At 58.4% G+C, this 56043-nt stretch carries 54 protein-coding genes (2 of these 54 only partly in view); 24 read left to right on the top strand and 30 right to left on the bottom strand.

The window, feature by feature from the left end; all coding sequences use genetic code 11:
* The 3 genes in view from BP38_RS0107410 to BP38_RS0107400 are tightly spaced (at most 4 nt apart) and all read left to right on the top strand, a layout consistent with a single transcriptional unit that may run on beyond the window.
* Positions 1-811, top strand: the 3' portion of a protein-coding gene (locus BP38_RS0107410) for a flagellar biosynthesis protein FlhF (protein ID WP_026987213.1). Its footprint begins 167 nt before the window's first position; the window shows 811 of its 978 coding nt (coding positions 168-978); its start codon lies off the left edge, out of view; the stop codon is at positions 809-811.
* Positions 808-1590, top strand: coding sequence for a MinD/ParA family protein (locus tag BP38_RS0107405; protein ID WP_035724080.1), 783 nt, complete (start codon positions 808-810; stop codon positions 1588-1590). Before BP38_RS0107410 ends, BP38_RS0107405 begins: the two co-directional genes overlap by 4 nt.
* Before the next feature lie 4 nt (positions 1591-1594).
* A complete protein-coding gene (locus tag BP38_RS0107400; RefSeq protein ID WP_026987211.1) occupies positions 1595-3019 on the top strand; it encodes a hypothetical protein in 1425 nt (474 codons plus the stop codon).
* 26 nt (positions 3020-3045) lie between these two features.
* On the opposite strand, the gene BP38_RS0107395 is transcribed toward BP38_RS0107400, so the two are convergent.
* Both BP38_RS0107395 and fliI read right to left on the bottom strand, forming a co-directional pair.
* The gene (locus BP38_RS0107395) at positions 3046-3462 is read right to left on the bottom strand and encodes a flagellar FliJ family protein (protein WP_026987210.1); all 417 of its coding nucleotides are present in this window, start codon (positions 3460-3462) and stop codon (positions 3046-3048) included.
* Positions 3459-4826, bottom strand: a complete 1368-nt coding sequence (gene fliI, locus BP38_RS19540; RefSeq protein ID WP_035724078.1) for a flagellar protein export ATPase FliI — start codon at positions 4824-4826, stop codon at positions 3459-3461. The genes BP38_RS0107395 and fliI overlap by 4 nt, the downstream gene beginning before the upstream one ends.
* A 238-nt stretch (positions 4827-5064) precedes the next feature.
* On the opposite strand from fliI, the gene ctrA reads away from it, so the two are divergent.
* Complete coding sequence (ctrA, locus tag BP38_RS0107385; protein ID WP_026987209.1) at positions 5065-5778, top strand: response regulator transcription factor CtrA; 714 nt, start codon at positions 5065-5067, stop codon at positions 5776-5778.
* A gap of 66 nt (positions 5779-5844) precedes the next feature.
* On the opposite strand, the gene BP38_RS0107380 is transcribed toward ctrA, so the two are convergent.
* The 5 genes from BP38_RS0107380 to BP38_RS0107360 are packed head-to-tail and all read right to left on the bottom strand — an operon-like array spanning position 5845 to position 11483.
* Entirely contained in the window at positions 5845-6678 is an 834-nt protein-coding gene (locus BP38_RS0107380) for a CheR family methyltransferase (RefSeq protein ID WP_026987208.1), read from the bottom strand.
* Complete coding sequence (locus BP38_RS0107375; protein ID WP_026987207.1) at positions 6675-7811, bottom strand: protein-glutamate methylesterase/protein-glutamine glutaminase; 1137 nt, start codon at positions 7809-7811, stop codon at positions 6675-6677. Before BP38_RS0107375 ends, BP38_RS0107380 begins: the two co-directional genes overlap by 4 nt.
* Positions 7812-7861: 50 nt before the next feature.
* Positions 7862-8227 (bottom strand): response regulator, encoded by a 366-nt coding sequence (locus tag BP38_RS0107370; RefSeq protein ID WP_026987206.1) that lies wholly within the window; start codon positions 8225-8227, stop codon positions 7862-7864.
* 38 nt (positions 8228-8265) lie between these two features.
* Positions 8266-8748: a chemotaxis protein CheW gene (locus BP38_RS0107365; protein ID WP_026987205.1), complete on the bottom strand. Its 483-nt coding sequence runs from the start codon at positions 8746-8748 to the stop codon at positions 8266-8268.
* A complete protein-coding gene (locus tag BP38_RS0107360) occupies positions 8745-11483 on the bottom strand; it encodes a hybrid sensor histidine kinase/response regulator (RefSeq protein ID WP_026987204.1) in 2739 nt (912 codons plus the stop codon). The genes BP38_RS0107365 and BP38_RS0107360 overlap by 4 nt, the downstream gene beginning before the upstream one ends.
* Positions 11484-11741: 258 nt before the next feature.
* Between BP38_RS0107360 and BP38_RS0107355 the strand changes: the two genes are divergently transcribed.
* Positions 11742-13439, top strand: coding sequence for an ABC transporter permease (locus tag BP38_RS0107355; RefSeq protein WP_026987203.1), 1698 nt, complete (start codon positions 11742-11744; stop codon positions 13437-13439).
* Positions 13440-13532: 93 nt separating this feature from the next.
* Here BP38_RS0107355 and BP38_RS0107350 read toward each other — a convergent pair whose 3' ends face one another.
* Both BP38_RS0107350 and BP38_RS21680 read right to left on the bottom strand, forming a co-directional pair.
* Positions 13533-14597, bottom strand: coding sequence for a Fe(3+) ABC transporter substrate-binding protein (locus BP38_RS0107350; protein WP_211250252.1), 1065 nt, complete (start codon positions 14595-14597; stop codon positions 13533-13535).
* 165 nt (positions 14598-14762) lie between these two features.
* On the bottom strand, positions 14763-15398 hold the full coding sequence (locus tag BP38_RS21680; RefSeq protein WP_051609087.1) for a histidine phosphotransferase family protein: 636 nt from the start codon (positions 15396-15398) through the stop codon (positions 14763-14765).
* Positions 15399-15553: 155 nt separating this feature from the next.
* Here BP38_RS21680 and BP38_RS0107340 point away from each other — a divergent pair, with 155 nt between their 5' ends.
* From BP38_RS0107340 to fdhF, 3 genes are read left to right on the top strand one after another with little or no spacing between them, the layout of a single operon-like run.
* Positions 15554-15769, top strand: a complete 216-nt coding sequence (locus BP38_RS0107340) for a DUF3553 domain-containing protein (RefSeq protein ID WP_035724076.1) — start codon at positions 15554-15556, stop codon at positions 15767-15769.
* A 3-nt stretch (positions 15770-15772) separates the two neighbouring features.
* Complete coding sequence (locus BP38_RS0107335) at positions 15773-17491, top strand: NADH-ubiquinone oxidoreductase-F iron-sulfur binding region domain-containing protein (protein ID WP_051609086.1); 1719 nt, start codon at positions 15773-15775, stop codon at positions 17489-17491.
* Positions 17488-20253 carry a formate dehydrogenase subunit alpha gene (gene fdhF, locus BP38_RS0107330; protein ID WP_026987199.1) on the top strand — a complete coding sequence of 922 codons (2766 nt, stop codon included), beginning with the start codon at positions 17488-17490 and terminating at the stop codon, positions 20251-20253. The genes BP38_RS0107335 and fdhF overlap by 4 nt, the downstream gene beginning before the upstream one ends.
* Positions 20254-20333: 80 nt before the next feature.
* On the opposite strand, the gene BP38_RS0107325 is transcribed toward fdhF, so the two are convergent.
* From BP38_RS0107325 to BP38_RS0107305, 5 genes are all read right to left on the bottom strand, one after another.
* Positions 20334-21311 carry a dipeptidase gene (locus BP38_RS0107325; RefSeq protein ID WP_035724073.1) on the bottom strand — a complete coding sequence of 326 codons (978 nt, stop codon included), beginning with the start codon at positions 21309-21311 and terminating at the stop codon, positions 20334-20336.
* 28 nt (positions 21312-21339) lie between these two features.
* Positions 21340-22626 (bottom strand): TRAP transporter large permease, encoded by a 1287-nt coding sequence (locus tag BP38_RS0107320; protein ID WP_026987197.1) that lies wholly within the window; start codon positions 22624-22626, stop codon positions 21340-21342.
* Entirely contained in the window at positions 22623-23171 is a 549-nt protein-coding gene (locus BP38_RS19530) for a TRAP transporter small permease (RefSeq protein WP_051609085.1), read from the bottom strand. Before BP38_RS19530 ends, BP38_RS0107320 begins: the two co-directional genes overlap by 4 nt.
* Before the next feature lie 102 nt (positions 23172-23273).
* Complete coding sequence (locus BP38_RS0107310) at positions 23274-24320, bottom strand: TRAP transporter substrate-binding protein (protein ID WP_026987196.1); 1047 nt, start codon at positions 24318-24320, stop codon at positions 23274-23276.
* Between the two features lie 116 nt (positions 24321-24436).
* Entirely contained in the window at positions 24437-25138 is a 702-nt protein-coding gene (locus tag BP38_RS0107305) for an isochorismatase family protein (protein WP_026987195.1), read from the bottom strand.
* Positions 25139-25260: 122 nt separating this feature from the next.
* Here BP38_RS0107305 and BP38_RS0107300 point away from each other — a divergent pair, with 122 nt between their 5' ends.
* On the top strand, positions 25261-26172 hold the full coding sequence (locus BP38_RS0107300) for a LysR family transcriptional regulator (protein WP_026987194.1): 912 nt from the start codon (positions 25261-25263) through the stop codon (positions 26170-26172).
* Here BP38_RS0107300 and BP38_RS22895 read toward each other — a convergent pair.
* From BP38_RS22895 to fdhD, 11 genes are all read right to left on the bottom strand, one after another.
* The gene (locus tag BP38_RS22895; protein ID WP_169737831.1) at positions 26169-26306 is read right to left on the bottom strand and encodes a hypothetical protein; all 138 of its coding nucleotides are present in this window, start codon (positions 26304-26306) and stop codon (positions 26169-26171) included. The genes BP38_RS0107300 and BP38_RS22895 overlap by 4 nt on opposite strands.
* Positions 26307-26348: 42 nt before the next feature.
* Positions 26349-27479, bottom strand: a complete 1131-nt coding sequence (locus BP38_RS0107290; RefSeq protein WP_026987193.1) for a formate dehydrogenase subunit gamma — start codon at positions 27477-27479, stop codon at positions 26349-26351.
* A gap of 51 nt (positions 27480-27530) precedes the next feature.
* Positions 27531-27716: a hypothetical protein gene (locus tag BP38_RS19525; RefSeq protein WP_155992269.1), complete on the bottom strand. Its 186-nt coding sequence runs from the start codon at positions 27714-27716 to the stop codon at positions 27531-27533.
* A 22-nt stretch (positions 27717-27738) separates the two neighbouring features.
* Positions 27739-28335 carry a formate dehydrogenase FDH3 subunit beta gene (gene fdh3B / locus BP38_RS0107285; RefSeq protein ID WP_026987192.1) on the bottom strand — a complete coding sequence of 199 codons (597 nt, stop codon included), beginning with the start codon at positions 28333-28335 and terminating at the stop codon, positions 27739-27741.
* Positions 28336-28361: 26 nt separating this feature from the next.
* Positions 28362-31250 (bottom strand): formate dehydrogenase subunit alpha, encoded by a 2889-nt coding sequence (locus BP38_RS0107280; RefSeq protein ID WP_026987191.1) that lies wholly within the window; start codon positions 31248-31250, stop codon positions 28362-28364.
* A 46-nt stretch (positions 31251-31296) separates the two neighbouring features.
* Positions 31297-31497, bottom strand: a complete 201-nt coding sequence (locus BP38_RS0107275) for a hypothetical protein (protein WP_026987190.1) — start codon at positions 31495-31497, stop codon at positions 31297-31299.
* Positions 31498-31535: 38 nt separating this feature from the next.
* The gene (locus BP38_RS0107270) at positions 31536-32132 is read right to left on the bottom strand and encodes a TorD/DmsD family molecular chaperone (RefSeq protein WP_026987189.1); all 597 of its coding nucleotides are present in this window, start codon (positions 32130-32132) and stop codon (positions 31536-31538) included.
* A gap of 181 nt (positions 32133-32313) precedes the next feature.
* A complete protein-coding gene (locus tag BP38_RS21675; protein WP_051609084.1) occupies positions 32314-32997 on the bottom strand; it encodes a DUF3306 domain-containing protein in 684 nt (227 codons plus the stop codon).
* Positions 32994-33530 carry a DUF3305 domain-containing protein gene (locus BP38_RS19515; RefSeq protein ID WP_162175132.1) on the bottom strand — a complete coding sequence of 179 codons (537 nt, stop codon included), beginning with the start codon at positions 33528-33530 and terminating at the stop codon, positions 32994-32996. Before BP38_RS19515 ends, BP38_RS21675 begins: the two co-directional genes overlap by 4 nt.
* Before the next feature lie 74 nt (positions 33531-33604).
* On the bottom strand, positions 33605-34216 hold the full coding sequence (gene mobA / locus BP38_RS0107255) for a molybdenum cofactor guanylyltransferase MobA (RefSeq protein WP_026987188.1): 612 nt from the start codon (positions 34214-34216) through the stop codon (positions 33605-33607).
* The gene (gene fdhD, locus BP38_RS0107250) at positions 34213-35121 is read right to left on the bottom strand and encodes a formate dehydrogenase accessory sulfurtransferase FdhD (protein WP_211250260.1); all 909 of its coding nucleotides are present in this window, start codon (positions 35119-35121) and stop codon (positions 34213-34215) included. Before fdhD ends, mobA begins: the two co-directional genes overlap by 4 nt.
* Before the next feature lie 238 nt (positions 35122-35359).
* Here fdhD and BP38_RS0107245 point away from each other — a divergent pair, with 238 nt between their 5' ends.
* Together BP38_RS0107245 and BP38_RS0107240 are read left to right on the top strand one after the other, a co-directional pair.
* Entirely contained in the window at positions 35360-37435 is a 2076-nt protein-coding gene (locus BP38_RS0107245) for a 4Fe-4S binding protein (RefSeq protein ID WP_026987186.1), read from the top strand.
* Positions 37432-38295: a C40 family peptidase gene (locus BP38_RS0107240; RefSeq protein WP_026987185.1), complete on the top strand. Its 864-nt coding sequence runs from the start codon at positions 37432-37434 to the stop codon at positions 38293-38295. Before BP38_RS0107245 ends, BP38_RS0107240 begins: the two co-directional genes overlap by 4 nt.
* 16 nt (positions 38296-38311) lie before the next feature.
* Here BP38_RS0107240 and BP38_RS0107235 read toward each other — a convergent pair whose 3' ends face one another.
* Positions 38312-38629 (bottom strand): hypothetical protein, encoded by a 318-nt coding sequence (locus BP38_RS0107235; RefSeq protein ID WP_155992267.1) that lies wholly within the window; start codon positions 38627-38629, stop codon positions 38312-38314.
* A 175-nt stretch (positions 38630-38804) separates the two neighbouring features.
* Here BP38_RS0107235 and moaA point away from each other — a divergent pair, with 175 nt between their 5' ends.
* Together moaA and BP38_RS0107225 are read left to right on the top strand one after the other, a co-directional pair.
* Entirely contained in the window at positions 38805-39851 is a 1047-nt protein-coding gene (moaA, locus tag BP38_RS0107230; RefSeq protein ID WP_026987183.1) for a GTP 3',8-cyclase MoaA, read from the top strand.
* Positions 39852-39976: 125 nt separating this feature from the next.
* Positions 39977-40753, top strand: a complete 777-nt coding sequence (locus tag BP38_RS0107225; protein WP_035724064.1) for an NAD kinase — start codon at positions 39977-39979, stop codon at positions 40751-40753.
* A gap of 91 nt (positions 40754-40844) precedes the next feature.
* On the opposite strand, the gene BP38_RS19510 is transcribed toward BP38_RS0107225, so the two are convergent.
* Positions 40845-41084 (bottom strand): DUF1127 domain-containing protein, encoded by a 240-nt coding sequence (locus tag BP38_RS19510; protein ID WP_035724061.1) that lies wholly within the window; start codon positions 41082-41084, stop codon positions 40845-40847.
* A gap of 147 nt (positions 41085-41231) precedes the next feature.
* On the opposite strand from BP38_RS19510, the gene BP38_RS0107215 reads away from it, so the two are divergent.
* From BP38_RS0107215 to BP38_RS0107185, 7 genes are all read left to right on the top strand, one after another.
* Entirely contained in the window at positions 41232-42155 is a 924-nt protein-coding gene (locus tag BP38_RS0107215) for a transcriptional regulator GcvA (protein WP_026987181.1), read from the top strand.
* Positions 42156-42277: 122 nt separating this feature from the next.
* Complete coding sequence (gene argE / locus BP38_RS0107210) at positions 42278-43456, top strand: acetylornithine deacetylase (protein WP_026987180.1); 1179 nt, start codon at positions 42278-42280, stop codon at positions 43454-43456.
* A 76-nt stretch (positions 43457-43532) separates the two neighbouring features.
* Positions 43533-44594, top strand: a complete 1062-nt coding sequence (locus tag BP38_RS19505; protein ID WP_162175131.1) for an AbrB family transcriptional regulator — start codon at positions 43533-43535, stop codon at positions 44592-44594.
* Positions 44591-44782, top strand: a complete 192-nt coding sequence (locus tag BP38_RS0107200) for a hypothetical protein (RefSeq protein ID WP_026987179.1) — start codon at positions 44591-44593, stop codon at positions 44780-44782. Before BP38_RS19505 ends, BP38_RS0107200 begins: the two co-directional genes overlap by 4 nt.
* Positions 44783-45265: 483 nt before the next feature.
* Entirely contained in the window at positions 45266-45919 is a 654-nt protein-coding gene (locus BP38_RS0107195; RefSeq protein ID WP_026987178.1) for a hypothetical protein, read from the top strand.
* Positions 45920-46206: 287 nt separating this feature from the next.
* Positions 46207-47472 (top strand): Y-family DNA polymerase, encoded by a 1266-nt coding sequence (locus BP38_RS0107190; RefSeq protein ID WP_026987177.1) that lies wholly within the window; start codon positions 46207-46209, stop codon positions 47470-47472.
* Entirely contained in the window at positions 47469-47723 is a 255-nt protein-coding gene (locus tag BP38_RS0107185) for a hypothetical protein (protein ID WP_035724060.1), read from the top strand. The genes BP38_RS0107190 and BP38_RS0107185 overlap by 4 nt, the downstream gene beginning before the upstream one ends.
* 1 nt (position 47724) lies before the next feature.
* On the opposite strand, the gene BP38_RS0107180 is transcribed toward BP38_RS0107185, so the two are convergent.
* Positions 47725-48378 (bottom strand): SOS response-associated peptidase, encoded by a 654-nt coding sequence (locus BP38_RS0107180; protein ID WP_026987175.1) that lies wholly within the window; start codon positions 48376-48378, stop codon positions 47725-47727.
* Positions 48379-48649: 271 nt separating this feature from the next.
* On the opposite strand from BP38_RS0107180, the gene BP38_RS0107175 reads away from it, so the two are divergent.
* Complete coding sequence (locus tag BP38_RS0107175; RefSeq protein ID WP_026987174.1) at positions 48650-49483, top strand: hypothetical protein; 834 nt, start codon at positions 48650-48652, stop codon at positions 49481-49483.
* A gap of 726 nt (positions 49484-50209) precedes the next feature.
* Here BP38_RS0107175 and BP38_RS0107165 read toward each other — a convergent pair.
* Positions 50210-50770, bottom strand: a complete 561-nt coding sequence (locus tag BP38_RS0107165; RefSeq protein WP_035724055.1) for a recombinase family protein — start codon at positions 50768-50770, stop codon at positions 50210-50212.
* 297 nt (positions 50771-51067) lie between these two features.
* Here BP38_RS0107165 and BP38_RS22540 point away from each other — a divergent pair, with 297 nt between their 5' ends.
* Positions 51068-51835 carry a hypothetical protein gene (locus tag BP38_RS22540; protein ID WP_155992265.1) on the top strand — a complete coding sequence of 256 codons (768 nt, stop codon included), beginning with the start codon at positions 51068-51070 and terminating at the stop codon, positions 51833-51835.
* Between the two features lie 364 nt (positions 51836-52199).
* Here BP38_RS22540 and BP38_RS0107155 read toward each other — a convergent pair whose 3' ends face one another.
* On the bottom strand, positions 52200-54254 hold the full coding sequence (locus BP38_RS0107155; RefSeq protein WP_026987170.1) for a hypothetical protein: 2055 nt from the start codon (positions 54252-54254) through the stop codon (positions 52200-52202).
* A 712-nt stretch (positions 54255-54966) separates the two neighbouring features.
* Between BP38_RS0107155 and BP38_RS0107145 the strand changes: the two genes are divergently transcribed.
* Together BP38_RS0107145 and BP38_RS0107140 are read left to right on the top strand one after the other, a co-directional pair.
* Entirely contained in the window at positions 54967-55668 is a 702-nt protein-coding gene (locus BP38_RS0107145) for a thermonuclease family protein (protein WP_026987168.1), read from the top strand.
* Between the two features lie 137 nt (positions 55669-55805).
* Positions 55806-56043, top strand: the start of a protein-coding gene (locus tag BP38_RS0107140; protein WP_081816516.1) for a class I SAM-dependent DNA methyltransferase. Its footprint extends 1319 nt past the window's final position; the window shows 238 of its 1557 coding nt (coding positions 1-238); it begins with the start codon at positions 55806-55808; its stop codon lies off the right edge, out of view.

Raw genomic sequence — 56043 nt, 5'->3', positions numbered from 1 at the left:
CCTGGGCGCTGCGGCGCGCACGGCCCAAAACTTCCAGGAAGCCTTTGCCTACCACCGCCTGCCAGACGACCTGCAGGAGCATTTCCTGGCCGCTGCTGGCGACGTGGCCGGCCTGTCTCCGGACCTGGCACTGGCGGGCGCCTTCGAGGAGACACTGCGCTTTGCCACGCTCCCGGGCGAGTCCGGCAACCGCGGGCGCACCTACATGCTGGTGGGACCGCCGGGCGCGGGCAAGACCTCGACCACAGCCAAGCTCTGTGCGCGGCGCCTGCTGAACGGCCGCAAGAGCACGATCATCACCCTGGACCACGAAAGCGCCGGCGCACGCGAACAGGTGGAAACCTATGCCAAGGCGCTGAAGACACCGCTGCGCCAGGCCAGCGATCCCGACAGCCTTTTGCAGGCCGTGACCGACTGCCCGGCCGAGCACGGCATCCTGATCGACAGTATCGGGGTCAATCCCTTCGACGACATGGAATGCAATGAACTGATGGAACTGCGCGAGGCAGCCGGTGCCGAGGTGGTCCTGGTGCTGCCGGCCGGAGGCGACGCGCTCGAGAATGCCGAGGTCGCCCAGGCTTTCGCCGCCATCGGCGCGCGCTACCTGATCGCCTCGCGCCTGGATACGGCCCGCCGCTACGGTGGGCTTCTGGCCGCCTGTGCCGCGGCACAACTCTCGCTGATGGGCGCCGGGATCAGCCCCTCCATCGGCACCGGCCTGAGTGCACTTACACCCCTTTCCCTGGCTCGGCTCCTGCTGCCCGAAATGGACGCCGATCTGCAAGATCTTTCGACAGGAACAGCACCATGATGCAGGTTGTTACCGATCCCGCGACCGCACCCCGGCAGAGCGGAAAGAACATGATCGCCATTGCGTCCGGCAAGGGCGGTGTGGGCAAGACCTGGTTTGCCTCGACCCTGTCGCATGCCTTCGCGCGCCAACAGCAGAAGACCCTGCTGTTCGACGGCGACCTTGGCCTGGCCAACGTGGACGTTCAGCTCGGCCTGTCACCCGAAAAGGATCTGGGCGGCTTCCTGGCCGGGCGCTATGCCATGGATGTGGCCGTCAGCCATTACGAGGCCGGTGGTTTCGACGTCATCGCCGGGCGGTCCGGTTCGGGCAACCTGGCTACGCTGAGCACCGACAAGCTGATGTTGCTCTGTTCCCGGCTGGGTGAGCATGCAGCACAGTATGACCGCGTCATCCTGGACCTGGGGGCCGGTGTGGAGCGGACCGTGCGTTACCTGGCAAGCCGGGCCGCGCGCTGCCTGGTGGTCACCACCGACGAACCCACATCGCTGACCGACGCCTATGCCTTCATCAAGCTCAGCAAGCTGCAGAATGCAGCCACCGAGATCTCGGTTATGGTCAACATGGCCGATTCCACCAGCGACGGAGAACGGACCTACAACACCCTGCGCAAGGCCTGCGAGAACTTCCTGAAGATCACGCCGCCGCTGGCCGGGATCATCCGCCGGGACCCCAAGGTCCGGGAGTCCATCCGCGCCCAGATGCCCCTGCTGCAGCGCCACCCCGACAGCCCTGCCGCCCAGGACGTCATGGACCTGGCGCGGAAACTGAGCAACTAGCACCATGAGCGACCTGGGCGGCACCGGGCGCATAACGGGGGGCCCCGCGGCCATCCTTGGCGCCGGTGGCGCACCGGCCCAGGTCACCAATCCACCGCCGCGCATGCTGCAGCTTGCCGTCGGGCACAGCCTAAAAGGCGTGGTGCTGCCCTCTGACAATCCCGGCGAAGTGAAGGTGCGCACGGAACAGGGTACACTCAGCCTGCGTGCCGCTCATGTACCGCCGCCCGGAAGCCGCGTGACCCTGCAGATCCGGCACATCGGCACGGAATTGTCCGTCCTGGTCTTTGCCGACCGGCAGGCCGGTACGGGAGCCAGTCAGGCGGGAACCAGCCAGGCAGCACAAACAGCGGGCTCGCCCACGGGACAATCCGCCGGACAATCGCCCCCCTCCCCCAGCCTGCCAAATTCAGCCTCCAATCAGCCTGACAGCCTGAACATTGGTCATCTTGTTGCGGGCCAGGTGGTTGCCCTGAACCAGGACACAGCAGCAGCGCGCAGTTTGCCGCCTGCCGGCACGGCGCTTCTGGTCCGTGTCCTGCGCCTGCAGCCCGACCAGGGCGCCGAGGAGATGGCGCGCAACCTGCCCCGGGAGTTTACTTCCGCCGCGCGCCTTCTGACCGGGCAGGTGACCGAACAACTGCCGAACGGACAGACGCTGGTGCGCAGCGAGGCCGGCCTGTTGCGCCTGGACGATCTGCCCCGCCTACCGGCAGGGACCCAGCTTCTCTTGGCCCTGACAGGTCAGGGCAACCCTGCCGTGGCCAGCGGCCTGCCCTCGATCACCTTCGGCAACTGGCCGGGCCTGGCACAACTGCTTCCCGGCCTGGGGTCACACCCACGCAACGATGTAGCCTTGCCGACACCCGGGCCCAGCCTGGCCGGCGGTCTGGCCGGTTTCCTGGCCGCACTTTCCAACCCGCAACGGACAAGCGCATGGCTGTCCACCCTGTTGCGCCAACTGCCGGATGCGCAGCAGGCAACTCCTGACCAGCGCGAACGACTGGGCCAGGACCTGGAATGGCTGCGCCAGCTATCGGGCCGGACGGACAGCGAAGGCTGGCGCTTCTACATGATACCGCTACAGCACGAGCAGCGACTGGATTTCCTGCGCCTGCATCTGCGTCAGGATCAGGGCCGGCAAGCCGATGACGAAGCGGAGGATGCCCCCACCCGCTTCGTCGTGGATCTGGATTTCACGAAATTGGGTCCATTGCAACTCGATGGCCTGCTGGCGCACGGAAATTTCGAGTTGGTACTGCGCAGTCGGCAGCCGCTGCCCCAGAGCCTGCAGGACAGCCTGGCAGAAGTTCTTTGGGCCGCCGGTGCGTCCAGTGGTTTGGAAAGTCGCCTCAGCTTCCAGTCCGACGGGGACTGGGCCCCGCTGCCGCCTCCTGCCGACGGGCCCGGCGAAGGCCTGTCCGCCTGAATTACCTGCTCATGGGCGGCAGGATCCTACTTGCCCCGCTGGCGATGCAGTCTCAGGCCGATTTCATCCATTTCCTTCTGCTCACGCTTGCGGCGTGATTCCTGGCGCCGCTGCGCCACGTTTTCCAGGGTCTGCTCGTAACGTTTGACCTCCTCGAAGGCCTCGGCCACGGCATCGCGCGCCTGCAGCGTTTCGCCGCTGACCTTGTTCAGGGAATCCCACAGGCGCTCGCGCCGCTTCAGGGCATTGGCCGCATAGAAGGGGAAGACGCGATTGCCTTCCTCGTCGCCATTGGCGGCGGCCTTTTCCTGAGCGATCTCCTCCTCCAGGCGCTCCAGATCGGCCCGCAGGCGTTCCTCCAGAGCTTCCAGATCGGCCAGGGCGCGACGCTGCTCGTCCAGTTTCCAGCGCTTCAGCCGCACCAGGTTCTCAAGACCGTTCACACCCGCTCCTCCTGATCCGTGGCCGCAGACAGCGGCCAGGTTTCATCCAGCCGCTGGGCAAGATCTGCATAGCCGGCTTCAAGATCAGCCCGTTCGTTCTTGTTTTGCTTCAGGAATTCCTCGATCCGGTCATAGTAATAGATGGCCTCGTCAATGCCGGGGTCACTGCCCCGGCGATAGGCCCCCAGCCGTATCAGTTCGGCCATGTCCTCGTAGGTCGCCATAAGGCGGCGCGCCCGATTGATCAATGTTTCCTCGTCCGCTGTGTTGCAGGCCGGCATGGTCCGCGAAATGCTGCGCAGGATATTGATGGCCGGATAGCGCCCGCGCTCCGCAATGGCCCGCTCAAGGACGATATGCCCATCCAGGATGCCGCGCACAGCATCGGCCACCGGCTCGTTGTGATCATCGCCCTCGACCAGAACGGTAAAGAGGCCCGTGATGGATCCCTGGCTTCCGCCACCGGGCCCGGCCCGTTCCAGCAGGCGCGGCAGTTCGGCAAAGACGCTGGGCGTATAGCCCTTGCTGGCCGGCGGTTCACCGGCGGACAAGCCAATCTCGCGCATGGCCATGGCGAAGCGCGTCACGGAATCCATCAGGCAGAGAACCTCCTGGCCCTGATCGCGGTAGAATTCGGACAGCGCCAGGGTCAGATAGGCCGCCTGGCGGCGCATCAGTGGCGCCTCGTCCGAGGTGGCAACCACCACCACCGAACGCGCCAGGCCTTCGGGCCCCAGGTCGTCTTCAAGCCATTCCTGAACTTCGCGGCCACGCTCGCCGATCAGGCCGATCACGTTCACATCGGAGGCCGTATAGCGTGCCAGCATGGACAGCAGGACCGACTTGCCCACACCGGAGCCGGCAAAGATGCCCATGCGCTGTCCCTGGCAACAGGTCAGGAAGGTGTTGAGTGCGCGCACCCCGAGATCCAGCTTGTGGCCCACACGCCGGCGGGCATGCGCCGGAGGCGGTGCGCTGCGCAGGCTATAGGGCGCCTGCCCCGAGGCAATCGGTCCCTTGCCGTCGATCGGTTCACCCAATGCATTAACCACGCGGCCAAGCCAGGCCGAACTGGGCCAGACCATGGGTTCGGCAGCTGCCAGCTCTGCCTTGCAGCCCATGCCGATCCCCTCCAGCGACCCGAAGGGCAGCAGCAGGGCGCGCGATTCGCGGAAACCCACAACCTCGCAGGTCACCCGGCTGTTGCCGCGTCCGATCACGTCGCAGCGCGAACCGATGGACAGCTCGCGTTCAAGGCCCGAGACCTCCAGCGTCATGCCCTGGACACCCGAGACCCGACCGTAAGAACGGCGCTCAGGTATCTGGTTCAATTCGGAAAGGAAAGACTCAACGGAATCATGCATCGAAAGAACTTTGCAGTGGGTCATGGAATTGGGAACGCAACTGCGCCTGACATCCATACTGCAGGGGGAAGCTTAAGTTTCGGTAAAGCATGTCGCGATTGCGTGGCTGCCATACCCCGGAAGAGACGCCGATAAGTCTCTAATGATCAAAAGATACAATTTCAGGTAAGAAAGTGTTAACCCAATTTAGTCACAATGGTTAAGATACCGACGCAAAAGCGATATGGGGGAGCCAGAAATGCGGGTTCTTTTGGTAGAGGACGACAACAACCTTTCACGCAGCATCGAGATGATGTTGCGCTCTGATGGGTATGTCTGCGATGCGACAGAGCTTGGAGAAGACGGTCTCGAGATCGGCAAGCTCTACGACTACGATATCATTATTCTGGATCTCATGCTGCCTGACATGGATGGCTACGAGGTGCTGAGGCGCTTGCGCTCCTCGAAGGTAAACACACCCATCCTCATCCTGTCCGGCCTCGACAGCCTGGACGACAAGATCAAGGGCCTCGGCTTCGGTGCCGACGACTACATCACCAAGCCCTTCCACAAGACCGAACTGATCGCCCGGATCCAGGCCATCGTCCGGCGCTCCAAGGGGCATTCCGATTCCGTCATAAGCACGGGACGCCTCAGTGTGAACCTGGACAGCCGCACCGTCGAGGTGGACGGCCAGCCCCTTCACCTGACTGGCAAGGAATATGGCATCCTGGAGCTGCTCTCGCTGCGCAAGGGCACGACGCTGACCAAGGAGATGTTCCTGAACCATCTCTACGGCGGCATCGACGAGCCTGAGTTGAAGATCATTGACGTCTTCGTTTGCAAGCTTCGCAAAAAGCTGACCAATGCCACCAACGGCGAAAACTACATTGAAACGGTCTGGGGCCGTGGGTACGTGCTACGCGACCCTGCAGAGGCAACGGCGGACACGCGCCAGCTGGCCAGCGCCTGAACGGGCTGGCCAGGCGATCCTGGCAAAAGACTGTCAGCCCGTCGCTGCTTTCGCCGTGTCCTTCAGTCAGCCCGTCGCTGCTTTCGCCGTGTCCTTCAGACAGTAGATCCCGCGTTGCCCGGGCATCAGCTGCAGGCGATCCGAGACACCCAGCACCGTTTCGGCGCCGCCCAGATAGAGGAAACCGTCCGGGGCCAACTGCTTCGACATGCGCGTGAGCACTTGGCTCTTGGTCGGCTGGTCGAAATAGATCAGGACATTGCGCAGGAAGATCACATCGAACTGTCCCAGTTCAGACGTGCTTTCCAGCAGGTTCGAATAGCGGAACTGCACACGATCGCGCAGGACCTTTGCAATCTGCCAGCGATCCCCAACCTGCTCGAAATACTTCACCAGCATCTTCACGGGCAGGCCGCGCTGGACTTCAAACTGGCTGTAGAGTCCCTTTTTGGCTTTCTCCAGCATTTCGGTCGAAATGTCGGTTCCGATGATCTCGATCTTCCAGTCCTTCAGGTCCAGATTGCTTTCCTCGAGCAGCATGGCCAACGAATAGGGCTCCTGCCCAGAGGAACAGGCGGCGCAGAGAATCCGGATGCGGCGTGAGGAGGCGCGCGCCTTCATCAAGTGCGGCAGCACCAGATCGCGAAACTGGTCGAAGGGACGGTTGTCCCGGAAGAAAAAGGATTCGTTGGTGGTCATTGCCTCGACCACCTCTCGACGCAACTCCTTGTTGCCACTCTTGCGCACCTCGGCAATCAGGCCATCCAGACCCGAAAGTCCCCATTTGCGCACCAAAGGAGTCAAACGGCTCTCAAGCAGGTAGCTCTTCTCCTTGCCCAGGATCAGACCGGAGGACTCCTTCAGGAACCGGGCGAGGTATTCGAAATCTTCGGGCTTCATGCCGCTGTCCTCAGGATATTGTCGCGCAGGTAGGGCGCGATCTGCATAAGCGGAAGAACGGCGGAACAGAAACCCTTGCCGGTCACGGCTCCGGGCATTCCCCAGACCACCGAACTCTCTTCGTCCTGGGCGATCACCGTACCACCGGCGGCCACCACCTTCTCCGCACCTGCCAAGCCGTCCGACCCCATACCGGTCAGGATCAGGGCAAGGGTGCGTGCACCGTAGACCTCACTGGCACTGCGCAGCATGGGATTGACGGACGGCCGGCAGAAATTCTCCGGCGGTTCCTGCGTCAAGCGAATGACGGGAGTCTCGGCACCGTTGCGCACGACCTCCATGTGATACCCACCGGGCGCGACATAGACATGTCCGGGCTGGACCGGTGCCTTGTTAACACCCTCCTGGCAGGGCATCCCGGATACACGGGCCAGATGTTCGGCAAGCAGCGTGGTGAAGGTCGCCGGCATATGTTGCGTGATCAGGACTGGCAGGCTCTTCAGCATGCCCCGCATATCTCCCAGCACCTTGAACAGGGCCTGCGGGCCGCCTGTGGAACTGCCGATCGCCAGAACCCTTGGCGGCATGCCGCCAAGCGGACGCAGTGTACCTACAGGCCTGCGCGCTGCTGGTGCTGCCTTGGGCTGTACCGTTTTGCTTCGGGCTTCTGTCTCTGTCCGCGCCGCACGGGGTGCTTCCTGTCGCCCTGCTTCGGCCAATGCCTTGACCTTGTTGCGCAGCTCCCGACGGAAGTCGTTGGCTGACTGATGCCCCAGACTCGTGGTTGGCTTGGCGATGTAATCCGCTGCACCGGCACGCATGGCCTTCAGGCTGACATCCGCGTTCTTGCGGGTCAGGGTCGAGGCCATGATGACCTTTGTCCTCGGCGAAGCCTCCAGGATCTTGGGCAATGCGGTCAGGCCATCCATAACCGGCATCTCGATGTCCAGGACGACCACGTCCGCGCTCTCCCGCGCCAGCGAGTTCAGCGCCATCTGGCCGTTCGAGACAGAGGCCGAGACCTTTATGTCCGGATCTTCCTCGAGCGTGCGCGTGAGCAAGCCCCGAATCACGGCCGAATCATCGACCACCATGACGCGGTAGCGGGAGGCGCGGCTGTCTGGGTTGCTCATCTGTCACTCCCAGGCGACAGGCAGGTTACGGAGAAGGACCGGCCATCCATTCAGATAAGCCCGACCTGGGAAAACTTGGACTCCACGATGCCGCTGTCGAAGGGCTTCATGATGTACTCATCGGCACCGGCCGCGATGGCCTCGTGAATATGTGAAAGGCCGTTCTCGGTGGTGCAGAAAATGACGACTGGCTGGTTCACTCCCACCTTGCCGCGCAGTTCGCGTAGGAAGTCGATACCGTTCTTAACCGGCATGTTCCAATCCAGCAGTATGGCATCCGGCATCTCGCTTTCACAGAGTTGCAGAGCCTCCTGGCCATCACAGGCTTCGCGTGTGGAAAAACTCAACTCCTCCAGGATGCGCTTGGCGACCATGCGCACCGTCTTGGAGTCGTCCACGATAAGACAGCTTTTCATCCCTATCCCCGTAACTGAAGACCTGTTTCGCTTGAGAGCTAGGCGGCGGAGGCGCGGCCGAAGTCCAGCAGGCGCTCGATGTTGAGCACCACCAGCAGTCTGTCCTTCAAGCGATAGATGCCTTCGGAATACTCCTTGAGGCGCGGAGAGATCGTGGGCGGGCTGCGCTCGAAATCCTCTGACTGCAGTGGCATGACCTCACCCACTGAATCCACCATCAGGCTGTAGAGTTCACCGTGGTGGTCGACCACGATGGACATGCCGGATTGCGCGCCTTCAAGCGGGGGCAGGCCTATGCGCAGGCGGACATTGATGGCTGTGACAATGCGACCGCGCAGGTTAAGGGATCCCGTGATTTCGGGCGGGGCCAAGGGGATGCGCGTGGTCCGGACATTGCTCAGGATGTCCTGGACCTGCAGGACATGGATCCCGAACAGCTGGTCCCCGATGTAGAAGGTCACGAATTCCTTCGCACCCTCGGCCTCCATCAGGCCAGACTTCATGCGCTCCAGATCATTCATGCCGCACCTCGCATATTCGACAGGGTTTCGTTCAGGGATGCCAGCAGGCCGGCCCGATCGAACTTCGTCACATAGTCACTGAAGCCCGCCGCGCGCCCGCGCGCAAAGTCATTGGGACTGGCATGGCCGGAAAGCGCCACCAGCGGCGTTTCCGACCAGCGGTTGGCACGCACGGCCGCGGCAAACTCGAAACCGCTCATGCCCGGCATCTCGATGTCCGAGAGGATCACGTCGAAGTCCTCCCCTGCTTCACACAGCTCAAGCGCGGCATCGGCGCCTTCGACCGAAGTCACGTTATAGCCGGCTGAGGAAAGCAGTGGCGCCAGCAGGTTTCGGAAGAAGGGACTGTCGTCTACCAGCAGAATGCGGTTCGAAGCCGAATCCCCCTCCAGCTTCCCATCCGCCTGGAACCAATCGGAATAGGCCTGGGTCAGGAAGTAGCCGGTGTCGATGATGTCCGTGGCCTTCCCGGCGATCGTGGCAGATCCGATGTAACCCTGATGCTCGCCGCCAAGCTCGATATTCAACGGCTCTTCGACGATATCCAGGATACTGTCGACCACCAAGCCCATGCTGCGATTGCGGTCGGTGAAGACCAGCACCTGCTGACGGCCGGTTCCCTCGAGAGCCTGATGGGAATCCATGGTGATCAAAGGCATCAACTGGCCGCGATACTGAACAACCGGCTGCCCGCCAGAAGTCTCGATGGTCTCGCGATCGATCTCTTCCAGGCGTGCCACCAAGCCAAGCGGCACGGCTTTCGGGGCTTCGCTTCCCGCCTTGAAAAGCAGCATAGCCACGGTATCGTCCGACTTGGCGGCCTTCTGCTCTGCCATGCCTTCCATACCTTCCGTGACCGTCAACTCCCCTGTCTCCCCGGCAATGCCATTGGGATCCAGGATCATGACGACCGATCCATCCCCCAGGATGGTGTTGCCCGAGAACAGGGTGATATCCCGCAGGATGGGCGCCACCGGCTTCACCACAATTTCTTCGGTGTCGAACACCCGGTCGACAATGATGCCGAAACTGTATGTGCCGACCTTGGCAACAACGATGAACTGATCCTTCTCGCTCTCGTCGTCTTCACGCTCCAGCTTCAGCAATTCGCTGAGATTGACCAGTGGGAGCAGGCGATTGCGCAGGCGCAGGACCGGCGTATCGTTGATCCGCTCGATGCTGTGGTCGGAATTGGCCGAGGCGCGCACCAGCTCGATCACGGCAAGCTGCGGGATCGCAAAGCGCTCGGAGGCACTCTCCACGATCAACGCCGAGACGATCGCCAGCGTCAGCGGGATCTTGATGGTAAAGCTTGTGCCCTTGCCGTACTTCGAGGTCAGTTCGACGTTGCCGCCGATCTTCTCGATGTTGGAGCGCACGACATCCATACCGACACCACGGCCCGAGACGGAGGTGACCTCCTGTGCCGTGGAGAAGCCGGGCTTGAAGATGAACTGCATGATCTGCTGTTCATTCATGTTCGCCAACTCGGCCTCGGTGGTCAGGCCGTTGGCCAGCGCCTTCTCCTTGATCTTGTCAGTATTCAGCCCGCGCCCATCGTCGGTGATCTGGATGATGATGTGGCCGCCTTCGTGATAGGCGTTCAGGACGATTGTGCCGGTCTCGGGCTTGCCGGCGGCACGCCGTCCTTCGGTGGTCTCCAGCCCGTGGTCGGCGGAGTTGCGCACCATGTGGGTCAGCGGATCCTTGATCAGTTCCAGGACCTGCCGATCCAATTCCGTGTCCGCGCCCTTCATCTGAAGGTCGATCTTCTTGTGCATGTCCTGCGACAGGTCGCGCACGATGCGTGGAAGCTTGGCCCAGGCATTGCCGATTGGCTGCATACGGGTCTTCATGACCCCTTCCTGCAGCTCGGAGACCACATGGTTGAGCCGCTGCAAAGGAGCGGCAAAGTCGCTGTCCTTGTGCGTACGCAGAATCTGAAGAAGCTGGTTCCGGTTCAGGACCAGCTCGGAGACCATCGTCATCAGGTTCTCCAACAGCTCCACGTTCACGCGGATCGACTGATTGGCAACGGACGATTCCCGAGGTTGCCCCTGGTCTCCGGCCTCCATTTCAGGCGCGGGCGGCTGACCACCGCCGGCACCATCGTTCGATACAACCGCCACAACCTCTTCGCCAGGCTGCACCATTTCGACAATGTTTTCCTCGGTTGCCTCGATTTCCGCCAGCTCGACCGGAACATCTTCATCGGCCTGTTCGGGATCAACCTCCGACACCGTTTCGTCTGCTGCCGAATCCTCCGCCGTCGGCACCGATGCCGCCTCTTCGCTCGGGGCATCACTGCCTGTTTCCAGCGCATCCGAAGCAACCGGCTGGGTCAGCTGTTCGGCATCCCAACCTTCGGCGACGGTTTCCAGACGTGCAATCAGTTCACTGTCGTCACCGACAGGCTCCGCCTCGGTTTCCTCCAGGGCCCCAAGGATCAGGCGAATGCGGTCAAGACATTCCAGAACGATCGAAACCAGGCCAGGCGTAACCTCGACATCCCCGTCGCGCACCTTGCCAAGCACATTCTCGCCCGCATGGGCCACCGCCTCCAAGCGCGGCAATCCCAGGAAACCACAGGTTCCCTTGATCGTGTGCATCAGCCGGAAAATGTTCGAGAGAATATCCGGGTCGTTGGGGTTCTGCTCAAGCTTTACTAGCTCGACATCCAGATATCCCAATCCCTCATTCGTTTCCGTCAGGAATTCTTGGAGAAGTTCATCCATATTCTTACCTGCATTGTCTGTCGAACGCCTGCTCACCGAGCGGCGTTCATCCGTAACGACCGTGATACTCGCAGGAAAAGGGTTAAAAGGCTGTTAGCAGCCAACCAGGAATTTCGCTTTTTTAAGCAAAAGGCAGGCTCGCGACAGATCGTCACCGGGCGCTGGAATCCTATGCCGTGATAACGCATCGCACTTTCACAAGCAGCGCAAGCCTGCTAAGCCTGCAAGAGTAATGCGTTTTCCCATATTGCCCCTGAGATGACCCAGAGCAGCGACCTGATCGAAATTTCCGGCCCGTTGCGTGACGCGCCGCCTCGCGCCCGGCGGCGCGGAAGAATACGACTGCTCAGCGTGATTTCGGCCATTATCGCGCTCCTGTTCTGCATTCCCGCAGCCACCGTCGTCTACAACCTCCTGCTTCCGCAGTCTGAAATCTGGTCCCACCTGGTGGAAACGGTCCTGCCGGACTATATCGCCAACACCATCTGGCTGGCGGTCATTGTCGGCGCCGGGGTCATCTCCATTGGCGTCTCCACGGCCTGGCTGGTTACCATGTGCCGCTTTCCCGGCCGCAACCTCCTTGAATGGGCGCTTATCCTGCCCTTGGCCGTGCCAGCCTATGTCATGGCCTATGCCTATACGGATTTCCTGCAGTACAGCGGACCCCTGCAGACAGCGCTTCGGGACTTCTTCGGCTGGCAGACACCCAGGGACTACTGGTTTCCGGACATCCACTCGGTCGGCGGCGCTGCGACCATGCTGTTTCTGGTGCTCTACCCTTATGTCTACCTCCTGACCCGAGCGGCTTTCCTGCAGCAATCCGCTTGCGCGCTCGAAGTAAGCCGAACCCTGGGGTGCGGCCCCTGGAACGCCTTCCTGCGTGTTGCTGTCCCCCTGGCCCGCCCGTCCATCGTGGCCGGTACGACCCTGGCGCTCATGGAAACCCTGGCTGATTTTGGCACGGTCCAGTACTTCGGAGTCCCGACCTTCACCACAGGAATCTACCGGGCCTGGTTCTCCATGTATGACCAGGTGGCCGCCGCACAGCTGGCAGCCATACTGCTGGGCTTCGTCTTTGCCTGCCTGCTGCTCGAACGCCTCAGCCGTGGCCAGAGGCGCTTCCATCACACGACCAATCGTTACCAGCACCTGCCGGAATACGAATTGAGGGGCGGGAAAGCCTGGCTGTCCACATTCGCCTGCGCACTGCCTGTCGTCTTCGGCTTCCTGCTACCTGCCGGCCTGCTGCTCAACATGGCTCTGGACAACGGACTCGAAATCTCGAAGTACCTTCCTCAGGCCTATAACACCTTCGTTCTCGGGGCCATCACGGCGGTGCTTGCGGTGATCCTGGCCCTGATCATGGCCTATAGCCTGCGAATACGCCCCACGGTCGTCAGCATTACAGCCAACCGCGTAGCTGGACTCGGCTATGCCATACCTGGCTCGGTCATAGGGGTGGGAATCCTGCTGCCCTTCACCTGGCTGGACAACACGATCTCCGGCCTGTTCGAAAACCTGTTCGGACTATCGACCGGCCTGCTCTTGACCGGTGGGATTGCCGCGATTGTCTTTGCTTATCTGGTGCGATTCCTCGCCGTTTCGCTACAGGCCGTTGAAGCCGGCTTCACCAAGGTCCGCCCCAGCATGGAGGATGCCGCGCGCAGTCTTGGCCACGGCCCCTTCGAAACCCTTGCCAAGGTCCATGCCCCGCTGATGTGGGGCAGCTTGCTGACTGCCGGATTGCTGGTTTTCGTCGATGTCATGAAGGAACTGCCCGCCACGCTGATCATGCGCCCCTTCAACTTCGACACTCTGGCGATCACGGCGCACAACTTCGCCTCGGACGAGCGCCTGGATCATGCGGCTACGCCTGCCCTGATGATCGTTTCGGTCGGCCTGCTGCCGGTCATCATTCTCTCCCGCGCCATTGCCCGCTCCCGCCCCGGCCGGTAAAGAGCCTTTCAGTAGACTCCGCAGACAAGCGAGGGCCCTGCCCGCAAAGGCGGACAGGGCCCTGAAACGCGATTTCGTTTTCGCTATTTCAGCTTACTTCCAGCCAGCCCGATCGAAGATCATCTGTGCTTCCGGCTGGTTCTCGCCGTAGACGGAAACATTCACATCATCCAGTTTCGGACGTCCAAACTCCTCCAGCACCGGATTGTCCAGCGCAGACTCCACGGCCGGATACTCATTGTTGCCATTCGCGAAATAGGCCTGAGCCTCATCCGTTGCCAGGTATTCCAGGAACTTCACGGCCGCATCCTTGTGCGGCGCGTTCTGCAGGACACCGGCCCCGGAAACGTTCTGATGGGCCCCGCGACCTTCCTGGTTGGCCCAAACCAGCTCGGTGTTCTCGACCACCTCCTGGTCCGCATCGTCATCGGAGCGAACCAGTCGCATGTAGTAGTAGTGATTGGCCAGGGCGACACCACATTCTCCGGAGGCCACACCGCGAATCTGGTCGGTATCGCCGCCTTGCGGATCCCGCGCGAAGTTGCTGACGACCCCATTTGCCCATTCCTCCGCTTTCTCGGCGCCGTGATGCTCGATCAGGGAGGCCATCAGCGAGAGGTTGTAGATATTGGAGCTGGAACGGATGCAGACCAGTCCTTCGAAGCGCGGGGCCGCCAGGTCCTCATAGGTCTGTGGTGGCTCGTCCACGATCTCCGGATTGTAGTAGAGAGTGCGAATGCGCGTGGAGAAGCCGAACCAGTGCCCGTCCGGATGCCGCAAGTTGGCGGGAATACGCTCTTCCAGGACCTCGGATTCGACAGGCTGAAACACACCTTCCTGGTCGGCACGCCAAAGGCGACCAGCGTCCACCGTGATCAGGACGTCTGCCGGACTGTTGGCTCCCTCGTTCACGATGCGCGTGACCAGTTCCTCGTCACTGCCCTCGATGATGTTCACCTCGATCCCGGTCTCTTTGGTAAAGCCGGAGAAAAGGGCATCGTCGGCTTCATAGTGGCGCGCCGAATAGACGTTCAGTTCATCCTGCGCTTCGGCCGATGCAATGCCGAGCGGCAAGCCCATTCCGCCGGCAATCCCGAGTCCAGCCAAGAGGCCCAGGGCTGTCGAAGTGGACATCACACGGTGAAATATTGGCTGCATACTGGAAAACTCCCTTGCTTACTGATTTGCAGACTCAAATGAGTAGCAGTCTCAAGTGCATTCGTAAATGCAAATCACTCCTATACGCAGCTAGAAAGGCACGGATGGACTGTGAATGTGCGAGGCGCAACTGAGGCCCCAATGCCTCAGTGGTTGCTCTGGCTTTCAGCCAGGCAGGGTGACACGGATTTCAAGCGCACTCTGTTTGGCATTTGCATCCAGTCCCAGGCTGCCATCCTGGAGCTCCACCAATTGACGGGTGAAATAGGCATGAACATTCCGAGGCGTCAGGCCATCAGGCGAGATGGATTTGTCCAGGCCCTGAGCGGTGTCGTCTCTTAACTCCACGCTCGCACCATGGCCCTGCAAGTCCAGAACCAGACTGGCCTCCTCAGGAAGGACCGACAACTGCAACTCCCCGCCCCGCGGCAGGCATTCGCGCGCCAGACCCAGGACATTCATGAGGATCTTACCTTTATGACCAGCCAGGTGATCACCCCCGGTTTCCGGCCATTGCAAAGCCAGCCTCTCTTCCTTCAACCAGTTGTCAATCACAGGCCGGATATCCTCCAGTGTGCTGATGCGCTCGCCTGCGGCACCATAGGCAAGACGGAAAAAGGCGAGCTTGCTAGAAGCCTGCCCAGCGCTGGATGCGATCAGGTCCACGGCCTCAGCATCCATCGGACTCATTTCCTGAAGCAGTTCCGTGCCGTTGCCGATGGCACTGATTGGTCCCACCAGATCATGGCAAAGCCGCGAGGATAGCAGTTCCGCAAGACGGAAATCGGCAGATGACATCATGTATTGCCCTTCTCTTTCATGGGGATGGAAGTGTGCTGCGCCCTTCCGTCCTGTTCAAGTGTCGCTTCGTTCGCCTTCGGTGTCGTTCCTGGCCTTGGGCCCGCCATGGCCACTTTGTAGAGTTGTCTCAATGTTTTCGGAGGTACAGCGGCAGGATGTCCGCCTTTCTGGGTGATATTGTTCCGGGGACCTACGTCTACCATCCAACGCGCAAGGATTGGGGACTTGGGCAGGTGCAGTCCGTCATCGGAGATCGAATCACCGTCAACTTCGAAAACGCCGGAAAGGTCCTCATCAACTCGGCAATCATAGAGTTGCAGCTGGCACAGGATGAGGACTCCCCCAATCACAGCAAGAACAGTACGGATTGATTGATGTCCCAAGGGCAAACAGCACCCACCTCGCAGGCTGAGAGGCAGATCCATCCTGGCTCAGGACGCCGCAAGGCTCCCCTGACCCCAAAGGGGCGCCAGGCCGAATCCGAGGCACTCGACCAAGTCCGCGCACTGCTTGGAGAGCGCTCGCGGCAGCCTGACCTGCTGATCGAGCATCTTCATCTGGTTCAGGACAGTTACGGCTGTCTCTCAGCTGCGCATCTGGCGGCACTTGCCGAGGAAATGAAGCTGCCCTTGGCTGCAGTCTATGAAACCGCATCCTTCTACGCGCACTTCGACATCATTGAAGACGGGGAAACGCCTCCAGCCCCAATAACAGTGCGCGTCTGCGAGTCCCTGACCTGCGAGATGATGGGCGCGCAACGTCTGATCGAGGAACTGGAAGCAGACGCCAACAGTGAAGTCCGCATCCTGCGCGCACCCTGCATGGGCCGCTGCGACACGGCTCCCGTAGCGGAAGTCGGCCACCATCATGTTGACCACGCAAGCAGGGAGAGCATCTCGACGGCCATTTCGGACCGGCAAATGCATCCGGAGATTCCCGACTACAAGGACTTCGACAGCTATCGCGCGGAGGGCGGCTACCGCCTCCTGCAACGCATCCTGGATGGCGAACTGACGCGCGAGGACATCATCGCTACCATGAAGGAAGCGGACCTGCGCGGTCTTGGCGGCGCCGGCTTCCGGGCCGGCCTTAAATGGCAGATCATGCAGTCCCAGGTCCATCCACGCCTGATGGCCATCAATGGAGACGAGGGTGAGCCGGGCACCTTCAAGGACCGCTATTTCCTGGAAAGCGACCCTCACCGTTTCATCGAAGGCATGCTGATCGGCGCCTGGGTCGGCGCGTGCGAGACCAGCTACATCTATATCCGCGACGAGTACCCGGCCGTCATTGAAATCCTGAAACGAGAATTGCCCAAGGTCGAGTTGGCCGGTCTGGCTGACCACTGCCGCATGGAAATTCGCCGCGGAGCCGGTGCCTATATCTGTGGCGAGGAATCCGCCATGCTGGAATCCATCGAAGGCAAGCGCGGCTACCCACGGCACAAACCCCCCTTCCCCACGGAAGTCGGCCTGTTTGGATTGCCCACCCTCACCCATAACGTGGAAACCGTCTACTGGGTGCGCGATATCCTTGAGAAAGGCGCCGAATGGTTCACCTCACAAGGCCGGCATGACCGCAAGGGTCTGCGCTCCTTCTCGGTGTCGGGCCGCGTGCATGAACCAGGCGTGAAGCTGGCCCCAGCCGGTATCACGATCCGTGAACTGATCGAGGAATACTGTGGCGGCATGGCCGAGGGATACAGTTTCAAGGGCTATCTGCCGGGCGGAGCCTCGGGCGGAATCCTGCCTGCGTCCATGGACGACATCCCGCTCGATTTCGACACGCTACAGCCCCATGGCTGCTTCATCGGTTCCGCCGCCATTGTCGTGCTTTCCGATCAGGACGACATAAAGGAGGTGGTGCGCAACCTGATGCGATTTTTCGAGGATGAATCCTGTGGCCAGTGTACACCCTGCCGCAATGGCACGGAGAAGGCTGTCCAACTTCTGGATGCGAAACAGTGGGATACGGACCTCCTGGAAGAGCTTTCCTCCGTCATGATGGATTCCTCCATCTGCGGCCTCGGCCAGGCGGCCCCCAATCCGCTGCTCTGTGCCCTTAAATACTTTCCCGAGGAGAGCCGGTCATGAGCGAAATGATCAAATTCACTCTGGATGACCAGGAAGTTCTGGCCGAGCCCGGCGAAACCATCTGGCAGGTAGCCGATCGGATGGGAACGGAAATCCCGCATCTTTGCTATTCCCCGGAACCGGGTTATCGAGAAGATGGAAATTGCCGGGCCTGCATGGTGGAAGTAGAGGGAGAGCGCGTCCTGGCTGCATCCTGCATTCGCCAGCCGACTGACGGCATGAAAGTCAGCACCGCCTCGGAGCGCGCGCGCAAGTCACGCAAGATGGTCTTCGAGTTGCTGATCGCGGACCAGCCGGAACGGGAGACTTCGCACGATCCGGATTCCAAGTTCTGGAACTGGGCCGAAAGCATCGGCATCGAGGACAGCCGTTTTCCGACCGCTGACCGCCCCCTGCCGGATGTCAGCCATCCGGCCATGGCCGTGCACCTGGATTCCTGCATCAACTGTGGACTCTGCGTGCGCGCTTGCCGCGAAGTCCAGGTCAACGACGTGATCGGCATGGCCTACCGCGGCCACAATGCAAAAGTGGTGTTCGATTTCGACGACCCCATGGGGGAAAGCACCTGCGTCGCCTGTGGTGAATGTGTGCAGGCCTGCCCGACCGGCGCTTTGATGGAGTCCAGCCTGCTGGACAAGGCCGGACAGCGAACGGTTTATGAAGACAAGACGGTGGATTCCGTTTGCCCCTATTGCGGCGTGGGCTGCCAGACCAAGGTCTATGTGAAGGACAACGAGATCGTCCAGATCGATGGTCGTGACGGTCCAGCGAATGAGAACCGTCTCTGTGTGAAGGGACGCTTCGGCTACGACTATATAAACCATCCGCAACGCCTGACCGTGCCGATGGTCCGCCGCGAGGATGCCCCCAAACGCTGGGACGATCAGGTCGATCCAGCCAACCCCTGGACTCATTTCCGCGAAGCCACCTGGGAGGAAGCCCTGGAAAAGGCCGCCGGTGGCCTGAAGACCATTCGCGAGCGGGATGGCGGTGGTGCGCTTTCCGGCTTCGGTTCTGCCAAGGGCAGCAATGAAGAGGCCTATCTTTTCCAGAAGCTGGTGCGCACGGCCTTTGGTACCAACAATGTCGACCACTGCACCCGTTTGTGCCACGCCTCCTCAGTCGCAGCGCTGATGGAAGGCATGGGATCAGGCGCTGTCACGGCCCCCTTTACCTCTGCCCTGGAAAGCGACTGCATCATCGTGACCGGCGCCAGACCGGCCCAGAATCATCCGGTGGCCGCAACCTACCTGAAAACGGCAGCCAAGAACGGCGCCAAGCTGATCGTGATGGATCCAAGGCATCAGGGGCTTTCCCGCTACGCCAGTCACATGCTGCAGTTCAAGCCGGGCCAAGATGTCGCCCTACTGAATGCCATGATCCATACGATCGTCGAAGAGAATCTGGTCGACGAGCAATATATCCAGGCGCGCACCAGCGGATACGAGGAACTGAAGGAGCGCATCCGCAACTTCTCTCCGGAGGAAATGGCCGAGGTTTGCGGCATTCCAGCCAAGACCATCCGGGAAGTGGCCCGCATCTATGCACGTTCGGAAAAGTCGATCATCTTCTGGGGCATGGGCATCAGCCAGCATGTCCACGGAACCGACAATGCGCGCTGCCTGATTACACTGGCCCTGATCACCGGACAGATCGGCCGACCGGGCACAGGACTGCATCCGCTGCGCGGACAGAATAACGTGCAAGGGGCGTCCGATGCCGGCCTCATTCCTATGGTCTATCCCGACTACCGATCGGTCGAGGATGCCGCCATCCGCAAGGAATACGAGGAATTCTGGGGAAAGGACCTGGATCCGAACAAGGGTCTGACGGTGGTGGAGATCATGCATGCCATCAATGCCGACGAGATCAAGGGCATGTACATCATGGGCGAGAACCCGGCCATGTCGGACCCTGATCAGACCCATGCCCGCATGGCCCTTGCGAAACTCGAGCATCTTGTGGTCCAGGACATCTTCCTGACAGAATCGGCATGGCATGCCGATGTCATACTGCCCGCGACGGCCCATGCCGAGAAGACAGGCACCTACACCAACACCAATCGCCAGGTGCAGATCGGTCGAATCGCCGTGACGCCTCCAGGACAGGTCCGCCAGGACTGGGAACTGATCCAGGAGATTGCGCGGCGCATGGGTGAGGACTGGAACTACAGCCACCCCAGCGATGTCTTCGCGGAGATGGCACAGGTCATGCCTTCGCTCGCCAACATCTCCTGGGAGCGGCTGGAGCGCGAGGACTCCGTTACCTACCCTGCGGACGCTCCGGACAAGCCCGGAAACGAGATCATTTTCGCAGAGCGGTTCCCGACAGCCGATGGGCGGGCCCGCATCGTCCCGACCGATCTTGTCCCGCCCGATGAGTTGCCTGATGACGACTATCCGCTGGTTCTGACAACAGGGCGTCTGCTGGAACATTGGCATACGGGCGCCATGACTCGAAGGGCCGGCGTGCTGGACGACCTGGAACCCGAAGCAATTGTCTCCATGAACCCCAGGGAAATGGGCCGACGGGGAATCAACCCGGGAGACATGGTCAAGGTAACCACACGTCGCGGCACCATCGAGATCAAGGTTCGCAAGGACCGCGAGGTTCCCGAGGGCATGCTTTTCATACCCTTCTGCTTCAACGAGGCAGCAGCCAACGTGCTGACCAATCCGCAACTCGACCCCTATGGCAAGATTCCGGAATTCAAGTTCTGTGCTGCCCGGCTGGAAACCAACGAGGTCATGGCCGCAGAGTAGCGATCTCCATACGGACGAACGAAAAACGGCGGGACCGCAATGGCCCCGCCGTTTTTCGTTTTACTGGTAACCTGGAAGCTCTATTCGCCCCAGACTTCTTCCAATAGTTTCGTCCAGTTGGCCCCCATCACCTTCTCGATACGCCCCTCTGGCCAGCCCCGGCGTTCCATGGCGGCCGTCAGGTTCGGAAAATCCTCAATGCGCCGGAATCCTTCGGGGTTGATGATCTCACCGAACTCGGTGAGTTGGCGCGCATAGCCCTTGTCCTGGGTGATGTAGGTAAAGAAGCTGTCGGAATGGTCCTGGGTGAAATCGGTTCCGATGCCCGTGCGATCTTCGCCCACAAGATTCATCACATATTCAACGGCCTCGACATAATCATCGACGGTGGCCTCGGTCCCCTTGGCCAGGAAGGGCGGGAACATCGTCACCCCGGCAAAACCGTTGTGCTGGGCAATGAAACGCAGCTGCTCATCGCTCTTGTTGCGAGGGTGTGCCTTCAGGGAGGCCGGCAGGCAGTGCGAATAGGCCACGGGCTGCTTCGAATAGGCGATGATCTCGCTGGAGGTCAGCTCGCCCACATGGCTGAGATCGATCAGGATACCGACGCGATTCATTTCGTCGATCAATTCACGCCCGAAGTCCGTCAATCCCGTGTCCCGGCTTTCGTAACAGCCTGAGCCCACGGTCGTGGCCGTATTGTAGGTCATCTGGACGATGCCGAGGCCCAACTCCTTGTAGACCTGCACCAAAGGCAGGTAGTCACCGAACCCCGTGCTGTTCTGCCAGCCCAGGATAATCCCGACCTTGCCGGCCTCCTTGGCGCGACGGATATCCTTGGTCGAATAGACCTGCATGAGAATGTCGCTGTTCTCACGGATCTGCCGCTTCATGTCGGCAACAGCCTTCATGGTCGTCGGGAAATCCTCCCAGACGGAGCAGGTGCAGTTGACTGCCGTCAGGCCGCCCTTGTGCATGGCCTCGAAGACAGGGCGATGCCATTTGGCAACAATCAGGCCGTCAATCACGACAATACGGTCGTGCAGGGATTCAGACATCAATACCTCCAGTTTTACCCGTCACCCGTCAGTAGAAGCTTGGCAGGAACAGGATGATTTCCGGGAATAGTGTGAAAAAGCCGATTGAAAGAACCATGATCAGCCAGAAGGGAACGGTGGCCCAGGCTGCTTGACCAAGGTCGACCTCCCGGTTGGTCATGGTCACCAGAACGAAAAGGTTCAAACCCACCGGCGGCGTGATCATGCCAACTTCCATAAGGATGGTAACGATGACCCCGAACCAGATCGGATCGAAACCGAGCGCCATCATCAGGGGGAAGGAAATTGGCAGGGTCATCAGCAGCAGGGAGATTCCATCGAAGAAACAGCCCAGCAGCAGGTAGACCAGCACCACAAGCAACAGCACCTCGTACTTGGAAAGGCCAAGCGTCGCGATGTAGTCCACCAGATCGCGCGGCAGTCCCAGAATGCTGATGGCTTGGGCCAGGATGATCGTCCCCAGAAGGATCATGGCAATGGCGCCAAAAATCACGGTCGAGCTGAGAAAGGATCCCCATAGTTTCCTGGGAGTCAGATCCCCCCAGAAGAACCCGAGCAGGATGGCTGCGACAACCCCCATGGCGGCGGCTTCCGTAACCGTGGCCAACCCCAGGTAGATGGTACCCAGAACAAAGAAAATCAGGATCGGAAGCGGCCAGATCTGGGCCAGGCCCTGCAGGATTTCCCGAGACCCTGGCTTCTCCTCGTCATTGGGGGTCAGCCCGGGCTTTATCAGACTGGCCAGCATCAGATAGATGCCAAAGGCCATGGCAATGATAATGCCTGGCAGGATACCGGCAAGAAAGAGTTTGCCGATCGAGACATTCTGCGTGGCACCATAGATCAGAAGCGACAGGCTTGGCGGTATCAACAGCCCAAGGGTGCCGCCTGCGGCCAGGGATGCGACGATGGTCGGCTTGTGATAGCCACGGCGCGCAAGCTCTGGATAACCGACGGAACCGATCGCCGCTGCCGTCGACGTACTGGAACCGCTGACGGCCCCGAAGATCGTGGTCACCGCGATGTTGGTGTGCAGCAGACGCCCCGGGATTCTATGAAACAGGGGCGTCAGGCCATTGTAGATTCGCGTGCTGACACCACTGGCCAGCAGGATATCCCCCAGGATGATGAAAATGGGAACCGCACTCAGTGTGAAGTCGGTAAAGACATTCCACACCGATGTGATTGCCAGATCCGTGGCGCCCCCGGCCTGGAATTCCAACAGGACGAACCCCGCCAGCCCCAGGGAGGCGCCCAGAACGGCACCGGTCAGAAGGGTTAACAGCAGAGCACCACCAAGAATCGTCCAGGTCATGGATGCCCCCCTTCCGGCTGCTCCTCGGTGGAATAGCCTTCGGAGGGAAAATAGCTTTCCCGCCCGGCCATGACCCGGAAGGCATCAAGGAACTGCATAAGGGCTACCAGGAAGGCAACGCCCATGCAGGTGGGCATGATCGCCATCCAGGGCCAGAGCAACAGGCTTCCGATATCCGAACGTGACGAGATCTCGCGCGAGAAGTCCATGAACTGGTAGGAGGACCAGACAAAGGCGAACGAGAAGAGCATCAGGATCACCAGGGCGATGGCATTGGCCAAATACGCCCAGGGACGGGGAATCTTGCGGCTGAGGATATCGATCGTGATGTGCTGGTTGCGGAAGACGCCCAGCGGAATGGCCAGGAATGCCATCGAAACAAAGAGAAGTCCGACCATTTCGTCGGAAAACCTGAGTGGTGCCCCAAAGAAATAGCGCATGACGGCACCGGCGAAGACCATGGTTGTCATTACGACAGCCGCCGCTGCGCCCAGAATGTTCATGAGCTGAACCAGCCTGTGCACCGCGTTAACGAGTATCTGCATGATTAAGTGCCACCCCGTTCGGTGATGGTCATTTCCGTATTGGCAAGACTGCCCCCTTTCCTGTCAAAGTTACAGGAAAGAGGGCAAGGTCAGCTGCGCAGATCAGCGATCCAGCTCGGAAATCGCTTCCTGCATACGCTCGTAGTACTCCATGCCTTTGTCGCCTGCGTCCTGTGCCATTTCGGCCCAGGCTTCATTGGCGGCTTCGACAAAACGGGTCACGTCTTCATCGGAAAAGGGCTCAAGCATGGTGATGCCCAGCTCTTCACGATGGGCGCGTGCTTCGCTTTCGCGCTCTTCATCGACGGCTAGCTCGCGGGTCTTCTCCCACATCCGCTCGCCTTCCTCTCGAACGATTTCCTGAAGTTCAGGCGAAAGGCTGTCCCAGGCCTCTTCGTTCACACCAAACATCCAAGGGACAGCGGCCCAAGGATGCAGGTAGGCTTCATAATCCGTAACCTCCTGAAGCGAAACAGTCTCGGCGACGGTCGAGAGGTAGTAGGCACAATCGACAACACCGGTCTGCAGGGCCACATACATGTCATTCTGTGGAATGACCTGCGATGCGATATCAAGCTTGTCAAAGGTGTCCACCAGATGGCCGGCCCACACGCGCAGCTTCTTGTCCTGAAGCCCTTCCAGGGTGTTTACGGGATCGTTGCAATGCAGTCCGACATCAAAGACCGGGCTTACAACTCCGCCGACCGTGGTGATGTTCCAGTCCGCATAGGCTTCTTCGTAGATTTCCCGGATGGTTGGTAGCAGCTCCAGGTGTTCTTCTGGCTCCACGATTGCGCCCTGAACATAGACTGCAGCCAATTCAGGTGCATCGCGTTTGTAATACTCGCCATACATCATGGCCATATCCACGGAGCCGCTCTGCATGAGGCGAAGCAGGTCGGTATCCTTCACACCCAGGGAGCCCGCATGGAACACGCGGATTTCAAGCTCGCCTTCTGCCCGTTCGTTCACGCGATCGGCAAACTCCTGGAGATACTCCGCTTCCGGACGCGATTCGACGATCTGGCTGTGCATTTTCAGTTCGACTTTGTCCTGAGCCAGCGCCTCGGGTGTTGCACCTACGATGCTCAGGCTCAGGGCCGTTCCCGCCGCAAGCGCGAACAGGCCGTTCTTGAGATTGCTTGTCATCTCCCGATCTCCTTCTGTTTTCACTTTTCTGTCAGCGGGAACAATTCCCGCTGTCCTTATGGAGCAATAATAAGGAACTGGCAGGCGAGCCCACCCAACAGCTCCTTGTGTCCGGATCATGCCGCAGCTGGATTGCTGCCAACTTCATCCAGATAGCTGACACAGCGCTCGAGCGATTCGACGTCGCCGAACTTTGCGTCTATATCGAAAAGGTTCCATGAAACGGCACCTGGAATACGGTCTCCAATGCATTCCTTTACGGCAATGGTTCGAAAACCATCCGCGATCCCGTCACAGATTGTCTGGCGCACACAGGCCGATGCCGTGACGCCGGTCACCACAATGGTGTCCACACCAGCAGAACGAAGGAACCCGGCCAGATAGGTGCCGTGGAATGCACTGGCACGCTTCTTCACCAGAAGCTGTTCACCTTCGACAGGCTCAATCCGCGAATCAATAGCCCAGAGGTCCGGGCGATTTTCAGGAACGGCTTCAACAGGAATCTTGTTGTGCCACAAGCCCATGTCGGTATGTGGATTCTCTCGGTCCGTGACCTGGTAGCAGGTCGTCACATGTACGACTGGATGCCCATTGCGGCGGCAGGCTGCCAGCAGCTGCTGCACGCCAGGTATGATCTGGTCATCAATGTTTTCACAGGTAAAGGCGTTCCCTGGACGCGTCCAGGCATTGGCGAGATCAACATTGATCAGTGCCGGCTTTCTACCGAATCCCACGCGACGCTGAAACCCACGCTCCTTGTAAAGCGCACGTGCCTCGTCAAAGGCACGGGTCAACATCTCATCCAGTGTTTCAGCCATCAGGTGCCTCCCGCATTAAGGTCTGCCGTTTATCACAGGCGCCTGATTGAGGAACTTGATGCATCAATAGTAATGAGTAAAATATCAATTACCGTTTTATTCATATCGTATAGATTATTAATATGTCTGTAGCTCTGCGTCACATCCGTGCTTTCGTCCTCCTGGCCGAAGAGCTGCACTTCAATCGAGCCGCCGAGCGCCTCCATATCTCACAGCCCGCGCTCAGCCGCACACTGCGGGAACTTGAGGAATCTGTCGGGACGAAACTGATCAACAGGACCACTCGCTCAGCCGAGTTGACCGAAGCTGGCCGCGCCTTCCTGCTGGAAGCCCAGCTGGGCGTCGGCCACCTGGAGCACGCAGTCAATCTGGCGCGCTATACAGCACAGGGTATCTACGGCGAGCTGCGAATTGCCTATATGGATTTCGCGATCAATGGCCGTCTGCCTGAACTGATACGGGCCTTCCGGGAAGCCCACCCCAGCATACGGCTGGACCTTTCCTTCATGCCAACGACCAGGCAGCGAACAGCCCTGATGGAGCATCGGATCGACATGGGCTTCCTGATTGGATCGTTCGAGAACGACCGGATACACAACTATACTTTCGATTACGACAGTTACGTCGCCTTGCTCCCCGCCTCGCACCCGCTTGCCAACGTTGCGAGCCTGAGGCTCTCCGATCTGGCCAACGAACCTTTCGTTCTGGGCAACAGCGATTATTGGGCAGCCCACCGCGAACGTCTCTTCGTATTATGCCATGAATCCGGCTTCTTCCCGCGCATCCTGCAGGAAGCTTCCAGCAGTGAAGGAATATTCGGACTGGTCGCGGCTGGTACAGGGGTGAGCGTCTATTCGAGTTGTGTACGCAATCTTCAGAGGCGCGGCCTGGTCATAAAGCCCTTGGATGATATCACGCGCCGCATACCGATTTGTGCCGCCTGGGACGAAAGCTCTGCATCCCCCGGACTGCAAACCTTCACTGAATTCCTGTGTACCCACTGGGACAGGACGCACGATGGCCCAAGGAACTAGTCGCGGTCTCCCAAACGCACGTTGTCGGTGGAAAAGGCCTCACCACTTGAAGACTGCACCATCACATCCAGAACGAGTGCCGCTCCCACTGATATAACGATTGCAGCCAATGTGCCGGCAACGAAAGCCTTCATGATTCTTCCACCCCTGTTCGCATCCGTGACGGTGGCCTCATCTCATTCGGCCGGCTGCGCACGGCTGCTGTTTCCTGACGAACGGTCAGGCTTCTGCTGCAATTCCTCGACCCAGACATTGTGATGTTCACGCGCCCAGTTCTCGTCCACATAACCGCTGCCCATGGCATCGAAGGCACCCTCCATTCCCAGCGTACCGATGTAGATATGCGCCAGTATGACGGCAAACATGACTATGGCGAGTATGGAATGCCACAGAGAACTGAACTGCATCTCCATGATGGGAGAAACGGAATCCGGCAAATCAGTGCCAAAAATATTCAGGAAGGCAAAGGTCTTTTGCCACAGGGCGAATTCGAACGGAAACATCAGTGAAATTCCGGAAAGCGACAGCGACAGCCCTCCAAGGACGACCGCCCAGAAGATGATCTTCTGACCGCCGTTGAACTTGCGTGCGGGGGGATGAGAGTGCTTCGAGAACATGCCCCCACCCTTTGCAAACCAGACCAGATCATGACGGTTTGGAATGTTCTGCCCAACCCATAGCACGAACATCAGCAGAACACCGAGCATGAAGGGGAAAGCCAGGAAGTTGTGTGCATATTTGCCCCCAAGGGTCAGGGCAGAGAAAACTTCCGGGCCGACAACTGGAAGCAGGACATGGCGTCCCCAGAGGATGTTGATTCCCGTCAGGGCCAGCAGAATGAACGAAACAGCTGTCATCCAATGCACGGAACGCTCCAGCCCCCCGAAGCGTTCGATCAGGATACCTGATGGGCCCTTCTCAAGCCGGATACGCCCGCGAATCAGGTAGAAGAGCGCCAACAGTATGATGGTTCCCAACAGAACCCAGGAGCCATAGGTCATGAGGGGTCCGTTGCGGATCGACCGCCAGCCTTCTCCTCCCGATTGGATCAGCACACCGCTCTTCGTGTCAGGAATGGAAACTGACCCCTGCAGGCCACCACGGATTGCGCGCCACTGATCAGCATCGCTCGTGGTGCCCAGACTGTTGCCCGGAACGGCGCCACCGACCGGCCCTTCGGACGAGGCTGGCGGTTGCTCGGCCGATTGGGCCCAGGCTTCCGACAGGGTCCCGCCCTGCATGGCGACTGCCAGAAGCAGCATCACGGCGAGAGCAGGAACAGTCAGGGCCAATCTCGCAATACTCATGGTCAGTCCCTTTTCCTTCACCATGACGCCATTAAAACACAGACATCTCTACTACATACGTCCCTGCAGAGTGGCACGCCCTCTCAAGTCGCGAACCTGTTCCTGTGAAAGAGGTGTATCGGCCTTGCCCTGATAGGTTCCAGGCTCATGGTAAAGGACACGATCCTGTTCGTCCGGGTCGCAGGCGGCAAGCGCCGCCAGCGATACCAGAGCAGTGCACACAACTGTCAATCTCATCCCAAAATCCGAAACAGACAAATCAGCCGCCAGCTTTCATGTCGTAGGCTGTTCCCCAGCCCCAGGCACCGGCCCCGAAGCCACGCGCGACGATACGCTCGCGATAGATATCCGAAACTTCGTCGCCATCCCCGGCCAGCAGGGCGCGGGTGGAGCACATCTCTGCGCACAGCGGCAGCTTGCCTTCGGCGAGGCGGTTGCGGCCGTATTGCGAAAACTCGGCCTGAGACCCATCCTCTTCGGGCCCGCCGGCACAGAAAGTGCATTTGTCCATCTTGCCGCGGCTGCCAAAGTTACCGGCCTGCGGGAACTGCGGCGCGCCAAAGGGGCAGGCATAGAAGCAGTAGCCACAGCCGATGCAGAGATCCTTTGAGTGCAGGACCACGCCTTCATCCGTTTGATAGAAGCAGTCCACGGGACAAACGGCCATGCAGGGCGCATCGGAACAGTGCATGCAGGCGACGGAAATGGACCGCTCGCCCGGTTCTCCGTCCTGGATGGTGACGACACGGCGCCGGTTGACGCCCCAGGGAACTTCATTCTCGTTCTTGCAAGCCGTTACGCAAGCGTTGCACTCAATGCATCGTTCTGCATCGCAGAGAAACTTCATACGTGCCATTATCTGATCTCCTCTCCCCCAGGGCCTTACGCCGGTTCAATGCGGCAAAGCGTTGTTTTCGTTTCCTGCATACCCGTGACCACATCGTAGCCATAGGTCTGGACCGTGTTGGACGCTTCACCCAGGACATAGGGGTCTGCACCATCAGGATACTTGTCCCGCAGATCTTCGCCCATCCAATGGCCACCGAAGTGGAACGGCATGAAGGCCACACCGCGGCCAACACGCTCGGTGATCATGGCCTTCACGCGTACGCGGGCCTCGTTTTCCGGGCCGTATACCCAGACCATGTCGCCATCGCGAATACCTATATTGTTGGCATCAACGGTATTAATCTCGACGAACATGTCCTGCTGCAACTCTGCCAGCCAGGGGTTGGACCGCGTTTCATCACCGCCACCCTCATATTCAACAAGCCGTCCGGAGGTCAGGATGGTCGGGAAGTCCTCCGAAAAGTCCTGATCCTGGATCGTCTTGTAGAGGGTTGGCAGACGATGCATCTGGCGGTCTTCGTGGGTGGGATAGTCCGCCACAAGGTCGCGACGCGGCGTGTAGAGCGGCTCGCGATGCAACGGCACCGGATCCGGGAAGGTCCAGACCACAGCCCGTGCCTTGGCGTTACCCATGGGCTGAATACCATGCTCGATGGCCACACGCTGGATGCCACCAGACAGATCGGTTTTCCAGTTCACGGAGTCGACATCGTCTCCGCCGACCTCCTCGATGATCTGACGCTCCTCGTCGGTCAGGTCCGAATCCCATCCCATGGATTTCATCATTGCCATGGTCACTTCGGGATAGCCGTCCTCGATCTCGGATCCAACAGGATAGGATCCCTCTGCCAGCAGATTGTCGCCATCGCGTTCCACGCCGAAACGTGCGCGGAAGGCACCGCCTCCCTCTTTGACCGGAATGGTGTTGTTGTAAAGCACATGGGTTCCAGGATGATTGTATTCGGCTGTTCCCCAGCACGGCCAGGGCAAGCCGTAATAATCCCCATCGCAGGGCCCGCCACGCGCACGCAACGATGTCTTGTCGAAGGTTTGCTGGTTGGCCATGTGCTTCTTCAGGCGCTCGGGAGACTGGCCCGTATAGCCGATGGTCCAGGTCCCGCGGTTGAACTCACGAGTCAGGTCCTCAACAAGGGGCTCCTTGCCGTTGACCTCGATATTCTTGAACATTTCGTCGGCAAAGCCGAACTTCTCGGCGAAGAGATACATGATTTCGTGATCGACCTTCGACTCGAACAGTGGGTCGAACACCTTCTCGCGCCATTGCAGCGAGCGGTTCGAGGCCGTTACCGATCCGACTGTTTCGAACTGGGTCGTTGCCGGCAAGAGATAGACCCCATCCGTGCGGTCATGCATGACGGCTGTGAAGGTGGGGAAGGGATCGACCACCACCAGCATGTCCAGCTTTGACATGGCCTTGCGCATGTCGGGCAAGCGGGTTTGCGAGTTGGGTGCGTGCCCCCAGAAGACCATGGCGCGCAGGTTGTCCGGCTGATCGATATCTTCCTTGGCCTCAAGCGCGAGGTCGAACCAGCGCGAAACCGGGGTACCGGCCCTCTCCATCATCTCCTTGTCAGGGAAACGCTCCAACAGGGATTCGTAGTCGACCTCCCAGACACGCGCCCAGTGGTGCCAGGCACCTTCGGACAGGCCATAGTAGCCCGGCAGGGTATCCTGGGTAACTCCCAGGTCTGTCGCGCCTTGCACGTTGTCATGCCCCCGGAAGATGTTGGTGCCGCCGCCCGGCACGCCAATGACCCCGAGCGCGAGTCCCAGATTGCAGTAGGCCCGGCAGTTGGCGTTGCCGATGGTGTGCTGGGTTCCTCCCATGCACCAGATGATCGTGAAGGGGCGATTGTTCGACAGGGTCCGCGCAACACGAGCCACTTGCGATTCCGGCACACCTGTTACGCGTTCCACCTCGTCCGGCGTCCAATTGGCCACCTCTTCCCTAATCTGCTCCATGCCCCAGACGCGCTGGCGGATGTATTCCTTGTCCTCCCAGCCATTCTCGAAAATGTGCCAGAGAATACCCCAGATCAGGGCGACGTCCGTGCCAGGGCGCATCCGAACATATTCATCGGCATGCGCCGCCGTGCGCGTGAAACGCGGGTCACAGACAATCAATGGGGCGTTGTTCTCTTCCTTCGCCTTCATCAGATGCTGCAGTGAAACCGGATGAGCTTCAGCCGGATTTCCGCCAATCAGGAAGATCGCACTGGAATTGTGAATATCGTTGTAGGAATTCGTCATCGCGCCATAGCCCCAGGTATTGGCCACAGCGGCGACGGTAGTGGAGTGGCAAATGCGTGCCTGGTGGTCGACGTTGTTCGTCCCCCAGAAGGCCGCCAGCTTGCGGATCAGATAGGATTGCTCGTTGTTGTGCTTTGCCGAGCCTAACCAGTAGACGGAGTCCGGCCCCGAAGAGTCGTAGATCTCCAGCATCTTGTCGCCGATCTCGTTGATGGCGTCTTCCCAGGACATGCGCTCCCAGTTGCCATCAACCAGCTTGACCGGGTACTTGAGCCTGCGCTCGCCATGAGCGTGCTCGCGCACAGCCGCCCCCTTGGCACAGTGTGCCCCAAGGTTAAAGGGGCTGTCCCAGCCTGGCTCCTGACCCGTCCAGACCCCATTCTCGACCTCGGCAATTACCGTGCACCCGACCGAGCAATGCGTGCAGACAGACTTGATTTGCTGGACGTTGCTTTCGCCCGAACCGCTTTCCTGGGCATTGGCCTTGCGAACCCGTCCCAGCGGCAGCGTCGAAACCGCAGCCAAACCACCGGCAGCCATGCCGGAACGGCGCAGGAAAGTGCGCCGATCGACGGCCTTTCCAGTCACACCGGAAAGCGCCTTCATCATGTGGGAGCCTGTTACCGTTCCCGTGGATTTCCTGGTAAGCATCGTCCTCTCCCCAGTATCTGCCTGCTTTTAAGAGCTGTTTTCTTGTTCAGAAGCGCGCACGATCGTAATAGGTTCGCACATGCTCGCTTTCATGATATCCAGCGGATTTCTTGCCGCTTTCAGCTGCCTCCGCTTCGTTGCCTCCCAGGTTCAGGGCCACGGCCCCAGCCGCGCCCAAAACACCGGTGCCAAGTCCAGCGCTAAAGAAATTGCGGCGGCTCTTGGATTTCAGTTCATCATCTTTCATCTGAGCTCTCCTTGCACCGACTCCCAACCGTCGCAGGGTCAGGCAGCCATCTCGAAGGCTTGCGCCTCTATGGAAAAGAAAATCTTACCGATCGTGCCGACCGGCATGTAGAAATGCGCTGAAGGCGCGGCTTCCAGATCCTCGAAAAAACGCTGGGCCCAACCATTCAGATGCTTCTCGAAGAACACATTCTGTTCCTCCAGGGAAAGCGGATCCCCGAAATCCCCGGCGATCAGAGCTGCCATCATTTCACAAAGCGAAGCGATGTGATCTTCCGGCTCACTGACTCCCTCATTCCGCGCCAGGCCAAGCGACAGCATGTCGCCGCGCAGACGCGACAAGGGTCGATCGTTAAGGAAGCCCGTCTTGTAATAGGATGCATAGGGTAGAAGCTCCGATTCACCCGCCCCGATGAAAAGGGCAAAGTACTCGTGCTTCAAATCCTCGGAATTGAGACGGGCAGACGTTTTGGCAAGCGTCGTGACGGCCTGCCCCATCTCGCTGTCATCGCCCTCCAGTTCAGCGAGCGAACTCAGGAAGGCATCATCCGGTTCGGCGCCCAGAAGACGCGCCAGCAAGCCGTACCAGTCTGCCCGTAGGCGGTCTTCTTCTTCGACCTCGGCATCGGTCGTCAATCTCTCTCTCCTGACGGGTCCTTGTTTGGAGTGGTTACTTGTTTGGAGTGGTTATGTGACCCGTTAATTTTTAAATATTCTAATCTAACCTAATTAGAGCCGGGCTTCCAATCGCTTGTCAATAAATCAACATGCTGCAATGCGACATGGAGTTACTTCATGGCTCGCGCGTACGTTGAATTCAACCCAGGTCCCAACGACGTTTCATCGCAGAACCTTTTGGCTCTCGGCTTCGCGCTTTCCCGGCTCTCTCGTCAGGAGTGATGTTGCGGCTGCGAAAGGTCGGTGTTCGGGGCCCAGCAGCAACTTCGCCCTCTTCAGCGGTTCCTGATTGCTTCACCGAAACAGCATTCGAGTCTCCATCTGGTTCGCTTGAGGGGTCTTCAGGTACTGCTTCGTGTGCACCTCCTGCCATTTGAGTGCCCTCGCCCACTTCTGCACCGCCCTCGGGCACATCCTGGGATTCATCATCCGGCATCACCATGCCACGACCAACCTGGAAGAGGGTTTTGACCTTCCTGGACAGCATGACAGGGTCGTTGTAGTCATCCGCATAATCGACAAGCCCGTCCAGGTTTGCATAGACAGGATCGACCCGCCAAAGCTGCTGCATGGCCCTACGTCGAAGCTCCGCCGGCACATTGCTTTTCATGAAAACCGACCAATCCGCATCGCGCCCAAGGGTTTCAGGGTCCGGCAAATCGTCCGGCGGCAGCATCTCTTGTTGCGCCTGCCGATCATCCGACGGTGCTGTCTGTTCTTCAACAAGCTCTGGAGCGTCGCTGCCGCCCTCAACTTCATCACGCACACGGCTTTGCTTGCGCGTGGACCATCGCCTGAAGAAGGAGCCTTGCCGATCATTCATTCCGTTTCTCCTCCTGAGGATCCACGAACCTCGAAAGTCCCCTGCTCGTCCCGCTTCTTCGAACCGCGCTTGCGCTTGTGGAAAGGAAGCTCCTCATGATAGCGGCGCACGTAATCGCTCACGAAAGCCACGACCTCCTCCGGCATGGGCACATCCTCCACGGTCTCCTCTCCACCAACCGCGTAGAATTCGGCCTCCAAGGGACAAACGGTTACGAGGAAGGGGTACAGCGGCGCCCGGCCGTCTTTGTCACTACGTTGCCTCAGGACAACATAGACTCGCGGTTCCCGCTGGGAAATGTTGGAGCGATAGCCATCCGTCAGTTTCCGGGTCAACTCGAGCTGCAATGTGCCGGCATGGAAGCGTTCACCCATCTCGAACAGGCCAAGCGAGGGCCAAGACCCCTCCGGATCACGGGCGGGCGCACCAGGCAAGACCTCGACGGCCCGCCAGACGTGGCTCACCCACCTGTTCTGGCTTTCACGCTTTTCCAATACGACCCCCAGGGGCATCCTTGCATCCGTGGACGTCACCTCGTCTCTTCCCATTTTCCAGCTGTCACATCACGTCACGATAGCCCCGAATGGCCCAGCCGCAAAACCCCGTCTCATGCCTGCAGAAACTGTCGCGCATGTTCATAGTCGTCCGGCCGATTCACATTGTAAAAGGGATCCATTCCGCGCGCATTCCATTCAACCGTGGCAACCCTGTAACGAGCGGTAAAGACATCCACCTTGCGCACCTCTTCACCTATCATGGCCTCCCGCAGGGCCTTGCGCAGGTGAACCGGCCAGAGCGCAAAGACGGGATGCGACCTTCCGGCTGACGAAGCTACGGCAATATCCGCATTCTCGGCCGCCAGGCCATCCAGCAACCTGGGGACAAGATCCCGCGGCGCAAAGGGGGCATCGGTGGCGAAGGTGGCCATCAATTCACAGGATGGTTTGTGTGCCGCCACCCACTCCATACCGGCAAGCACGCCCGCCAGAGGACCGGCATAGCCTTCGATGCTGTCAGCCACGACAGGCAAGTCGTAGGCCTCGAAACGCTGGGGATCACCATTCGCATTGATGGCAAGAGCCTGAACCTGGGGGGCTGCCCGTTCGATTACATGCTGCAGGATCGTCTTTCCGGCAAGTTCACGCAGGCACTTGTCACCGCCCCCCATGCGCCGGGACTGCCCGCCGGCAAGCAGGATTCCGCAAACGGTCTGGGTCATTCCACATCATCCCTGGCGGCCTTGCGGCGGTGTCGACTGTCTTCTTCATAGCTTTCCTTGGCATCGAACAGGATGCGTTCCTGGCCGGCTAGCGCCATGAAGCGGCTGCCACGGCAGCGCCCGATCAGGGTCAGGCCCGCCTGCTGTGCCAGTTCCACCCCCCAGGCGGTGAAGCCCGAGCGGGAAACCAGGATGGGTATGCCCATCTGCACCGTCTTGATCACCATCTCCGAGGTCAGGCGGCCGGTGGTATAGAAGATCTTGTCCGCGCTGGAGATAGCGTTCAGGAACATGTAGCCGGCGATCTTGTCCACGGCATTGTGGCGGCCGACGTCTTCCATGTAGACCAATGGCCTGTCCTGACTGCAGAGGACACAGCCATGAATGGCGCCTGCTTTCAGGTAAAGGCTTGGTATTCCGTTGATCTTGCGAGTCAGCTCGGGAAGCCATGATGTTCTCAATTCATGGTCCGTGCTCAGTGTTATCTCGTCCAGTTTTTCCAGGAGATCCCCGAAAACCGTCCCTTGGGCACAGCCGGATGTGCGCACCTTCTTCTTGAGTTTGTCCTCGTAATCCGTTTCGCGTTCCGTTCTCACCACCACAACGTCGAGCTCGGGATCATGGTCGATCGCCATGATGCGGTCATCCAGGTGCAGCATGTTCTGATTGAGCAGATAGCCCACGGCCAGGTATTCTGGATGATCGCCAATGGTCATCATGGTCACGATCTCCTGGCGATTCAGGTACAGTGTCAGGGGCCGCTCGCTGACCACATCCGTTTCCACTGGCAAGCCGTTCTGGTCGATACCCTGAACCCGGCTGACCAGTCTTTCATCGTCCACATCGGGACGAACCAGGAACTCGCCCAGGGTTTCTTCATCCAAAATCCTGGCCTTGCGCAGCATCTCGGCCTGTCCTGCCTGCTGATTTCCCATCAAAGTGTCCTTTGACTGTTCCCTGAAAAGCAATTGCCCAACCGTACGTATCTCTCCAACACTATGGGACGCGTCAGGGCTGGTCGGCAATCACCCGCATGCGGCCAGAGGAACCTTTTATTTCCCCTTGGCTTTGATCTAGCATCGCACAAAGGCCAACAATCCATAAACGGCCCACATGGCATCGGGCTACGGGAGAGATAGCGTCATGAAGATGCGCAACCGCCGCGTCCTGGTCTGTGACTGTGAAAAGACCATGCCCCTCTCAAGCCTGGGGCTGGAAAAGGTCTGTCAGAAGGCTGGTGGCGAGGGAGAGCTGTTCCTGAATACCCAGCTCTGCCGCAGTCAGATCGAGAACTACCAGGCGGCCCTGGAAAGCGGTGAAGAGCTGCTTGTTGCCTGCACCCAGGAAGCCCCCCTGTTCTCGGAAATCGCCGACGACTTCCAGGCAAACGACAGGGTCAGCTTCACGAACATTCGTGAGACCGCCGGCTGGTCGCGCGATGTTGCCCAGGTGGCCCCCAAAATGGCCGCCCTTCTGGCTGCCGCGGCCGTGGAGACCGAGCCTTTCGGTAGCGTGACGCTCACATCGGAAGGAAACTGCCTGATTTACGGACCCTCCGATCTTGCATTGCAGGCCGCCCGCCAACTCAGCGACCGCCTGAAGGTCACGGTCCTGATCTCCGAGGACGAGGGCAGCCTTCCGCCAGAACCCATGGCGTTCCCCATTTTCGCCGGCAGGATCAACAGACTCAGCGGATACCTGGGTGCTTTCGAAGCCGAGATTGAAAGCTATGCAGCGCCCTCTCCATCCTCGCGCAGTGCTTTCGCGTTCGAGGACTGGAAAGGTCCCACCAGCCTGTCCTGTGACCTCTTGCTGGATCTATCCGGAGGCTCCCCTTTCCTGCCGGCGCATGAGCGTCACGACGGTTATCTCCGTCCTGATCCGGGCGATGTAGTGGCGGTCCAGAAGGCGCTTCTGGATGCAAGCGGCCTCGTGGGAGAGTTCGAAAAACCCAAGTATGTGAAATATGATGAGAGCATCTGTGCGCATTCCAGAAGCCGCCAGCAAGGGTGCAATCGCTGTATCGACTCCTGCCCACTGTCGGCGATCCAATCACTTGGCGACATCGTTGAAGTGGACCCCCATGTTTGCGGCGGCTGCGGGCTCTGTGCTGCCAGCTGTCCAACCGGGGCCATGGACTACCGCCTGCCCGATACTGCGAGTCTGGTAGAACGAATCCGCGTCCTGCTCTCCAGCTATCGGGCCAGTGGCGGGGAGAGCCCGGTCCTGTTGTTTCACGATGGACAGCACGGTCGGGAGCTCCTGTCCTACATGGCGCGTCTGGGCAATGGATTGCCTGCAAATGTCCTGCCCGTGGAGATGAACGAAGTCACCCAAGGTGGTTTCGACATCTATCTCTGCGCCTTGGCCTATGGGACCGCTGCAACGGCCATCCTGGTTCCCCCGTCCAAACGGGACGACCTGCCTGTCCTGGAAGAGACCATTGAACTGGTCGAAAGCATCTCGGACGGGCTTGGCTATGGCCGCGGGCATTTCAGCCTGATCGACGCACTCGATCCGGATGCTGTGGAACAGCAGCTAGAAGCCCTGCCCCAGGGGGCTGCTGCAGCGGCCAGCAGTTTCCTTCCGCTCGGCAACAAGCGCAGTCGCAGTTATCTGGCGCTGGGGCACCTTCACGACAATGCGCCCACCCCGGTCGATCGGATTGCCCTTCCGGACGGCGCACCCTTTGGTCGCATAGAGATCGACACCGAAGGCTGCACACTTTGCCAGGCCTGCATACCCGCTTGTCCGGTCGGTGCACTGCTCGACGATCCCGACCGGCCCTGGATCGGCTTCCAGGAAGAGGCCTGCGTGCAGTGTGGGCTCTGTCAGTCGACCTGCCCCGAAAACGTGATCACTTTGATTCCACAGGTGGATTTCACCGACGAGGCAAAGAAGCCAAGGACACTGAACGAGGCGGAACCCTTCCACTGCATCCGATGCGGTACCCCATTCGGCGTCAAGCAATCCATTGAACGCATCGTCGAAAAGTTAAGCGGACTGCACTCCATGTATATGCAGGAGGAACAGATCGACCGGGTGCGCATGTGCGAGGATTGTCGGGTTGCGGCGACCTTCGAGGATCCCAATACGCCCATGGCGGCCGGTCCCCGCCCCGCCATGCACACCACGGAGGAAGACCTGCGCCTGCAGGAAGAACGCCGCAAGAACCGTGAAGCCAATCGCACAGGATCCGAGTCGGGCGAGTCGTCATGAGTGCGTCAGAAGAGCTCAATCCAAGGCTTTCAGCCTTCCGTCCGGACCTGGCCGATGCACGCCTGAAGGGGCAGGTCCAGGCCGAGTCCTATGTCGATGGTCAACAGGCAACCATCCGGGCAGCGCTGGCAGACCTGAGACGTCGACCGGACGACACTGCCCCCCTGGACAGTCAACTGATGCAGTCGGAGCAGGTTCTCGTATTTGAGCGCAAGGAGGGATGGGCGTGGGTTCAATGCCAGACGGACAATTACGTTGGCTATCTGCGTGAGAACAATCTGGGACCTGTATTGGACACGGCCGCGACCCATCGCGTATCGGTGCTGAGGACCCCACTGTTCACTGCACCGGACATCAAAAGTCCCGTAAACGACTATCTGTCCCTGCAAACGCCACTTCACATCCGGGAAAGTGACGGACGCTTCCTGCTACTTGAAACCGAAGGCTGGGTTTATGCGCGCCATGCAGAAACCATCGACAGCTGCTCACCGGACTGGACAGCAACGGCCCTGAGCTTCCTGGGAACACCCTATCTCTGGGGCGGTCGCTCCAGCCTCGGCCTGGACTGCTCCGCCCTCGTGCAACTCGCCCTGGCCGCTGCCGGCGTGAATATACCCCGGGACAGCGACCAGCAGGAGGAGGACCCACACCTGGGGGACCGCCTCGCACCCAGCGAGTCTTTCCAACGCGGAGACCTGCTCTATTGGCCAGGACACGTGGCCATTGCCCTGGGACCGGACAGTGTCGTCAATGCGACGGCCTCCCCCTTGCAAGTTGTCATGGAATCCTTCCATGAGCTGGACCAGCGCGCGCAATCCGATGGCGGCCCCCTGCGCCTGGTGCGCCGTCCCGTGGTGTAACCACCAGGGTCAGCTGTCAATTCAGGTCTTGTCCTGAATCCCCGGCGGGGGGTGCAGAGTTGCCTGATCCGACTATCGCCTCGCATCGTGCCTCGGCTCGCTGGACAAACAATTGCCTGCGGCTTTCAAGGTCGGGCGTTTCCTCGACCATCCGGTCAATCTGGGCTCGTTCCTCGGCAATGCAGCGCTCGACCGGGTCATCGGAAAGTCCTGCCTCGGACTCCGCTCCCGATCTGGAGGAAAAGCTGTCCGGCCAATTGAGGTACGCCAGCAGGCCACCACAACCCAGAATCACTAGCAGGGCAACCAGTCGCCCAGGCGAAATCATGCGCACGGCTTGGCACTCCTTTTACGGCCTTTTGGCATAAAGACCATTCCTGGTTCGTCTTCTCTTCCAGAAAGCTTGGACTCATCACTGCAAGATGCAAAAATTATGTTAGCTTGCAGTTAGGAAATGTTCAGCCCCCACTGACAAGCTGAGGGCACAAACAGCCACAAGGCGGATCAAGATGTCAGATACCCAGCCCGTCCCACAGACAGTTCCCGACAACGGGGAAGCCCCTCTGGTCGATCCCTTCGAACGCGCAATCACCTATCTGCGTGTCTCGGTGACCGACCGCTGTGACTTCCGCTGTGTCTACTGCATGTCCGAGGACATGACCTTCCTGCCGAAATCGGAAGTGCTCAGCCTCGAGGAACTAGACCGGCTTTGCAGCAGTTTCGTGGAGCTTGGCGTCAGGAAGCTCCGCCTCACAGGCGGTGAGCCCCTGGTCCGTCGCAACATCATGTGGCTGATAGAACGCCTCTCGCGTCATCTCGACAGCGGGCAGCTCGAAGAACTGACCCTGACGACCAACGCCAGCCAGCTGACTCGTTATGCAGACCAGCTTGCGGCCTGTGGCGTGAAGCGCCTGAACGTTTCGCTGGATACACTCAACCCGGACAAGTTCAAGGCCATCACGCGTTGGGGCAAGTATGACAAGGTCATGGAGGGGCTGCAGGCAGCAAAACGCGCCGGGATCTCCATCAAGATCAACACCGTGGCCCTGAAGAACGTCAACGATGACGAGATCGACAACCTGGTGTCCTGGTGCGGGGATGAAGGCTTCGATCTCACCTTCATTGAGGTCATGCCCATGGGCGACATCGGCGGCGAGGACCGACTTGACCAGTATTACCCCCTTTCGCAATTGCGCAAGGACCTGGCCAGGAACTGGACGCTGGAAGAAAGCGATCACAAGACAGGGGGGCCGGCCCGCTATGCCTATTGCAGGGAAACCGGCGGACGTATCGGCTTCATAACCCCGCTGACTCACAATTTCTGTGAAAGCTGCAACAGGGTACGCCTGACCTGCACCGGTACACTCTATATGTGCCTGGGCCAAGAGGATGCCGCCGACCTCCGCACGCCGCTGCGCGAAAGCGATGATGATGGCTTGGTCAAACAGACCATTCGCGAAGCCATTACGCGCAAGCCGAAAGGCCATGATTTCATCATCGACCGGGACAACCAGCAGGGGGTGGCCAGCCGGCACATGAGCGTGACCGGTGGCTGAAGGAGCTTTCCACCCATCCTTCACAGAAGTGCTTATCCGTTTCTGACAGGCAGGTTGGTCTGTTTCCTGTGAAGATTGAAGCTATACTGTCCGCCTGAAACATCACGCAGGGCGCTTCCTTGATCATGGCTGACCCAAGAGACCTTTCCCTTGCCTTCGTGCATGCCGAAACCGAGGAAGCCGAGGCGGCGGCAGAACGTTTGCAGCAACTCTATCCCAACGTCGCTCCCAGGGATGCGGAAATCATAATCGCCCTTGGCGGCGATGGCTTCATGCTGGAAACGCTGCACGAACAGTTTGGGGACGGTGTATCCATCTTCGGAATGAACCGGGGCACGGTTGGATTCCTGATGAATGCCTATAGCGAAGACAATCTGTATGAGCGTTTGGCACGCAGCGAACGGGTAACCCTTCACCCCCTGAAGATGGAGGCCAGAACCGCTGACGGCACCCCGGCCCAAGCACTGGCCATCAACGAAGTCGCGCTGTTCCGGCAAAGCCGTCAGGCCGCCAAGCTACGCATTCGTATCGACGGCGTGACTCGGCTGGAAGAGCTCGTCTGCGACGGCGCCCTTGTTGCAACTCCTGCCGGCAGCACGGCCTACAATCTCTCAGCGCATGGTCCCATCCTGCCCCTTGGAACACCCTTGCTGGCATTGACCCCGATCAGCGCGTTCCGTCCGCGTAGATGGCGTGGTGCCCTGCTGCCCCAAAAGGCAGAGGTGGAAATTGAGGTTCTGGAAAGTTCCAAAAGACCGGTGAGTGCGACGGCAGATTTTACGGAAATCCGGAACGTGGACATGGTTCGTGTACGAGAGAATCGAAACACCAAACTGCACCTTCTGTTCGACCCCGAACACAATCTGGAAGAACGGATCCTGAAGGAGCAATTCATCCCCTGAACATGGTTATCCAGTGGAAAACGTGGCTGTCAGCGAAAGCCATGCTTCCGCTGACAGCACAACAATTCCAGGGACAGGGGTCTGGATTGGCTCATGCACGCCAGAAGGGCTTTCGTGCTTCGCGATAGATATCCGCACGACTTAGCCCGATATCCCGCAAAATACGATCATCCAGCTGACGCAGCTTCTGCCGATGCTCCCAGCGTTCCATCCAGACAATGGGAGTCTCGAAAATCCGAATGGCCAGTTCAGTCAGCAACCGGGTGGTGCCAATATGCACAGCCGCACTGGAATTCCGGGCAAGGCCGGGCCTTTCGCAAATCTGCGACATGATTAGTTCCTTTCATGAACCAGTGGTCTACAGTTCCTTGAAAGAGCGGGCCCTGCTCTTTTCCTTAAAGCATAATTTGCCCCTTGCGCTTGCGAAGCACAAACGGGATTATCTCATCTTATCCATTAGATTTTCTAATGCAGAAGCATGAAGAGAAAACTTCCACCCCTCAATGCCCTGCGCGCCTTCGAAGCTGCGGGGCGACACAGATCATTCACGCTCGCAGCCGAAGAGCTGAATGTGACTCAAGCCGCCATCAGCCATCAGGTTCGTGCTCTGGAAGAATATTTCCAACAGGATCTTTTTCTGCGTCAGAATCGAAATCTTGCACTGACAAGCGCCGCACAGAACTACCTGCCCACGGTTGCCCAGGCCCTGAACCTGATTAATGACGCCTCCCGCCAGCTTGTCCGCCATGACAACGACACGACGCTGCGGGTCAGCACCCTGCCCTCCTTTGCGGCAAAGTGGCTATTGCCGCGGCTTGCCTCCTTTCAGGCTCTTCATCCCGAGATCGACATTCTGGTCTCTTCCAGGAACGAACTGGCCGACCTGGAACGCGAGGATATAGATGTCGGACTTCGATTCGGCGTTGGGAAATATCCCGGTCTTCACAGCGAGAAAATCCTGCATGAACGGAAGTTTCCCGTTTGCAGCCCGTCCCTGCTCTCCGGAGACAAGCCGCTGTCCCGGCCAGAGGACCTCAAGCATCATACCCTTTTGCACGATGAGGTTTTCGGCGGAGACATCGAGATCGATTGGCAGGGATGGCTGGAAGTTGCTGGTTTTCCTGAACTCGCCACACGCAGAGGACCTTGGTTCAATGATTCTAGCATGCTCCTGACTGCTTCCATTGCGGGACAAGGCGTCGCCTTGGCACGCGCATCCCTGGCCGTTGACGACATGGCAAAGGGGCTCTTGATCAAGCCTTTCGGCCCGGAAATTCCAACGACGTACAATTACTACTTCGTAACACGCCCGAATCTTGTCGACCGTGAGCCTGTCCGCACCTTCTTCAACTGGATTCAGGCAGAAACTCAAAAGACGGGCGCGGCCATAACAGCCGCATGACCTTTCTTCCACGGGTCAGAGGCCCTAGAGTTATCCAGATGACCAAAGCGCGACTCTGCCGCGCTCCGGCCCTTTCATGAACTCCCTATCTCCGGGCCCCCACAACAAGGACTCATGCAGATATGCCAGAAATAAAACCCGAAACCCGCAGCATGATCGAACGGCTGATTGCTTACGATACGACCAGCCGCAATTCGAACCTGGAACTGATTCACTTCATTGCGAATCACCTTGCGGATTTGGGAGTTGAAAGCGAACTCGTGCACTCCGAAGACAAGCGCAAGGCCAACCTTTATGCCACGCTCGGTCCTCAAGACCGTTCCGGAATCGCACTTTCGGGTCATACCGATGTGGTTCCGGTAGACGGCCAGGACTGGAGCCAGGATCCCTGGACCGTAAGCGAACGTGATGGTCTGCTGTTCGGGCGCGGCACCAGCGACATGAAGTCCTTCGTCGCACTTTGCCTGGCCTATGCCCCGGATTTCCTGGAGCATGTCAACGAGATCCCGATCCACCTTTGTTTCACCTATGATGAAGAGATTGGCTGCGTGGGCGTAGGCCCCCTGCTGGACCATCTGGCACAGAAGGAAGTGCGGCCACGCTGTGCCATCATCGGCGAGCCTACGGGCATGCAGGTCGTGAACGCGCACAAGGGCCGTCTTGGCTTTACCTGCCACGTGCGGGGGCATGAATGCCACTCCTCGCTGGCGCCGCAGGGGGTCAACGCGGTTCAGTACGCGGCCCGCCTGATCAACCGCCTTGTCGAGATCGGTCGGATCAAGGCCGAGGAAGGTCCCTTCGATCACGACTATGACGTTCCTTTCACGACGGTCCATGTGGGCACCATACAAGGTGGGACCGCAGTCAATATCGTCCCCAAGGACTGCTCGTTCGAGTTCGAGTTCCGCTGCTTGCCCGGAGATGACCCGCGTGTGCTCTTCAACGACCTGAAAGGCTTCGCGGAAAGCGATCTCGAGCCGGAAATGAAGGCCATTGCCGCGGAGACCGGGATCGTTTTTGAACAAGGCGCCACCTTCGCCGGCCTGGATACCCCCGAGGACCACGAAGTCGTAACACTCACCAAGGCGCTGGCCGAAGCAAACAGCACCACCAAGGTGGCCTTCGGGACCGAGGCCGGGCAGATTGCAGAGCGGGATATACCTGCCGTGGTCTGCGGCCCCGGCCATATTGCCCAGGCCCACAAGCCGGATGAATTCATCTCCCTGGAACAGCTGGTCAAGGGAGAGGTCTTCATGAAACGCCTGGTCAAGCGGCTTGGCGCGCCTCTTCAGGCACACTGACGCCTGTTCCTTATCACCGGAGCCGGACAAGGTGACCTCAGCAGTTCCCCAAAGCGCACCGAAGACATGGTCAAGCGTGCTGCTTGCCCTTGGCATAGGCGGAATCGGCGGCTGGCTGGCCTACAGCATCAACTTCCCCCTGCCCTGGATGATCGGCTCCATGGTCTTTACCACCGTGGCAGCCATGATGGGCGCCCCCATCGCCATGGCTTCCAGCCTGCGGACGGCCATGATGACGGTTCTTGGCGTCATGCTCGGCAGCGGCTTTACACCGGAAATCCTATCCGCACTCGGCGCCTGGAGCGGCAGCCTGGCGCTGGTCAGTCTGTACATCGTCCTGTCGACCGCCTGCGGCTATCTCTATTTCCATCACGTCTGCGGCTATGACAAGGCCAGCGCCTATTTCTCCGCCACCCCCGGGGGCCTGAGCGAAATGGTCCTGCTGGGAGGACAGTATGGCGGCGACCCCCGCGTCATATCCCTTGTGCATGCCACGCGCATTCTCTTGATCGTGGTGGCCATTCCCTTCGGCTTCTACTGGCTATCGGATCTAGAACCCGGCCAAACCGGTGGGGTCGGTCCCGGATGGAGCGATGTCGGCCTGACGGCAGGCGTCCTGCTGGTTGCCTGTGCCATCGCCGGTTTCTTCGGTGCACGTGCCATGAAGATACCGGCGGCCGCAGTGGTCGGCCCCATGGTCCTCAGTTCCATTGTCCATCTGTTGGGACTCACCAAGGCGGCGCCGCCGATGGACCTTGTTTCCATCGCCCAGGTGGCAATCGGTGCGGCCATCGGGGCACGCTTCTATGGAACAAGCGCGATGATGGTCCTGAAAACCATTGTCCATTCAGCAGGGGCAACAGTCTTGCTGGTCATGATCACCCTGGCTATAGCGAGCTTTCTGGTTGTCATGACCCCCATCAGCCTGGCTCCCCTGGTGCTTGCTTATGCCCCGGGCGGACTGGCCGAGATGAGCCTGATCGCCATCGCACTGGGCGCAGATGCGGCTCTGGTGGCCACGCATCATATCGTCCGCATCGCCCTCATTGTCGTTTGCGCAGGCCCCCTATACCGGCTGATAGAACACAGATTGGGAAAACAGGCACACCCCGGCTCTCAGAAAGAGGACACGCCATGAAGGGAAAGGACATACTCGGCAACCTCTTCGGCATTTTCCTCTGCCTGCTGGTGCTGGGCATTGGCATAGGTCTTCTGGTCCTGTTGTTCGCGGCCTTGCCTTTGCTTGTTGTCGTTGCGCCCCTGACCATTACCCTGGTGCTCTGCTTCCTGCTCATTGCCTACCTGCGCCAGCGGCGGCGAAAATAATGGGGTCGATCTGTGCACGTTGCAGGGCGGTGAGCCGGCTGCTAGAGAACAGGTCGCTGCGGACGTGGTGGAACTGGTAGACACACAGGACTTAAAATCAAACCAACAAAAAAAATAAAGCCCTGATCTTGAATACTTTTCTCATAACATCACACACGCTTCCCGAGATTTGTCGGGGCGAAAGGTCTCCGTAAGAAACTCCGGGAGCCCTCTTGCGATAGACATGCCGTCACTCTCCACGGCCTAGTGATGAGCAGCTTGTGGAGGCTGTGGAGCCCTTGAGGCTAGCGCGGGAGAAGTTCTAGCGGTTCTCCGTCAAGTACAACTCATAGGGACTCCCTGAGCTCACTCTGTGAGATCCCTAGCTCACCCTACCTATACGCCAACTACCCAGAATGCTTGCTGTTCAGATATATATAGCCGCAGTCGAATGCGGTGGTAGAATTGCTTCACAACCTAGATAAAGGCCAGCAGGAGAGCTTCATGTTTGATGCAGACAATCAGAATGGCGAATCTGAAACAGCGTCCTGCCCCTACTGCATGAGCACAGATGACTGTGAGCACCTCCTTCTACATGTCGACAGTACATTTCAGTCTGCACAAGGCGGGGCCCTCTTCGAAGCGTTCAATGAACGTTGGGACATTCTGTGTCATGATTTGGGAGATGGTGCTGATCCAAGTGAAGTCTTCTCAGACCTACTTGATGAAGTAGACTTCATTTCTAGTGCCAAGGTTCACAGTAAATTTGAAGACGCTACTGGTATGTCATCAGCCTACGTTACCTACTACGTTGACCGACCTGTCAGTAGTTGGGAGACGTATCTACTCGAAAGGCACACTATCACTGGGGGTGAAGTGCGTGAGAAAATTATTGAATGCGGTGCTCAGATTGAGCGCATCATAGAAGAAGAACCTGATCCGGAATGGGCAATGGATGAATTAACAACAATCGCTGAGCAGAGAGGTGTAATTGATGACCTCGCCCCCCTACCCAGACGAAGCAGCGTTCAGGAGTTCGTCATGGACCTTTGGACAGAGAATCCAGTACTGCCCGAACTATTTTTCTTCCATCTACAACGAGGGGGGAAAACGGGCCCGCTTGAGGAGTTTATCGACGTCTGTGATATTATTCCTTAGCAGTACCGGGAAACAGCTACGCAGAATTTTGGCTCCCCACCTTGGAAGGTCGAACATCAACAACAACAAAGACCCCTTTAGCGGCTTTTTGAAATCGACATTCTGAACGACCCCAGCACCCCCAGAATTTGAAGGGTGGGACTCCTAGCCCCTCTCCAATACTTGAGCCACCAATGTCCGGGCATCGCAACCCCCAACCACTGGCTCCAGGCGGCTCAGCAACAATGCCTTGACTCAGAGCCTCGCATAAATGTTCTCTATATGTTCTCATTCTGGACAGAGGCATTATGCGCAAACCGGAGACCATAGAACGCCTTTACCTCGACTTCGACGGCTTCTTTGCGGCGGTTGAACAGCAATGTGACCGGCGTTTGCGTGGTCGTCCCGTAGGCGTCGTTCCCTTTGATGGTACGGACAGGACGTCGGTCATCGCCTGCTCGCGTGAAGCCAAAGCCTATGGCGTCAAGAACGTCATGCCTGTCCGTGAAGCGAGGCAACGCTGTCCCGGTCTCGTTCTGGTACCCCAGAAGCCTGACCTCTATCGGCGGGCACACAACGCTCTCCTGTCAGAGATCGAGACTGTCATTCCCATCGACGCCGCCAAGTCCATCGACGAGCTGACCTGCCGCCTAGATGCGGCTGACCGACATGATCCAGAGGATTTGGCCCGGCGGATCAAGGCAGCGATCCGGGAGAACATTGGGATATGGATCACCTGTTCCATAGGGTTTGCGGCCAATCGGCAGTTGGCGAAGATCGCCTGCAAGGAAGGCAAGCACAGCAATGGACGTTATGGCGACGGTCTCGCTATCTGGCATCCGGACGACATGCCCGCCCCCCTCTTTGCAGTGCCGCTCAACGATATCCCAGGCGTCGGCAACAACATGCGGGTTCGCCTCCAGATGGCGGGCGTGGTCACCACGGAGGAACTGTACGGCCTCCAACCCAAGCACATGCGTAAGCTCTGGGGCAACGTGACCGGTGAGCGCCTGTGGTACGCGCTGCACGGCTACGATATCCAGGCTCAGCCTTCCGGGCGGGGTATGTTTGGTCACGGGCGTGTCTTGCCCCCAGATTCGAGAACAGTCCCGGCGGCACGTGAAATCTCCCGACTTCTCCTGACCAAGGCAGCTCGTCGCTTGCGCCGTGAGAATTACTATGCGGGTGGTCTTTGGCTCTGGTTGTCGACCCGCAGCGGCACCTGGCTTGGCAAGACAGAACTACCAATCGTTCGTGATGACCAGGCGATCCTCAAAGCTCTGGGGGGACTATGGGGCCAGGTGGAGAAAGCCTTTCCGCGTGGAGTGATGATCTTCCGCGTGGGCGTGACCCTCTACGATCTCTCCCCCGCGAGCGAACGGCAGCTCGACCTGTTGTTACGTGATGATCGAACTCGTCAACGTTGGGAGAACATCAGCCAGGCCATCGACGAACTCAACGCTCGCTATGCCGGGACGGTGGTCAGCCTCGGGTACTGGAACCCTCCCAAAGGCGGACACGTGGGCGGCAAGATCAGCTACACCCGAGTGCCTTCAGCGGAGGACTTCTGGTGAGTGGTTGGAAAGAGAACATCCGTGTCGGCGACTTGGCCGACGAACAGAAGCTGGAAGCCCGCTGTCGGAAGTGTGGGCATACGCATTACCTCACACGTGCGATTGTCTGTGTGTCGCCGGAGCGGGAGTTTCTGTCGATTGCCGAACTGGAGCAGGAGACGATCTGCAAAGCTCGGGGCTGTCGCGGCCAGGTTAGGCTCTCCATGGTACGCTTAGATGAGCTGAGCGGCTTCGTTGGCGGCCTTGCTTAGCCTAGCTCACTGCGGCTTCTACAAGATGCGGGCCGTCATTCTTTGGCGAGTTGACTGCCTTTGAGACTGGCCAGGACATCATTTCAGAGGCCTCCAGCGGAGCAAGGTCCGTCTTCTCCAAATCCAGCCATGGGTCTTCCTGGTCAAGCCGCAGTATGACCGGCATCCGAGGATGTACTTCCTTCACCAGGTCGTTGGCGTCTGTCGTGAGGATGGTGAAGGTCTCGAGTGCGTCTCCATCACCCATCCACTGTTCCCACAGACCGGCAAACGCGAAGAGGCCTCGGTCTTTTCGACAGAAGTACCAGGGCGACTTCCTGTCCTCCTCACGCTTCCATTCATAAAAGCCGTCCGCGATCACCAGACATCTGCGCTTCCTAAAGGCCGCTCGGTAGGCGGGCTTCTCTGTCACCGTCTCAACTCTGGCATTGATCATCCGACTGCCGATTGACTTGTCCTTCGCCCAGAAGGGAACAAGGCCCCAGACGAGCTGCGTGAGTTCCCGCTTGCCGTCGATCTTTCGGAGGATCGGAGCTCGTTGTGTTGGGGCCAGATTATAGCGGGGAGCTAGGTCTAGCTCGTAACCAATCACGTCAGGCGCGAAGCGATCCTGGATCTCCTGCAAGGCTCGGCTTTCAGTATAGCGTCCGCACATAATGACACGCTCTTCGATGAGATTACGCCAATCGTAACCCACGTTGTGACTGGGGTACGTACCCAGAAACTACCTTCACAGGCCGGTCGGTATGTGATTCAATTAAACCGTATAATCTGCGATATTACACAAGGTAAAGTTTAACAGCACCAAATCCTATGGCCGTTGGTGACCAAACCTTCCGAGAATAAGGATCACCGCTGTCCTCCCGTTCACTTGGTCTGCTGGGTTCAGACTATGTCTATCTACACTGATGAGGAAGCCTGTCCCCATGATCATTAATGTCCCTACCAGAATTGGTGGATGGGAAACCGTGGACTGCCCGGTGAATATAGCAATACCCGGAGACCATGAAGAGACCGTCGTAGCCTTAGGCCTGGAATACCCAGATGAGTTCGGCTCTCCTATCTCGCGGCCCTTCCGGCCATTCACCAGTCTGCTGCGGCGAACTGAGGGCCTTGGTGAGGCCCATGAGGAGTACGATCTCTTCATCTCTGTCAGTCGCGGCACAGAGGCAAGCCAATATCTTCTGTGGTGCAGCAGATCGTCTAACGAGGAGGAAGGCGCTACACCGAAGCTCGCCGCCTGGGTAGACAGAGAAGTGCTGCCGGCGATGCCAAAGGGTGCCGGAAGGGCAGAGGACAAACAGCTACTTGCCTGCGGGGTACTCTTCTACGCGTACCTCCAGTCCAACAAAGCAAAGTGGGGTTCAGGTTGGATAACCCCTACGAGCACGGCCTCGTCGGAGCAGGATGAGCAGATTGACTTTTGCGCTGTACTCCACGCCGCTCGTCTCAACTACCCACTAATCGTCGCTGATCCTTGTACAGAAGCCTTCGCGTTGATCACGGTCCACTGGGGATTGGACATAGAGGTCTCCATCGGGCTCAGCCAAGCCCAGTGGGAGCAGGTAAAGTCGGGACAGCAGTTAAGCCTGCAAGGACATGGTTACCACTACGAAGGGCTCTTTTTCTGGGACTACTGGCACTTTTCTGGCGGAACCAAGGGAGCACTACTGGTCAAATACGGTGAAGATGGAGGGGTTGGATTTGATGGAACGCTTTCCGATGCAGATATTCAGTTACAAATGGGAGACGTTGCATGACTGAGCACTCAGGCGAGAGAGGCCCGGATTCTGCCAACGAAGGGCATTTCATCTGTCCCGAATGCCTCTCCGAGAGACCGGGCTCTACCTCGTTGCCCTCCCCGGACCCAGAGGCGTCGTCAGAGGAGCGGACCCCGTGGTTCTTCGTCCAGCAGACCATCAGGTGCGGAGCATGTTCAATGTCGATTCCCGCCCACCTAGCGGAGCGCTGGGACGGCATCACTCTGGATGAGGCTCAGGAGGAATGGCGGACCACCTTTCGACCTACTCGATGGGGTGCAGAGGAAGAAGACCAGGGAGTCGAGCTGGCCCAGGATAGTGGTGATGAGCGGTGCCCCTATTGTCAAAGCACAGACGACTGCAGGCACCTCCTTCTACTGGTCGACAAGACGTTTCAGTCCGGCCAGGGCGGCCACCTTTTCGAAGCCTTCAACAAACGTTGGCACGCTATCTGTGATGCAGGTGGTGATGACTTCGATGGCAGTGATGCATTCGAAGACCTAATCGAAGAAGTGTACGATCTGGCTGATGATTGGGTTGTCGGTGACTGTGAAGGGGGACCGGGAGCATCCTCAGCAGTCGTAGCATTCTACGTAGCCTCTGGGGAACTAAACACGCAAGCGCTAGAGCAATTCCGGTCTAAGGTTGCGAAGTAGGTCAACTTCTATCGCTGTAATACAACGGTCAGCCTATCAATGTCTGGTATTCAAACACCCCGCCACCCTCCTACTGCGTAGCGTCCTCAAGGATGCGGTAGACCGATGACCTACCGATCCCCAAGCGTCTCGAGATCTCCATAGGTCCCATGCCTTCCGCCTTCAGGCTCAAGACCTCATCAGCTTTGGCCTTTGCCACTGGCTTACGACCCTTGTACTTCCCCTCCTCCTTGGCCTTAGCGATCCCCTCTCGCTGACGCTCCAGCATCATCTCACGCTCGAACTGTCCGATGGCCCCGATCATCGTGAACAGGAGCTTTCCTGTAGGTGTCGAGGTGTCGAGGTTGAGGTCTAGCACCTGGAGGTTGGCCCCCTTCTCCTGGATGGTCTCAGAGAGGGCCAGGAGGTGGGCTGTGGATCGTGCCAGGCGATCAAGTTTGGTGACCACCAGGGTGTCCCCGTCCCTAAGGTAATCGAGGGCCCTCTCAAGCTCCGGGCGCTTTTGAACGGACGACACCTGCTCCCGGAAGATCTTGCTGCATCCAGCGGCCTCCAGGCTCTTGAGCTGAGCCTCGAAGCCTGCCTTCTGATCAAGGGTGGAGGTGCGGGCGTATCCGATGCGAAGGGACATATGGGTCTCCAGTGTGTGCCAATGTGATCTATGACTATGTGGCACAGACTGTCCCAAAATACAATTACAATTCGTATGGGACACTTTGGGACTCATGCATGACTGTCCCGTTGAGGCAGGGTTCTGTGGGACACCGCTTCGAAATAAACTTCAGCTATGATAGGTTGAGCTGTCGAATCTATTACCTGATACGCATACAGAGAAAGTATTCATATGCAGCAAGAAAACCTACCCGTTGGGAAGCGTTTCTCTCATGTGTACCTCCAGCCTTCGTGTTTAAGCTCTGACAGCCAACGAATGAGAGTCCGCATCTATAGGCTTTTTATTAATGAGCCAAAATTCACTGGAGATTATACGGGAATAGATATACCTGCCTACTTAGAGGGGGAATTAGGAATAATATTGCCACGGAGCATATCTCTTATTGATTGGCGTGAATTCTTCATTGATTGCAGTATTAATGATTTATTAGATTCTATTACAATATTATGGAATATTTTTTATACGTCTGGATCAAGTAATCTTTGGACAGATGGTGTATCAAGGATTTTTAACGAAGAGAAAGTTCGATATAAACTAGATGATCGAGGGGGCGTTCATTTCTTTGAGGATGCTGAATTTGAATTTATATCTAGCTCCACAATCTCCAGATTGGGTAAGCCAAGGTACAACGCAGTACGGGTAGCTTTTGAAGATGCCCTTGCGGCTTTGGCAGGTGAGGAACCTGATACTAAGACCGCATTGCGCAGTGTCTTTGAGGCGAACGAAATTCTGTTCAAGTTGATGTTCCAAGTCCAGCAGCTGAAACAACAAGAAGTTACTAAAAAACTTGGACCGTATGTAGCTCGGTATTTTGGGGACAACCAAGATGCTAGGACAGCTGCTTCTCAGTTCGTTGCAAGTTTCGGGAATTGGGTGAATGGAGTGCATCCCTATCGCCATGGTCAAGCTACAGAAGACCCCAATCCCCCACCTCTTCCCTTGACTGTTGCCCTTGTAAGCTCAGGCGCATCGTATCTTCGCTGGCTCACCGAGCTAGACCAAGCTCAAGAGCGTTGGGAGTGAAGACCGATCAAACCCACAACAGGCTGCTCGGCCCTCTTAGGAATACTGTAGCCAACACAAGCCCACAAAGGTCAGGACAGATGTCGATCTGGGGAAGACCACAAATGATGAATGTATAAGACCACAGCGGCTATCGGCCCCTTTGGTTCGAACTAAGTGCCTCTTCCTATGTATAATTGAATATCAGTATATAAACACCCTCTAGTTGAATAATAGGAAGTCTACAGCTCAGTCTTGTGAAGATAAAAAATTATCAACTCTTGTGAGTTCGGTTGAGCAGGGAATTCTGTAAAAATAAGTTCCTACCCCCTATAGAGTCCTTAAGGGCATAGCACTTATCCATCCTTCTGGTGATCTCCTATCTCTAGCTGTCCTCAGTGACCCTATAGAACCCACGGGCTTCCTTCCTCCACGAGCATTGCTTTAGAGCAGCCTCAGCTCCCCGATTGAAGGTACGTGTCTCCCAACCAGTCAGTTCTGGATACCTCTCTTTCAACGCCTTGGTGGATATGTGGTCTTCATCCAAAGGAACCTTGACTAGGGCAGCCAAGATCTGCTCGCAGGCTTGCTCGGCCTTTGAGGTGGTCTTGTGCCCCCAGTACTGTAGGGTCCAGGGCTCCCACTTGACCCCTGGCAGCATCTGGACCAAGGGTTCTAGGTCTTCCTTAGGGTGCCTCAGTGCCAGATAGACCGTGGAGGCCTTTGCCTGGGTCTTCAGTTCCCCAGCATCATCCTCTTCAAGGAAGACCCCTCTCATCCTAATCCGAGACATGGCCTGTAGTAGGCGATGCTGGATCTCACCTAACTGCAGACCCTTGATCTGGTCTGGTGTCACGTCAGTTGTGAGGTCCCCACTCTCCGCCAGATACTGTCCCACCAGTTCAGGTGCCGGCAACTCCAGACACCCTAAAAACACTGCAACCTCGTAATCCGTGTAGTCGTTGGTGGCCGTTTCCTGCCCATAGGTGAGGAAGGAAACTTTAGGCACCTCTGACCCCTCTGAGGTCTTCACCAGCCTGGAGGGTTCTATGCCGGCCTTCTGGAGAGCCCTCTTCAGTTCCGATGAGGGGTCTACCTTCTTCTGGTCATCTGCCTTGAGGGTCACCACCAAGACAGCCTGGTCGTCCGGTATGACCTCCTTCACGAGGTGAACCAACTCTTGGCTCAGGACACTGTCTTCACCATCCCCTAAGTCCTCCAGGGCAAAGTTACGGCCGGACTGAGTGGTCTGGGCATAGTGGATTGTGATGTGGTCGAATCGCTTAAAGGCTGATGGATCGTGCTTCCAGTAGTGATGCAGGGGACGAATACCAGAGCCACTTTTGGTCTTCTCTCTCACCTCAGCCGCTGAGGAGACCAGTGTCCGAACACCATAAGAAGCGTCCAGGATAGCGATCCGCTCGAGCTGATTTGATACCAATGGGGTGGTCTGGACTAGGTGCTCACTGGCCTCACTACCGCCACGCTTCAGGACCCTTGTTGGACGAGAGGACTGTCTGAGGAACTTAACGACCTCAGCCCCCTGCATCTTGGTGTTCCTACGTGCGATAACTTGCAATCTATCCACCAGGTCATGATTCAGGCCCTCAAACCTCAAACATTTTGCGGCCCAACCCTTCCTCTGGCTCTCAACCTCCTGGTCAATCTGCTTCTTGATCTCCTCTATCGCCATCTTCTCGTCTTGCTCCAGATCTTCACGGCGACAGATTGCCTCAAGTGCCCCAGTCAGCTCTGGATATGAGTAGAGGTCAGCTTCAGCAGACCTGAAGCTCTCGTCGTGTATGAGCAGGTTCCGGGGTTTCTTCAGGTGCCGCATGTTGAAGGCCGCGCTGTCACCCTTTTGCAAGCGGACATGCGTCATCAGGAGTACACGGTGGTCTTGATACCTGTGCCGGTCATCAGGTGGATACGTGGGGGGAACTCGTTTTCCTGGAGCGCTGTGCCAGATCGCAACGTCTGCTTTGTCCAGAGCTAGATCCCCGGAAGTCAGGAGATCATAGAGGTCTCCAAGCTCCTCAATACGATAGGCAGCGATAGCGACAGACCAGTCTGGAGGACCATACGCAATGAGGGTCTTCACGAAGGATACGAGGGCCGTGGTCTTCCCTGCTCCCGTTGGAAGGTCAATCACATGCTTGCCGACATATTCACCAGCAGCAAGCCGACCTAGCAGCATACAGGAGGCTTCGATAGCTTTCCTATGATCCGACCCAACCTCCTGTCCCCGTGCCTCTAGCGTGGCCACAGTGTGATCCGCAGCACGCTTACCTAGGGCAATCGCTTCAGGCATGTAGAGGACAGTCCCGTAGTCAGAGCTGACATCCGGCACTGGAGCAGTCTCTCGATAAAGTTTTGCTTCTCGAGTGAACTGGTCACCCAGCGGTTCAACAAGAGACTGAGGGTCGAACTCGTCGTTCATTATAGACCTTTCGAGGTGAGGTTTCGGCGGTTGCTGGAAGCGAGGCGGAATAAATCCAGAACAGCACTCCCCCAAGTAGCCGCAGCTCACCGAACTTGTCACGCGGGATGAAGGGGTCGTGGGGTTTTGCCACAAAGTTTACGTGAAGGAAGGGTATTGAGCCCTTCCCCTAAGATCGCACCCTTATATACTTGAGGTGCCGGAACATCTTCATCGATATTTCTAGTTCCATCGCGTTCATTCCGACAATCCAAGCATGCGTGTTGGTCTCGTAGTTGACTTCTAACCAGTCCTCAATGGGCGACGGCTCTAGTGTGCCATCTCGCCTGGTAATGCGCTTGTCCCAGGACCTGAAGTATCTGCGGAGCGACCTGGGGGATTGTGGGTCTATGAAAATGTAGGACCCCTCGGGTAGCGCCTGCGATATCCAGACACGCTTACCATCACGCTTCCGGAAAAGCCCGGTTCGCACCACCCAGCAGGCTCCGCCTTCGAGGATCTCAACCTGACAATGGGCAACCTCATCGGCAGACCAACCGAACCGCGTCTGAAGGAGCTGCGCCAGGATGATGCTGTTGTCTTGGAGTGCAACGGGTTCCATAAATGGATACTATCAAGACTGGCAGGGATGGCAAGATTGCTACTCGTTAGATCGGAGTGACCCGTCCTGCCGGTAAACTCTTCTCAACGTGACCAGTGGTACGGAAGCCTCATGCGTCGAACCTATTTCATATCCGCAATCTTGGTCGCCTTTGCCCTCCTGCCCTCCTCGGACCCCTTGGCCTCCTCAGATGTCACGGGGCGAGCCTCAGTGGTCGATGGAGACACGCTGGAGATCCAAGGCCACCGAATCCGCCTACATGGGATTGATGCTCCTGAGAGCTCTCAGAAGTGCCTAGATCAATCCGGTCAGGAGTGGAGGTGCGGACAGAAGGCAGCCTTCGCCCTAGCGGATCGCATCGGACAGTCCCCGGTCTACTGTGAGGGTCTTGATACGGATGGCTATGGCCGCATGGTGAGCGTCTGTAGGAAGGGCAACGAAGACCTCAACGCCTGGATGGTCAAACAAGGATGGGCCGTCGCCTATCGGAAGTATTCTGAGGACTACGTGAGCCTCGAAAAACAGGCCCAGGAAGCCTCAAGGAACATCTGGGCAGGTGACTTCGTAAAGCCCTGGAGTTGGCGTCGTGGGGAGCGTCTAGGAGCCTTGGGTGGCACTTCAGGATCAGAGACTTCTCCGCTGACCCGTGACTGCAATATCAAAGGGAACATCAACCGGGAGGGGGTCAGGATCTTCCACATGCCCAGTGACCAGTATTACGGCAGGACGAGAATCAATTCTTCGCGGGGAGAGCGCTGGTTCTGCTCCGAAAAGGAAGCTCGGGACGCTGGGTGGCGTCGGGCAAGGAGATGACTGACGTGACTGCAGGCGTTATCGATGCTGAATTCACGGGGTCGATGCGAATGCCGCACGGAGTTGGGCAGTACATCTATGGCGCGACTCTTCTGTATCGGTTAGCATCTTGAGCAACAATGAATGGGGAGTAAATCGTGGTCCAAGGAGATGAAGCCAAGCGCCTGTGGGCGGCGGCAGATCAGCTGTGGGCAAACACCGGCCTGAAACCCGCAGAGTTCTCCACCCCTGTCCTGGGGCTGATCTTCTTACGCTACGCCGAAAAGAAGTATGCTCAAGCCGAAGCCAAACTGGGACCAGTAGGGTCCGGCGGTCGACGGAAGATCAGCAAGGCTGACTACGAAGCTGAAGGGGTCATCTTCCTTCCACCTGAAG

Origin of the sequence: Fodinicurvata fenggangensis DSM 21160, assembly GCF_000686045.1 — a bacterium.
Taxonomy (GTDB): domain Bacteria; phylum Pseudomonadota; class Alphaproteobacteria; order Kiloniellales; family DSM-21159; genus Fodinicurvata; species Fodinicurvata fenggangensis.
This window is presented reverse-complemented; position numbering and strand designations above follow the sequence as displayed.

What these genes read in the sequence shown, in the direction of transcription:
- BP38_RS0107405 (WP_035724080.1), top strand. Translation starts at nt 808, where the DNA reads ATGATGCAGGTTGTTACCGATCCCGCGACCGCACCCCGGCAGAGCGGA.
- BP38_RS0107400 (WP_026987211.1), top strand. Translation starts at nt 1,595, where the DNA reads ATGAGCGACCTGGGCGGCACCGGGCGCATAACGGGGGGCCCCGCGGCC.
- fliI (WP_035724078.1), bottom strand. Translation starts at nt 4,826, where the DNA reads ATGCATGATTCCGTTGAGTCTTTCCTTTCCGAATTGAACCAGATACCT.
- ctrA (WP_026987209.1), top strand. Translation starts at nt 5,065, where the DNA reads ATGCGGGTTCTTTTGGTAGAGGACGACAACAACCTTTCACGCAGCATC.
- BP38_RS0107380 (WP_026987208.1), bottom strand. Translation starts at nt 6,678, where the DNA reads ATGAAGCCCGAAGATTTCGAATACCTCGCCCGGTTCCTGAAGGAGTCC.
- BP38_RS0107375 (WP_026987207.1), bottom strand. Translation starts at nt 7,811, where the DNA reads ATGAGCAACCCAGACAGCCGCGCCTCCCGCTACCGCGTCATGGTGGTC.
- BP38_RS0107370 (WP_026987206.1), bottom strand. Translation starts at nt 8,227, where the DNA reads ATGAAAAGCTGTCTTATCGTGGACGACTCCAAGACGGTGCGCATGGTC.
- BP38_RS0107365 (WP_026987205.1), bottom strand. Translation starts at nt 8,748, where the DNA reads ATGAATGATCTGGAGCGCATGAAGTCTGGCCTGATGGAGGCCGAGGGT.
- BP38_RS0107360 (WP_026987204.1), bottom strand. Translation starts at nt 11,483, where the DNA reads ATGGATGAACTTCTCCAAGAATTCCTGACGGAAACGAATGAGGGATTG.
- BP38_RS0107355 (WP_026987203.1), top strand. Translation starts at nt 11,742, where the DNA reads ATGACCCAGAGCAGCGACCTGATCGAAATTTCCGGCCCGTTGCGTGAC.
- BP38_RS0107350 (WP_211250252.1), bottom strand. Translation starts at nt 14,597, where the DNA reads ATGCAGCCAATATTTCACCGTGTGATGTCCACTTCGACAGCCCTGGGC.
- BP38_RS21680 (WP_051609087.1), bottom strand. Translation starts at nt 15,398, where the DNA reads ATGATGTCATCTGCCGATTTCCGTCTTGCGGAACTGCTATCCTCGCGG.
- BP38_RS0107340 (WP_035724076.1), top strand. Translation starts at nt 15,554, where the DNA reads ATGTCCGCCTTTCTGGGTGATATTGTTCCGGGGACCTACGTCTACCAT.
- BP38_RS0107335 (WP_051609086.1), top strand. Translation starts at nt 15,773, where the DNA reads ATGTCCCAAGGGCAAACAGCACCCACCTCGCAGGCTGAGAGGCAGATC.
- fdhF (WP_026987199.1), top strand. Translation starts at nt 17,488, where the DNA reads ATGAGCGAAATGATCAAATTCACTCTGGATGACCAGGAAGTTCTGGCC.
- BP38_RS0107325 (WP_035724073.1), bottom strand. Translation starts at nt 21,311, where the DNA reads ATGTCTGAATCCCTGCACGACCGTATTGTCGTGATTGACGGCCTGATT.
- BP38_RS0107320 (WP_026987197.1), bottom strand. Translation starts at nt 22,626, where the DNA reads ATGACCTGGACGATTCTTGGTGGTGCTCTGCTGTTAACCCTTCTGACC.
- BP38_RS19530 (WP_051609085.1), bottom strand. Translation starts at nt 23,171, where the DNA reads ATGCAGATACTCGTTAACGCGGTGCACAGGCTGGTTCAGCTCATGAAC.
- BP38_RS0107310 (WP_026987196.1), bottom strand. Translation starts at nt 24,320, where the DNA reads ATGACAAGCAATCTCAAGAACGGCCTGTTCGCGCTTGCGGCGGGAACG.
- BP38_RS0107305 (WP_026987195.1), bottom strand. Translation starts at nt 25,138, where the DNA reads ATGGCTGAAACACTGGATGAGATGTTGACCCGTGCCTTTGACGAGGCA.
- BP38_RS0107300 (WP_026987194.1), top strand. Translation starts at nt 25,261, where the DNA reads ATGTCTGTAGCTCTGCGTCACATCCGTGCTTTCGTCCTCCTGGCCGAA.
- BP38_RS22895 (WP_169737831.1), bottom strand. Translation starts at nt 26,306, where the DNA reads ATGAAGGCTTTCGTTGCCGGCACATTGGCTGCAATCGTTATATCAGTG.
- BP38_RS0107290 (WP_026987193.1), bottom strand. Translation starts at nt 27,479, where the DNA reads ATGAGTATTGCGAGATTGGCCCTGACTGTTCCTGCTCTCGCCGTGATG.
- BP38_RS19525 (WP_155992269.1), bottom strand. Translation starts at nt 27,716, where the DNA reads ATGAGATTGACAGTTGTGTGCACTGCTCTGGTATCGCTGGCGGCGCTT.
- fdh3B (WP_026987192.1), bottom strand. Translation starts at nt 28,335, where the DNA reads ATGGCACGTATGAAGTTTCTCTGCGATGCAGAACGATGCATTGAGTGC.
- BP38_RS0107280 (WP_026987191.1), bottom strand. Translation starts at nt 31,250, where the DNA reads ATGCTTACCAGGAAATCCACGGGAACGGTAACAGGCTCCCACATGATG.
- BP38_RS0107275 (WP_026987190.1), bottom strand. Translation starts at nt 31,497, where the DNA reads ATGAAAGATGATGAACTGAAATCCAAGAGCCGCCGCAATTTCTTTAGC.
- BP38_RS21675 (WP_051609084.1), bottom strand. Translation starts at nt 32,997, where the DNA reads ATGAATGATCGGCAAGGCTCCTTCTTCAGGCGATGGTCCACGCGCAAG.
- mobA (WP_026987188.1), bottom strand. Translation starts at nt 34,216, where the DNA reads ATGACCCAGACCGTTTGCGGAATCCTGCTTGCCGGCGGGCAGTCCCGG.
- fdhD (WP_211250260.1), bottom strand. Translation starts at nt 35,121, where the DNA reads ATGCTGCGCAAGGCCAGGATTTTGGATGAAGAAACCCTGGGCGAGTTC.
- BP38_RS0107245 (WP_026987186.1), top strand. Translation starts at nt 35,360, where the DNA reads ATGAAGATGCGCAACCGCCGCGTCCTGGTCTGTGACTGTGAAAAGACC.
- BP38_RS0107240 (WP_026987185.1), top strand. Translation starts at nt 37,432, where the DNA reads ATGAGTGCGTCAGAAGAGCTCAATCCAAGGCTTTCAGCCTTCCGTCCG.
- moaA (WP_026987183.1), top strand. Translation starts at nt 38,805, where the DNA reads ATGTCAGATACCCAGCCCGTCCCACAGACAGTTCCCGACAACGGGGAA.
- BP38_RS0107225 (WP_035724064.1), top strand. Translation starts at nt 39,977, where the DNA reads ATGGCTGACCCAAGAGACCTTTCCCTTGCCTTCGTGCATGCCGAAACC.
- BP38_RS19510 (WP_035724061.1), bottom strand. Translation starts at nt 41,084, where the DNA reads ATGTCGCAGATTTGCGAAAGGCCCGGCCTTGCCCGGAATTCCAGTGCG.
- BP38_RS0107215 (WP_026987181.1), top strand. Translation starts at nt 41,232, where the DNA reads ATGAAGAGAAAACTTCCACCCCTCAATGCCCTGCGCGCCTTCGAAGCT.
- argE (WP_026987180.1), top strand. Translation starts at nt 42,278, where the DNA reads ATGCCAGAAATAAAACCCGAAACCCGCAGCATGATCGAACGGCTGATT.
- BP38_RS0107200 (WP_026987179.1), top strand. Translation starts at nt 44,591, where the DNA reads ATGAAGGGAAAGGACATACTCGGCAACCTCTTCGGCATTTTCCTCTGC.
- BP38_RS0107195 (WP_026987178.1), top strand. Translation starts at nt 45,266, where the DNA reads ATGTTTGATGCAGACAATCAGAATGGCGAATCTGAAACAGCGTCCTGC.
- BP38_RS0107190 (WP_026987177.1), top strand. Translation starts at nt 46,207, where the DNA reads ATGCGCAAACCGGAGACCATAGAACGCCTTTACCTCGACTTCGACGGC.
- BP38_RS0107180 (WP_026987175.1), bottom strand. Translation starts at nt 48,378, where the DNA reads ATGTGCGGACGCTATACTGAAAGCCGAGCCTTGCAGGAGATCCAGGAT.
- BP38_RS0107175 (WP_026987174.1), top strand. Translation starts at nt 48,650, where the DNA reads ATGATCATTAATGTCCCTACCAGAATTGGTGGATGGGAAACCGTGGAC.
- BP38_RS0107165 (WP_035724055.1), bottom strand. Translation starts at nt 50,770, where the DNA reads ATGTCCCTTCGCATCGGATACGCCCGCACCTCCACCCTTGATCAGAAG.
- BP38_RS22540 (WP_155992265.1), top strand. Translation starts at nt 51,068, where the DNA reads ATGAGAGTCCGCATCTATAGGCTTTTTATTAATGAGCCAAAATTCACT.
- BP38_RS0107155 (WP_026987170.1), bottom strand. Translation starts at nt 54,254, where the DNA reads ATGAACGACGAGTTCGACCCTCAGTCTCTTGTTGAACCGCTGGGTGAC.
- BP38_RS0107145 (WP_026987168.1), top strand. Translation starts at nt 54,967, where the DNA reads ATGCGTCGAACCTATTTCATATCCGCAATCTTGGTCGCCTTTGCCCTC.